This window comes from Stenotrophomonas sp. Bg11-02 (genome assembly GCF_002836635.1).
GTDB lineage: Bacteria > Pseudomonadota > Gammaproteobacteria > Xanthomonadales > Xanthomonadaceae > Stenotrophomonas > Stenotrophomonas lacuserhaii.
Map to the genome: position 1 here is coordinate 1 of NZ_PJAY01000055.1, position 56,401 is coordinate 56,401.

The 56,401-nt window shown below is 66.3% G+C and carries 51 protein-coding genes and 1 pseudogene (1 of these 52 cut by a window edge); 31 read left to right on the plus strand and 21 right to left on the minus strand.

Features of this window, described 5'->3' with window-relative positions:
• Positions 1 to 288: 288 nt before the first annotated feature.
• The 5 genes from CXG43_RS08555 to CXG43_RS08575 all read right to left on the minus strand — a co-directional run bounded on the left by CXG43_RS08555 (position 289) and on the right by CXG43_RS08575 (position 7,338).
• Entirely contained in the window at positions 289 to 1,482 is a 1,194-nt protein-coding gene (locus tag CXG43_RS08555; protein ID WP_101099591.1) for an HlyD family secretion protein, read from the minus strand.
• 8 nt (positions 1,483 to 1,490) lie between these two features.
• Entirely contained in the window at positions 1,491 to 3,173 is a 1,683-nt protein-coding gene (locus CXG43_RS08560; RefSeq protein ID WP_101099650.1) for an MFS transporter, read from the minus strand.
• Positions 3,170 to 3,736, minus strand: coding sequence for a TetR/AcrR family transcriptional regulator (locus CXG43_RS08565; RefSeq protein ID WP_101099592.1), 567 nt, complete (start codon positions 3,734 to 3,736; stop codon positions 3,170 to 3,172). Before CXG43_RS08565 ends, CXG43_RS08560 begins: the two co-directional genes overlap by 4 nt.
• 104 nt (positions 3,737 to 3,840) lie before the next feature.
• Positions 3,841 to 5,061 (minus strand): MFS transporter, encoded by a 1,221-nt coding sequence (locus CXG43_RS08570; RefSeq protein ID WP_101099593.1) that lies wholly within the window; start codon positions 5,059 to 5,061, stop codon positions 3,841 to 3,843.
• 93 nt (positions 5,062 to 5,154) lie between these two features.
• Positions 5,155 to 7,338, minus strand: coding sequence for a TonB-dependent receptor (locus tag CXG43_RS08575; RefSeq protein WP_101099594.1), 2,184 nt, complete (start codon positions 7,336 to 7,338; stop codon positions 5,155 to 5,157).
• A gap of 151 nt (positions 7,339 to 7,489) precedes the next feature.
• On the opposite strand from CXG43_RS08575, the gene CXG43_RS08580 reads away from it, so the two are divergent.
• Positions 7,490 to 7,903, plus strand: a complete 414-nt coding sequence (locus CXG43_RS08580) for a MerC domain-containing protein (RefSeq protein ID WP_101099595.1) — start codon at positions 7,490 to 7,492, stop codon at positions 7,901 to 7,903.
• A 111-nt stretch (positions 7,904 to 8,014) separates the two neighbouring features.
• Entirely contained in the window at positions 8,015 to 8,197 is a 183-nt protein-coding gene (locus tag CXG43_RS08585) for a 30S ribosomal protein THX (protein ID WP_042615275.1), read from the plus strand.
• Positions 8,198 to 8,437: 240 nt separating this feature from the next.
• Here CXG43_RS08585 and CXG43_RS08590 read toward each other — a convergent pair whose 3' ends face one another.
• Positions 8,438 to 10,501: a 3-hydroxyacyl-CoA dehydrogenase NAD-binding domain-containing protein gene (locus CXG43_RS08590; protein WP_101099596.1), complete on the minus strand. Its 2,064-nt coding sequence runs from the start codon at positions 10,499 to 10,501 to the stop codon at positions 8,438 to 8,440.
• 236 nt (positions 10,502 to 10,737) lie between these two features.
• Here CXG43_RS08590 and rpoE point away from each other — a divergent pair, with 236 nt between their 5' ends.
• The 9 genes from rpoE to recO all read left to right on the plus strand — a co-directional run bounded on the left by rpoE (position 10,738) and on the right by recO (position 19,414).
• A complete protein-coding gene (rpoE, locus tag CXG43_RS08595) occupies positions 10,738 to 11,358 on the plus strand; it encodes an RNA polymerase sigma factor RpoE (protein WP_101099597.1) in 621 nt (206 codons plus the stop codon).
• Positions 11,355 to 12,203, plus strand: a complete 849-nt coding sequence (locus tag CXG43_RS08600) for a sigma-E factor negative regulatory protein (protein WP_101099598.1) — start codon at positions 11,355 to 11,357, stop codon at positions 12,201 to 12,203. Before rpoE ends, CXG43_RS08600 begins: the two co-directional genes overlap by 4 nt.
• A gap of 86 nt (positions 12,204 to 12,289) precedes the next feature.
• Positions 12,290 to 13,849, plus strand: a complete 1,560-nt coding sequence (locus CXG43_RS08605) for a DegQ family serine endoprotease (protein ID WP_101099599.1) — start codon at positions 12,290 to 12,292, stop codon at positions 13,847 to 13,849.
• A 191-nt stretch (positions 13,850 to 14,040) separates the two neighbouring features.
• Positions 14,041 to 15,834: a translation elongation factor 4 gene (gene lepA / locus CXG43_RS08610; RefSeq protein WP_042615285.1), complete on the plus strand. Its 1,794-nt coding sequence runs from the start codon at positions 14,041 to 14,043 to the stop codon at positions 15,832 to 15,834.
• Between the two features lie 58 nt (positions 15,835 to 15,892).
• The gene (lepB, locus tag CXG43_RS08615; protein WP_057507296.1) at positions 15,893 to 16,687 is read left to right on the plus strand and encodes a signal peptidase I; all 795 of its coding nucleotides are present in this window, start codon (positions 15,893 to 15,895) and stop codon (positions 16,685 to 16,687) included.
• Between the two features lie 30 nt (positions 16,688 to 16,717).
• Complete coding sequence (locus CXG43_RS08620) at positions 16,718 to 17,101, plus strand: DUF4845 domain-containing protein (protein WP_042615281.1); 384 nt, start codon at positions 16,718 to 16,720, stop codon at positions 17,099 to 17,101.
• Entirely contained in the window at positions 17,091 to 17,774 is a 684-nt protein-coding gene (gene rnc / locus CXG43_RS08625; protein ID WP_101099601.1) for a ribonuclease III, read from the plus strand. The genes CXG43_RS08620 and rnc overlap by 11 nt, the downstream gene beginning before the upstream one ends.
• The gene (gene era, locus CXG43_RS08630; protein ID WP_057507294.1) at positions 17,771 to 18,667 is read left to right on the plus strand and encodes a GTPase Era; all 897 of its coding nucleotides are present in this window, start codon (positions 17,771 to 17,773) and stop codon (positions 18,665 to 18,667) included. Before rnc ends, era begins: the two co-directional genes overlap by 4 nt.
• Positions 18,668 to 18,691: 24 nt before the next feature.
• Complete coding sequence (gene recO / locus CXG43_RS08635) at positions 18,692 to 19,414, plus strand: DNA repair protein RecO (protein WP_101099602.1); 723 nt, start codon at positions 18,692 to 18,694, stop codon at positions 19,412 to 19,414.
• Between the two features lie 9 nt (positions 19,415 to 19,423).
• Here recO and CXG43_RS08640 read toward each other — a convergent pair whose 3' ends face one another.
• Positions 19,424 to 20,158, minus strand: coding sequence for a response regulator (locus CXG43_RS08640; RefSeq protein WP_101099603.1), 735 nt, complete (start codon positions 20,156 to 20,158; stop codon positions 19,424 to 19,426).
• A gap of 126 nt (positions 20,159 to 20,284) precedes the next feature.
• Here CXG43_RS08640 and rlmD point away from each other — a divergent pair, with 126 nt between their 5' ends.
• The 9 genes from rlmD (at position 20,285) to CXG43_RS08685 (ending at position 27,452) form a co-directional block, all read left to right on the plus strand.
• Positions 20,285 to 21,619 carry a 23S rRNA (uracil(1939)-C(5))-methyltransferase RlmD gene (rlmD, locus tag CXG43_RS08645; protein WP_101099604.1) on the plus strand — a complete coding sequence of 445 codons (1,335 nt, stop codon included), beginning with the start codon at positions 20,285 to 20,287 and terminating at the stop codon, positions 21,617 to 21,619.
• Positions 21,620 to 21,693: 74 nt separating this feature from the next.
• Positions 21,694 to 22,209, plus strand: a complete 516-nt coding sequence (locus CXG43_RS08650) for a CYTH domain-containing protein (RefSeq protein WP_101099605.1) — start codon at positions 21,694 to 21,696, stop codon at positions 22,207 to 22,209.
• An 88-nt stretch (positions 22,210 to 22,297) separates the two neighbouring features.
• The gene (locus tag CXG43_RS08655; protein ID WP_101099606.1) at positions 22,298 to 22,999 is read left to right on the plus strand and encodes a DsbA family oxidoreductase; all 702 of its coding nucleotides are present in this window, start codon (positions 22,298 to 22,300) and stop codon (positions 22,997 to 22,999) included.
• 67 nt (positions 23,000 to 23,066) lie between these two features.
• Positions 23,067 to 24,074: a beta-N-acetylhexosaminidase gene (gene nagZ, locus CXG43_RS08660; protein ID WP_101099607.1), complete on the plus strand. Its 1,008-nt coding sequence runs from the start codon at positions 23,067 to 23,069 to the stop codon at positions 24,072 to 24,074.
• Entirely contained in the window at positions 24,074 to 24,631 is a 558-nt protein-coding gene (locus CXG43_RS08665; protein WP_101099608.1) for a hypoxanthine-guanine phosphoribosyltransferase, read from the plus strand. The genes nagZ and CXG43_RS08665 overlap by 1 nt, the downstream gene beginning before the upstream one ends.
• Positions 24,631 to 25,377, plus strand: a complete 747-nt coding sequence (locus CXG43_RS08670; RefSeq protein ID WP_101099609.1) for an S-methyl-5'-thioinosine phosphorylase — start codon at positions 24,631 to 24,633, stop codon at positions 25,375 to 25,377. Before CXG43_RS08665 ends, CXG43_RS08670 begins: the two co-directional genes overlap by 1 nt.
• A gap of 89 nt (positions 25,378 to 25,466) precedes the next feature.
• Positions 25,467 to 25,670: a cold-shock protein gene (locus tag CXG43_RS08675; protein ID WP_042614976.1), complete on the plus strand. Its 204-nt coding sequence runs from the start codon at positions 25,467 to 25,469 to the stop codon at positions 25,668 to 25,670.
• Positions 25,671 to 25,750: 80 nt separating this feature from the next.
• On the plus strand, positions 25,751 to 27,013 hold the full coding sequence (locus CXG43_RS08680; RefSeq protein ID WP_101099610.1) for an NAD(P)/FAD-dependent oxidoreductase: 1,263 nt from the start codon (positions 25,751 to 25,753) through the stop codon (positions 27,011 to 27,013).
• Positions 27,014 to 27,185: 172 nt separating this feature from the next.
• Positions 27,186 to 27,452 carry a hypothetical protein gene (locus CXG43_RS08685; protein ID WP_101099611.1) on the plus strand — a complete coding sequence of 89 codons (267 nt, stop codon included), beginning with the start codon at positions 27,186 to 27,188 and terminating at the stop codon, positions 27,450 to 27,452.
• A 542-nt stretch (positions 27,453 to 27,994) separates the two neighbouring features.
• Here the strand turns inward: CXG43_RS08685 and pdeM are convergent.
• From pdeM to CXG43_RS08705, 4 genes are read right to left on the minus strand one after another with little or no spacing between them, the layout of a single operon-like run.
• A complete protein-coding gene (pdeM, locus tag CXG43_RS08690) occupies positions 27,995 to 28,639 on the minus strand; it encodes a ligase-associated DNA damage response endonuclease PdeM (RefSeq protein WP_101099612.1) in 645 nt (214 codons plus the stop codon).
• Positions 28,629 to 31,085 (minus strand): ligase-associated DNA damage response DEXH box helicase, encoded by a 2,457-nt coding sequence (locus CXG43_RS08695; protein WP_101099613.1) that lies wholly within the window; start codon positions 31,083 to 31,085, stop codon positions 28,629 to 28,631. Before CXG43_RS08695 ends, pdeM begins: the two co-directional genes overlap by 11 nt.
• Positions 31,082 to 32,686, minus strand: a complete 1,605-nt coding sequence (locus CXG43_RS08700) for an ATP-dependent DNA ligase (protein ID WP_101099614.1) — start codon at positions 32,684 to 32,686, stop codon at positions 31,082 to 31,084. The genes CXG43_RS08695 and CXG43_RS08700 overlap by 4 nt, the downstream gene beginning before the upstream one ends.
• Positions 32,683 to 33,681, minus strand: coding sequence for a ligase-associated DNA damage response exonuclease (locus tag CXG43_RS08705; protein ID WP_101099651.1), 999 nt, complete (start codon positions 33,679 to 33,681; stop codon positions 32,683 to 32,685). Before CXG43_RS08705 ends, CXG43_RS08700 begins: the two co-directional genes overlap by 4 nt.
• Positions 33,682 to 33,791: 110 nt before the next feature.
• On the opposite strand from CXG43_RS08705, the gene CXG43_RS08710 reads away from it, so the two are divergent.
• Positions 33,792 to 35,417 (plus strand): acyl-CoA dehydrogenase family protein, encoded by a 1,626-nt coding sequence (locus CXG43_RS08710; protein WP_101099615.1) that lies wholly within the window; start codon positions 33,792 to 33,794, stop codon positions 35,415 to 35,417.
• A gap of 61 nt (positions 35,418 to 35,478) precedes the next feature.
• Here the strand turns inward: CXG43_RS08710 and CXG43_RS08715 are convergent, their stop codons facing one another.
• The 6 genes from CXG43_RS08715 to ahpC form a co-directional block, all read right to left on the minus strand.
• Positions 35,479 to 35,883: a hypothetical protein gene (locus CXG43_RS08715; RefSeq protein WP_042613274.1), complete on the minus strand. Its 405-nt coding sequence runs from the start codon at positions 35,881 to 35,883 to the stop codon at positions 35,479 to 35,481.
• A gap of 582 nt (positions 35,884 to 36,465) precedes the next feature.
• A complete protein-coding gene (locus tag CXG43_RS08720) occupies positions 36,466 to 37,425 on the minus strand; it encodes a transaldolase (protein ID WP_101099616.1) in 960 nt (319 codons plus the stop codon).
• A gap of 54 nt (positions 37,426 to 37,479) precedes the next feature.
• On the minus strand, positions 37,480 to 37,884 hold the full coding sequence (gene rnk, locus CXG43_RS08725; protein ID WP_101099617.1) for a nucleoside diphosphate kinase regulator: 405 nt from the start codon (positions 37,882 to 37,884) through the stop codon (positions 37,480 to 37,482).
• Between the two features lie 130 nt (positions 37,885 to 38,014).
• Positions 38,015 to 38,980, minus strand: a complete 966-nt coding sequence (locus CXG43_RS08730) for a LysR substrate-binding domain-containing protein (RefSeq protein WP_232767699.1) — start codon at positions 38,978 to 38,980, stop codon at positions 38,015 to 38,017.
• A gap of 82 nt (positions 38,981 to 39,062) precedes the next feature.
• Complete coding sequence (ahpF, locus tag CXG43_RS08735) at positions 39,063 to 40,655, minus strand: alkyl hydroperoxide reductase subunit F (protein WP_101099618.1); 1,593 nt, start codon at positions 40,653 to 40,655, stop codon at positions 39,063 to 39,065.
• 184 nt (positions 40,656 to 40,839) lie between these two features.
• Positions 40,840 to 41,403, minus strand: coding sequence for an alkyl hydroperoxide reductase subunit C (ahpC, locus tag CXG43_RS08740; RefSeq protein WP_101099619.1), 564 nt, complete (start codon positions 41,401 to 41,403; stop codon positions 40,840 to 40,842).
• A 339-nt stretch (positions 41,404 to 41,742) separates the two neighbouring features.
• Here ahpC and prmC point away from each other — a divergent pair, with 339 nt between their 5' ends.
• Both prmC and pip read left to right on the plus strand, forming a co-directional pair.
• Positions 41,743 to 42,594, plus strand: coding sequence for a peptide chain release factor N(5)-glutamine methyltransferase (gene prmC, locus CXG43_RS08745; RefSeq protein ID WP_101099620.1), 852 nt, complete (start codon positions 41,743 to 41,745; stop codon positions 42,592 to 42,594).
• 51 nt (positions 42,595 to 42,645) lie between these two features.
• Positions 42,646 to 43,587, plus strand: coding sequence for a prolyl aminopeptidase (gene pip / locus CXG43_RS08750; RefSeq protein WP_101099621.1), 942 nt, complete (start codon positions 42,646 to 42,648; stop codon positions 43,585 to 43,587).
• 148 nt (positions 43,588 to 43,735) lie between these two features.
• On the opposite strand, the gene CXG43_RS08755 is transcribed toward pip, so the two are convergent.
• From CXG43_RS08755 to CXG43_RS08770, 4 genes are read right to left on the minus strand one after another with little or no spacing between them, the layout of a single operon-like run.
• A complete protein-coding gene (locus CXG43_RS08755; RefSeq protein ID WP_101099622.1) occupies positions 43,736 to 44,530 on the minus strand; it encodes an N-formylglutamate amidohydrolase in 795 nt (264 codons plus the stop codon).
• A complete protein-coding gene (locus CXG43_RS08760) occupies positions 44,523 to 45,077 on the minus strand; it encodes an NUDIX hydrolase (protein WP_101099623.1) in 555 nt (184 codons plus the stop codon). The genes CXG43_RS08755 and CXG43_RS08760 overlap by 8 nt, the downstream gene beginning before the upstream one ends.
• Positions 45,074 to 46,051, minus strand: a complete 978-nt coding sequence (locus CXG43_RS08765) for a 5'-3' exonuclease H3TH domain-containing protein (protein WP_101099652.1) — start codon at positions 46,049 to 46,051, stop codon at positions 45,074 to 45,076. The genes CXG43_RS08760 and CXG43_RS08765 overlap by 4 nt, the downstream gene beginning before the upstream one ends.
• A gap of 35 nt (positions 46,052 to 46,086) precedes the next feature.
• Positions 46,087 to 46,668, minus strand: coding sequence for a nitroreductase (locus tag CXG43_RS08770; RefSeq protein ID WP_101099624.1), 582 nt, complete (start codon positions 46,666 to 46,668; stop codon positions 46,087 to 46,089).
• 463 nt (positions 46,669 to 47,131) lie between these two features.
• Between CXG43_RS08770 and CXG43_RS08775 the strand changes: the two genes are divergently transcribed.
• The 8 genes and pseudogenes from CXG43_RS08775 to CXG43_RS08805 all read left to right on the plus strand — a co-directional run.
• Positions 47,132 to 49,426, plus strand: coding sequence for a DUF1631 domain-containing protein (locus tag CXG43_RS08775; protein ID WP_101099653.1), 2,295 nt, complete (start codon positions 47,132 to 47,134; stop codon positions 49,424 to 49,426).
• A gap of 335 nt (positions 49,427 to 49,761) precedes the next feature.
• A pseudogene (locus CXG43_RS19415) lies at positions 49,762 to 50,214 on the plus strand (RHS repeat-associated core domain-containing protein); the annotation flags it as partial.
• 1,216 nt (positions 50,215 to 51,430) lie between these two features.
• Positions 51,431 to 52,864, plus strand: coding sequence for an RHS repeat-associated core domain-containing protein (locus tag CXG43_RS08785; RefSeq protein WP_332870933.1), 1,434 nt, complete (start codon positions 51,431 to 51,433; stop codon positions 52,862 to 52,864).
• 20 nt (positions 52,865 to 52,884) lie between these two features.
• A complete protein-coding gene (locus CXG43_RS19420; protein ID WP_157825190.1) occupies positions 52,885 to 53,328 on the plus strand; it encodes a hypothetical protein in 444 nt (147 codons plus the stop codon).
• Positions 53,309 to 53,743 carry a hypothetical protein gene (locus tag CXG43_RS08790; protein ID WP_101099626.1) on the plus strand — a complete coding sequence of 145 codons (435 nt, stop codon included), beginning with the start codon at positions 53,309 to 53,311 and terminating at the stop codon, positions 53,741 to 53,743. The genes CXG43_RS19420 and CXG43_RS08790 overlap by 20 nt, the downstream gene beginning before the upstream one ends.
• 424 nt (positions 53,744 to 54,167) lie before the next feature.
• A complete protein-coding gene (locus CXG43_RS19425) occupies positions 54,168 to 54,485 on the plus strand; it encodes a hypothetical protein (RefSeq protein WP_101116323.1) in 318 nt (105 codons plus the stop codon).
• A 1,141-nt stretch (positions 54,486 to 55,626) separates the two neighbouring features.
• On the plus strand, positions 55,627 to 55,926 hold the full coding sequence (locus CXG43_RS08800) for a hypothetical protein (RefSeq protein WP_157825189.1): 300 nt from the start codon (positions 55,627 to 55,629) through the stop codon (positions 55,924 to 55,926).
• 453 nt (positions 55,927 to 56,379) lie between these two features.
• On the plus strand, positions 56,380 to 56,401 hold the 5' end (the start) of the coding sequence (locus CXG43_RS08805; RefSeq protein WP_101099629.1) for a hypothetical protein. 425 nt of this gene lie beyond the right edge of the window; the window shows 22 of its 447 coding nt (coding positions 1-22); its start codon is at positions 56,380 to 56,382; the stop codon falls past the right edge of the window.

Here is a 56,401-nt window from a genome sequence, read left to right on the forward strand (position 1 = left end):
GGGCCGGCGGATGGGCGGCGGAGGTGGGGGGAGTGGGGTCTGGTGGACGCCGCCGACCATGGGGCGGCGCTACCGCTTTTTTTTTTCTTCATTGCGCGGGTGGCGGCGCCCGGAACCTGTCAGGGGGTCGGGCGGTGGGGCTGGGCGGGGGCGTTGAGCGCCATGGATGGCGCGAAACGAGGCCCGCAGGAGCGGCTTTTGCCGTCCCCCGCACAGCCCCACCGCCCGGCCCAGACCAAGACTGTTGCTTTAAAGCCACCCGCGAGGGGGTCCCACCCGCTCGACCACTCACCGCCCGCGTGGCGCGGAAGCAGGCTCAACCGAAGTATCCACCTTGGCCACCACCGACATACCCGGCCGCAGCCGCGCCGCCAGCGGTTGATCGGCATCGATCGCAATCCGCACCGGCAAGCGCTGCACCACCTTGGTGAAGTTGCCGCTGGCATTGTCCGGCCGCAGCACGCTGAACTCCGAACCGGTGGCCGGTGCGATCTCCTCCACGCGGCCTCGCAGGACCTCACCCTGGAACGCGTCCACCGCGAAGGTGGCCGGCTGGCCGATGCGCATCTGCCAGGTCTGGCCTTCCTTGAAGTTGGCCACCACCCATAGCGCATCGGGCACCAGGAACAACAACTGCGAACCGGCCGTGACGTACTGCCCGACCCGCGCGCTCGCTTCGCTGACCTGGCCATCGCGCGGGGCGTGCACCGTGGTGTTGGCCAGGTCGATCCGCGCCAGTTCCAGTGCCGCCTGCGCGCTTTCGACCTGTGCCTCCAGCCCCTTGCGGGCGACCTGGGTGGATACCAGGGTTTCTTCGGCAATCTGGATCTGCGCCTGCGACTGCTGCACGCCGGCCTGCGCGGAGGCCTGGCTGGTGCGGAACTTGTCGCGGTCGTTCAGCGCCACCAGACGTTGTTCGGCCAGCTGCTCATAGCGCGCCAGTTCGGCCCGCGAGCGCTGCAGTTCAGACTGCCCGGCCGCCAGCGTAGCCTTGGCCGAAGCGATCTGCGCGCGGTTCTGCGCCTGCGACTGGTCCGAATTCGCCAGCGCCGCCTTCGCGCTGTCCAAGGCCGCTTCGGCCTGCGCGACGCGCTGGCGGTAGATGCGGTCGTCGATGCGCAGCAGGACATCGCCCTGTCTGACGTGCTGGAAATCCTTCACCAGGACGTCGGTGACGTAGCCATTGACCTGCGGCGCCAGCACGGTGACCTGCCCGCGGACGTAGGCGTTGTCGGTGCTGGCGATGGCGCTGGTGAACGGCCACAGCTGCCAGCCGCGCAGGATCAACGCGATGCCCACCAGCGCCAGCAGCACCATGATCACCACCGCCCGGTTGCTGGGCTTGAGGTACTTCGGCGCGCCCGTAGGCGTGGCCGGGGTGGCGGCCGGCGGCGGCGGGGCAGGCGCCGGTGCGGCATCGGTGGGAGGCGCCGGATTTACGTTTTCCGGGGCGTCGTCATCGCGGGGTGGTTGCTGGGACATGGAGTTACTCAACGCGGTGCGGCAGCCGCATCGGGCGCCGCGGGGGAGGAAGGGGAGGGGCGGCGCCTGCGCCATTGCTTCATCGCGGCGATCCACAGCTGCAATGAGAGCAGCCAGCCCAGGAAGCCCAGCGCCAGCCAGCCGCTGAGCGTGAACACATCATTGAAGCCACGCACGTTGGCTTCGCGGCGCGCAATCTGCGCCAGCTGCGCGGTGCCCTGCGCGCTGCGCTGCACCGGGTCGGTGATCTGCGCGCTGTAGAGCTGCTGCTGCAGGCGCAGCCGCTGCGCGACCACCGGATCGGCCGGGTCCAGCTGGCTGACCAGCGCGGTGGAATACAGCTGCTCGCGATGCAGCTGCACCGTCCCGAGCACCGCCGAACCCGCCAGCCCCCCCAGCGTCTGGGTGATCGACAGGGTGACCAGGAAGGTGATCATGTGGTCCACGCCCTGCTTCAGCACGGCGGTGATGCCGAGCATGATCAGCGGGCCCATGAACATGCCCGAGCCGACCGAAGCCAGGAACTGGCTGACGAAGAAATCATGCGGACGGTCCAGGCTGGTGCGGTGCTGGTCGAGCAGGGCGGCGCTGCCCAGCAGCAGGATTGCCATCAGCACCTGCGGGATCAGCCGCTTCGGACCGAAGGTCAGCGAACTGGCAGCGATGCCGGTGACCACCCCGGCCAGGATCACCGCGAACAGCGGCCGCATCTGGTCCGGCCCCATCCCGAGCGTACGCATCAGCCCGACCACGCCATAGGACTGTTCGGTAGTGAGAAAGCGCAGCAGGAACGCGCCGACGATGAAGTGCAGCACCGGCAGGCTGGCCAGCCAGCGCACCTGCAGCAGCGGGTTGCGCCGGTAGTGTTCAACCACGAAGGCCGCCGTGGCCAGCGTGATCGAGGCAACCAGCGCCCAGCCCAGCCACGGGGTGTCGGTCCACCAGCGCACGTAACCCTGCGCCAGCACCACCACCAGCAGGCCGACGGCGGGTGCCAGCAGCGCAAAGGTAAGGAAGTCCATCGGTTCGAAGGCCTTGATCTGCACGCCCGGCGGGAGCTTCAGCAGCACCACGGCAGCGAAGGCGCACAGTGCCAGTCCGGCTTCGAAGAAGTACAGCAGATGCCATTGGCCGGTACCCACCAGGCTGGGGGAGACCACCCAGGCCAGCGGCACCGCCAGCTGTGACAGCCCCACGCCGATCACCAGCAGGTTGCCGGTATAGCGGCGTGGCAACGACTGCAGCATGTACAGCGTGCCCAGCGTCGAGCACGCCGCGCCGGCGAAACCGCTGGCCGCGCGCAGCAGCACGGTGGTTTCGAAGCTGCCGACGGCCAGGTGCAGCAGGGCCAGCGCGGCGTACAGCCCGAGGCCGATTTCGGCGAACAGGCGGATGCCATATTGCTGGCGGAACTTGAAGGCAAGCAGGTTCGCCGTCACGTTGACCATCACGTAGGAGGCGACCAGCCAGGTGCCCTGCACGGGGCTCAGGCCCAACTGGCCCTGCAGGAAGGGCAGGTTGGCGGTGACCAGCGCAGTGCCGAGGCCACCGGTGATGGCCACCAGCACCGACACCAGCGCATAGGCGGCACGCCGGTGCGGCGGATGCCACGGCATCGACGCCGAGCCCGGGAGGGTGGGCTTCTCGTGTTCCTCCCAGTCCGGGATGGGCTTGAGGTACTGCGACATCAGGCCTCCGTTGCACCGGTTCCCTGCAGGCCCGCGCGCAGCAGCTGCAGCGCACGGCCTGCCAGCGCGCTGCGCTCTTCGCGGTTCTTGCCGCGCAGGGCCGCACCCAGCATGCCCAAGATCAGTGAAATATCCGTGGAGGTCAGGTCCGGCCGGCACAATCCGGCGGCGATGGCGCGCTGGATCGGTGCCTCCATCAGGCTACGCACGCGTTCGCGCGCACCGCGCACGGTCGGGTCGTCCGGATGCACCGCGCGCCAGTAATCGGCCAGCGCGGGTGAATCGATGATGCGGCGGGCCATGCCGTCCAGCAGCTCGAACAGCGCATCGTCGCGCCCGCCCAGTTCGGCGACCTGGCGTGCGATACGGTCGACGGTCCGCTGCAGCAGCGCTTCGATCAGTGCGCCGCGATCCGGGAAGTTGCGGTACAGCGTCGCCCGTCCGACCTGTGCGCGTTCCACCACCAGGTCCAGCGGGGCGGTCACCCCATGGTTGCCGAACACGTGGTCGGCGGCATCGAGGATGAGGGCGCGGCGGGCGGCCGCGTCGGCACGCAGGGAAGTCATGGGTCATTTTCGGACAAATATGTCCGTTTATCCAGTGCGGATCGCGACGGCGTTGGCGGCGTTTCAGGGCGCAGTCCGCTACGTGATGGTCGAGTGAGCGGGACTCAGACAGCGCTTGCGGTCGCCATCCGCGGCGCCTGCTCGCGTATCGGCAGGTGCGCCACCGCGGCGATCAGCGCCAGCGCGATGTCCAGGTACCACATGATCATGTAGTTACCGGTATTGGCCAGCACCAGCCCGCCCAGCCACGCGCCGAAGAAGCCACCGATCTGATGCGACAGCAGGGTCAGCCCGAACAGGGTGCCCAGGTAGCGCGGCCCGAACAGCTTGCCGACCAGGCCGGCGGTAGGCGGCACGGTGGCCAGCCAGGTGAAGCCCAGCGCAGCGGCGAACACATAGAAGGTCAATGCGGTGGGCGGGGCAACGAGGTAAAGCCCGATCATCAACGCGCGGCTGGCATACAGCGCCACCAACAACAGCTTCATCCGGTAGCGCTGGCCCAGGTAGCCCATCAGCAGGCTGCCTGCCACGTTGAACAGGCCGATCAGCGCGATGGATGTGGATGAAACGGTGGGCGACAGACCGCACAGTGCGATCTCACCCGGGAGATGGGTGACCAGGAAGGCGATATACAGCCCGCAGGTAAAGAAGCCCAGGTGCAGGTACCAGTAGCTCGGCTCACGCAGGGCCAGCCGGAACTGCGCACGCAGCCCGCCATCGGCCGCCGCCGTGGCATGCGCATGGTCGCCGGCACGGCGGCGCAACGGCCAGGCCATCGGCAGGGTCAGCAGGGAAACCACGGCCATCAGCAGCATCGCCCGTCCCCAGCCTGCAACGGTGATGACCACCTGCAGGATTGGTGCGAATACGAACTGGCCGAGCGAGCCTCCGGCATTGATCAGGCCGGCTGCGAACGAACGGCGCTCGGCCGGCAGCCGATGCGCGGTGGCACCGATCAGCACGGAGAAACTGCCGGCACCCGCACCGGCCGCCATCATCAGGCCCAGGCTGAGGCCCAGCCCCCATCCGCCCGGAAGCATAGGCGCGAGGGCCAGTCCTGCGGCCAGCACGATGCCACCGCCGATCAGCACCGGCAGCGGCCCGCGCTGGTCGGCCAGCGCACCGAACACGGGCTGCACCGCACCCCAGACCAGTTGGCCGATGGCCAGCGCGAAACTGATGTCGACGATGCTGACGCCGGTATCGCGGTGGATGGGATCGACGAACAGGCCCGTGGTCTGGCGTGCCGCCATGGTGATCATCAGGATGCCCGAGGCCGCCAGCAGGAGGCCCCAGGGGAGACGCGCGGTGGAGTCGGTGGTCATGGCCGGCACTATAGGCCGTGATCAGCCAGTGCGGTGACGACCGACGGTCGTCACCCACCGACAGCGCAAGCAGACGGCCAGCGGCTCAGCCGGTCAGAAGTACGCGCGGATGCCGAAGGCCACGCCGCGTCCCGGCAGCGGCGCGTAATCGCGCAGCAGCGAGGTGTGCGGACGCACTTCGCGGTTGGTCAGGTTGCTGCCGTCCACGAACACTTCGTAGCTGTTGCTGTCGCTGCGGTCCCAGCGATACGCGAAGTGTGCATCCACCAGCGTGTAGCCGTTGGTCGGTTCTTCGTTCTGCGCGGTGTCCTTCTGGCTGCTGTAACGCACCGCACCGAGCGATGCGCGCCAGCCGTCCTTGGCCCAGCGCAGGTCGGCGCCCACGCGTGCCGGCGAAATGCGCGGCAGGTAGCCCCCGTTGGCCAGGTCCACGGTGTAGTTGTGGTTGTGGTCGCCATGCGGCACGGCGATGTCCACGCTGCGGCTGCCACTGCCATCCAGTTCGGCCTTGACGTAGTCACCGAACACGCGCAGGTCCCAGTCACCGGCATTGCCTTCGAACAGATGCACCAGCGCCTCCGCTTCGGCGCCCTTGAAGGTGGCGTCCTGCTGCGCCCACAAGCGCACCGGCAGGTCTTCCACCACGCCGGTGTCGGCCAGGTAGATGAAGTCCTTGAACTTGGTCTGGTACACCGAAGCGGAGAAGTCCAGGCGATCACTGTGCGTGTGGATGCCCAGTTCGATGCGCTGGCCGCGCTCGGTCTTCAGCTGCGCATCGCCCAGTTCGATCGAACGCGTGGCGATGTGCGCACCGGCGGCGTACAGCTCTTCATTGGTCGGTGCGCGCTCGGAACTGTCCACGCCGAAGCGCAGGTCCACGGCATCGTTCAACGTCCAGATGCCGGCGGCAGACAGGTTGGTGGCATCGAACCTGCGGCGCTGGTAGTCGGCGGTCGGCTCCAGCTTGACCTGGTCATGGCGCGCGCCCAGCTCCAGCTTGAACGGGCCGAACTGCTTTTCCTGCAGCACGAACACGCCGAGGTTCTCGGTCGTGGTATCGGGCACGAAGGCTTCTTCGCCCTTGGCGCCGAAATCGCTGTTGCCGAACTGCAGGCCGAAGGCACCGTTCCAGCCGGCGATCTCGTTCTGCACCGCTTCCAGCCGGCCTTCGATGCCCTGGTTGGTGAAGCGGGTTGCCGGCGTGCCGGCTTCCAGTTCGGTGTGCTCGTAGTCGGTGTAACCGGCGCGCAGGGTGACGTTCTTCAGGAACGAGGTCGGGTTGTAGATGCCGCCTTTGAAGTCGAAGCGGTTCTGCACCATGTCGATGCGCACGTCGTGCTCCTCGCCTTCTTCTTCCTCTGCGCCATGGTCGTGGCCATGGTCGTGGTCATCGCCTTCGGCATGCACGTGCGCGCCGTTGGGGATGCCGTAGTTGGTGCGGTAGGTACCGGCGGACAGGCCGAAGAAGCCGCCATCGCCGAGCCAGGTGGCACCGACCCCACCGGCGCGGGTGCGGATGGAACTGTTGTCCAGGGTGCCGCGGCGCGGTTCATCGGCGTCGCCGTCATCGTGTGCATGGTCGTGTTCTTCGAGCGCATCGACCACCGCGTAGCCGGGGATGCGGTAGTCATCGCCGTTGCGCACCAGGCCGTCCACGTGCAGCACCCAGTTGCCGTTGACGCCGTCCAGCCGGAACATGCCGCTGCGTTCGTCGTTGACGCTGTTGCCGCGGACCTCGGCGCGGCCGCTCAGCGGGCGCTCCGGCACTTCGCTGGCGATGCGCCCATCGACCACGTTGACCGCCCCGCCGATCGCGCCACTGCCGAACAGCAGGGTGGCCGGGCCCTTCAGGACTTCGATCTGGTCGGCCAGGAACGGTTCGATGCTGGTGGCGTGGTCGGCACTGACGGTGGAGGCATCCATGTTGCCAACGCCGTTGGACAGCACGGCCACGCGCGGGCCTTCCTGTCCGCGGATGATCGGCCGGCCCACGCCGGGACCAAAATAGGAACTCTGCACGCCGGGCAGCTTGGCCACGGTGTCGCCCAGGGTGCCGGCCTTGGCTTCGTCCAGGCGTTCGCCGGCGAGCACCTCGACCGGCCGCGCCAGCGATTCGGCATCGCCCTGCAGCGGCGAGGCGGTGACCTTCACTTCGGACAGTTCGGTCAGGTGTCGGCCGGCCGGGGCGTCGGCGGCCATCGCCATTGCGGGCAGCAGGGCAGCAGCGAGGGCCAGGGCGAGAGTGTGCGGGCGGGGCCGGGTACGCAGAGCAGTCATGGGGCTTCCAATGAATTGTTATAACGTATCAACAAGGGCGCACGAATCCCATGGCGGACAACGGGAGAGAGTCGCTGGGCGAAACAGGCCGTGCGGGTACAGGAGGGATGTTATATTATTCCATAACGCTTCGCCGACCCTGCTGGAAGTCATGCCCCTGATCCCACGCCTCCGCCATCTGATTGATCGCTTCGGTGCCACCGGTTCGCTGCTGTGCGCAGTGCACTGCGCGGTGATCCCCGTGGCCTTGGCCGCTGCACCCTCGCTGGGCCTGTCGGTGTGGCTGGGCGATGGCGTGGAGCAGGCGTTGGTGGTGTTCGTGACCCTGCTGGGGTTGTTCAGCCTGGTCTGGGGTTATCGGCGGCATGGTGCGCTGCGTGCGCTGGGCTTCCTGATTCCCGGCCTGGTCGCTTTGTGGGCGGGCGTGCTGTACGACCCGCTGCACCACGATCCGGTTCCGCATGCGGTGGTGATGACCCTCGGCGGGCTGCTGGTGGGCGTGGCCCACCTGGTCAACCTGCGCCTCAACCACGGCCACGTACACGACGCCAGCTGCGCGCATTGAGGCCGTCGTGGTAGGCTTTCCGATCGTGCGCGGGGGCGTCCAGCAAGACGGCCCCGCCAAACCCGTGTCAGCACGGGGTAATCAGAATCAACATAGCCAGGAGTTCAAGACATGGGTAAGGGTGACCGCAAGACCGCCAAGGGCAAGCGCTACAACGCCAGCTACGGCAACGCCCGTTCGCACACCGTGAGCAAGGCCGCCGTCGGCGCCGCCGCTCCGGTCGCCAAGAAGACCGTGGCCAAGGCCCCGGCAAAGAAGGCCGTTGCCAAGAAGGCCGTCGCCAAGGCCAGCTGATCCGCTGACCGGCAGAACACGAAAAAACGCGGCGCCCAGCGCCGCGTTTTTTTTATGCCTTTTCCCTTCCCGCCGGTGCCGCGCCGACTCACTTTCAGCGGGCGGCGCGAGGTGCTGGCCGGGACCGTGAGCCGCATGGATGCGGCGATCGAGCCTACAAGGACGTACTTGCGGCGTGTCCTGGGCAGTGCCTCGCGCTGCCCGCCGCGATGCATAAGCGGAAAACACGCCGCAACACGGTCACACCACTGCTTCGCGCAGCACTGGATTATCCCAGCCCGGCCGCGGCGAGAACCGATCCCCATGCCGCTGCTGCAGCACCTTCAGCCGCTCCACCAGCGCATCGGCACCGGTCGCCCGGATGTACTGCACCGGACCCCCACGGAACGGCGCGAACCCGGTCCCGAAGATCACGCCCGCATCCAGCAGGTCTGCATCGGCCACCACGCCGTCGTGCAGGCACGCCACGGCTTCGTTGAGCAGTGGCAGGATCAGCCGGTCTTCCAGATCACCCGGCGCCTGGTAGCCCTTGGGTACTTCCGGCTTCTTCGCACGGCCGTTTTCCCAGGCGTAGATGCCCTGGCCGTCCTTCTTGCCGCGCTTGCCCTGTTCGACGGTCTGCAGCGCCGCCGGAATCTGCAGGCCGAGGAACGGAGCGAGCTCTTCGCCCACGCCGGCCGCTACGTCCAGTCCAACCGTATCCAGCAGTTCGATCGGCCCCATCGGCATGCCGAATTTGACCGCAGCCTTGTCGATCACCGGGCCCGGGATGCCTTCTGCATAGGCGGTCGCCGCCTCCAGCATGTACGGGAACAGCACCCGGTTGACCAGGAAGCCGGGCGTGCCGGCGACCGGCACCGGGAACTTGCCCAGCGCCTTGCAGAAGGCGGCCAGGCGGCGCTCGGTCTCCGGCGCCATGCCGTCGTGGTGGATGATTTCCACCAGCGGCATCTGCGCGACCGGGTTGAAGTAATGCAGGCCGGCGAACTGCGCCGGTCGCTGGATGTGGTCACGCAGTTCGACCAGCGGGATCGAGGAGGTGTTGGTGGTCAGCAGCGCATCGGCCTTCATGTTCGGCTCCAGCGTCTGGTACAGGTCACGCTTGGCCTGCGGATTCTCGATGATCGCCTCGATCACCAGGTCCGCCTGCGCAGCGCCCGCGCCGGCCAGGTCGGCCTGCAGGCGCGCGGCCACCGCCGGCCGCTTGCTTTCATCGCGCACCTTCTTCTCGAACAGGGTCTGCGCGCGCTGCATGGCCGGGTCGAGGAAACGCTGCTCGCGGTCCTGCAGGGTCACGTTGAAGCCTTTGTAAGCCGACCACGCGGCAATATCGCCGCCCATCACGCCAGCGCCGACCACGTGTACGTGATGGATGCCGTGGTCGCCACTGCCGAGCGCCTTCAAGCGTTCGGTCAGGAAGAAGATGCGGATCAGGTTGCGCGCGGTGGGCGTGCTGGCCAGCTTCACCACCGCGCGGCGTTCGGCATCCAGGCGCGCCTGCACCGGCTTGCCGCCACTGCGTTCCCAGGTGCTGATCAGCGCGTAGGGGGCGGGGTAGTGCTCCTTGCGGGCCTTGCGCGCGACCTGCTTGGCCATCTGCGGGGCCAGCAGTTTGCGCGCCGGCCAGGTATTGGTCGCCCAGGCGGTAGCGCGCTGCTTGAACGGGCGGACGGTGCCTTTCAGCGCCAGCGCCACGGCCGTGTCCAGCAGCAGCGCCGGGGCCACCACCTTGTCCACCAGGCCGATATTGCGCGCCGCCGACCCCGACAGCGTGCGACCGGTCAGCATCATGTCCATCGCCGCCGGGGCGCCGACCAGCTGCGGCAGGCGGGCACTGCCGCCCCAGCCCGGGAAGATGCCCAGCTGGGTTTCGGGCAGGCCGATACGGGTGCTGCTGTCATTGGAGGCGACACGGTAGCGGCAGGCGAGTGCCAGTTCGGTACCGCCGCCCAGGCAGTGCCCATGGATCGCCGCTACGGTCGGGCAGGGCAGTTCGGCCAGCTTCTGGTAGGTCACCTGGCCGCGGCGGATGGCGTCATTGACGGTGCCGCGGCGGTCGAACTCCTGGAACTCCTTCAAGTCCGCGCCAGCGATGAAGCCCGCCTGCTTGGCCGACTGGATCACCACGCCCTTGGGTGGATCGATGGCGATGCGCTCGATCAGGTCGCCCAGTTCCAGCAGGACATCCTGGGACATCGCATTGACGTTGGCGTCCTGGCGGTCGAGATTGAGCACCACGACACCGTCGTCGCGGATCTCCGGGTGCCAGTGCGCGAGGCGAAGCCCATCGAAGCCTGAGAGCATGGACGTTCCATCCGGTTGTGTATGGAGAAGGCGGCTATGATCCAGAGGTTGTTTCCCTTCCGTCAAATCCCAATAGCTGGGGGTAGCGATGGCGGAGGCTCATAGCATGGACCGCTACGTTAACGGAACGTTGGTTAAAAGCTGGTGCGGTGCCCGGTCAGATGGCGCTGAACTTTTCCCGGGATTGGCAGTCTCATTGCCTGACGTCGGTTGGGCTGACAGGAGTTCGGTCCCCAATGGCCGAGGTTGAAACACCACAGGAGCTGGACCTGGAACTGGTCCGGCGCGTGCAGCGCGGCGAAAGCGCGGCATTCGATGTCCTGGTGCGCAAGCACCAGCATCGGGTCGTGTCGCTCGTCGGACGCTACATCGCCGACTGGAGTGAGTGCCAGGACGTTGCCCAGGACACGTTCATCCGCGCCTACCGCGCGATCAGCAGTTTCCGCGGCGACGCCCAATTTTCAACCTGGTTGCACAGGATTGCCGTGAATACCGCCAAGAACCACCTTGCTGCAAGCAATCGTCGCCCGCCGACCGATGACATCGAAATCGGCGATGCCGAACAGTTCGATTCGGGAACGCGCCTTCGCGATACCGATACGCCGGAACGCCAGCTGATGCGCCAGGAGCTGGAAACCACGGTGATGAAGGCCGTCGCCTCGCTGCCGGAGGAACTGCGCCTGGCCATTTCCCTGCGCGAGGTGGAAGGCCTGAGTTACGAGGAAATCGCGCAGAAGATGGGGTGCCCGATCGGCACCGTGCGCTCGCGGATCTTCCGTGCCCGCGAGGCGATCGACACTGAACTCCGGCCGCTGCTGGACACCGGCAGCGCCACCCGTGAGAAGAGCCGCCCATGAGCAAGTACGACCAACCCGAAGACAAGATCGACCTGCATAACCGCCAGCAGTTGTCTGCGCTGGTCGATGGTGAACTGGCCTCCGACGAGGCCCGTTTCCTGCTGCGCCGCCTGCAGCATGATCCCGAGCTGCAGGCCTGCCAGGAGCGCTGGGCGCTGCTGGGCGATGTGATGCGCGGCAAGGCCGTGGCGCCGGCGCCGCTGGATTTCGCCGCGCGCGTTTCGGCGGCGGTGGCGCAGGAACCCGTTCCCCGGGCCGAGCCGCGGCGCGAGCTGCGCACCGGCTGGCGTCGCTGGAGCGGCGGTGCCGCGCTGGCCGCCTCGGTGGCCGCGGTGGCCTTCTTCATGGGGCGCCAATCGCTGGATGAGGGCGCACCGCCGGCAGACCTGCCGGTGCAGGTGATCGCCAGCCAGGCCGAGCTTGCACTGCCGGCGTCCGCGCCGGTGCAGGAGCCTGCTGCATCGCCGTCCGGCGCAGCGCTGGTGGCCAGTGTCCCGGCGGCCGCGGTGGCCGCTGCGGCGCGTCGCCAGGACGCCAGCGTCCGCCGCGCCAGTGCCACGCGCAGTCAGCAGATGGCCCGCGTCGCGCAGCGTGATGACGAGCCGCAGCGTGCGCTCGCCGCAGCCCAGCCGGTGCTGTCGACCCCGCTGTCCACGGCCGCCCGGCACGAGCTGACGTTCGGCAACGTGGGGGCGCTGCAGGCCAGGCCATGGCCGCGTTCCAGCGTGGGTCCGGCGGCCGGCGCTGCGCTGAATGCCAGTTTCCCCGGTAACACGCCGGGCACCTTCTATCCCTTTGAACCGCGGCTGCAGGACGCGCCGCCGGTCCAGGGCCCGCGCGACTGACCGCGCGTGGCCTGCGCCTGCCCGCTGGATGGCGGGCAACGCTTCCCCTTTCTGCTGTCCGATGACCTGCCGGAGGTTGTATTCCGATGATCCCGCTTAGCCGTTCGTTCCGTACCCAGGCCCTGGGCCTGCTGGCGATGACCCTGCCGCTGGCCGCCTGCGCGCAGTCACCTTCGCCGGCCCCGCAGGCCGCTACGGCGCAGTCCGCGGCCGCCGCGCCGCGTGCGCCGGCCCAGCCGCTGGTATCGGGCCTGCCGGACTTCACCAACCTGGTCGACCAGGTCGGGCCGGGCGTGGTCAACATTGAAACCACCATCGTGCGCGGCGGCAACCGCCAGGCACGCGGCGGCGGGATGGGGCCGGGCCAGGATGAAATCCCGGAAATCTTACGCCGCTTCTTTGGTCCGGAATTCGGCATGCCCGGTCCAGGCGGCCCCGGCGGCGATCCGGATGGCGGCCCCAGCATCAAGGGCCGCGGCATGGGCTCGGGCTTCATCATTTCCGCCGACGGCTACGTGCTGACCAACCACCACGTGGTGGCCGATGCGTCCGAAGTGAAGGTGAAACTGGGTGACAACCGCGAGTTCATCGCCAAGGTGGTGGGCAGCGACCAGCAATACGACGTAGCCCTTCTGAAGATCGAAGGCAGCAGCCTGCCGACCGTGCGCGTCGGCGATTCGCGTACCTTGAAGCCGGGTCAGTGGGTGGTCGCGATCGGCTCGCCGTTCGGGCTGGACCATTCGGTCACCGCCGGCGTGGTCAGCGCCACCGGCCGCAGCACCGGCGGCGCCGACCAGCGCTATGTTCCGTTCATCCAGACCGACGTGGCGATCAACCAAGGCAACTCGGGTGGCCCGCTGTTGAACACCCGTGGCGAAGTGGTCGGCATCAATTCGCAGATTTTCTCAGCTTCGGGCGGCTATATGGGCATCAGCTTTGCGATCCCGATCGACCTGGCAATGGGCGCAGTCGAGCAGATCAAGAAGACCGGCCGGGTCAGTCGTGGCCAGCTCGGCGCGGTGGTGCAGCAGATCGATTCGCTGAACGCCCAGGCGCTGGGCTTGAAGGACAGCCGCGGCGCACTGGTGAATGAGATTGTCGCGGGCAGTGCGGCGGCCAAGGCCGGGGTGCAGGTCGGTGACGTGATCCGCTCGGTGAACGGCAGCCCGGTGAACTCCTTCAGTGACCTGCCGCCGTTGATCGGCGCCCTGCCGCCGGGCAGCAAAGTGAGCATCGGCCTGGTCCGCGATGGCAAGGAGCGTGAGCTCAGCGCCACCCTGACCGAACTGGCCGAAGACGCGCAGGCGGCGGCAAACCGTCCGGCCGCGGCCAACGACGACGCGGCGCCGCAGACCGGTGCCAACGCGCTGCTGGGCCTGGAAGTGGCCGACCTGACCGCCCCGCAGCGCAAGCAGCTCGGGCTGGAAGCGGGCGAGGGCGTGCGGGTGACCCGCGTCAACGGCCAGGCCGCCCGCGACGCACGGCTGTCGCCGGGGATGGTGATCCTGCAGGTCGGCCGTACGGCAGTGGGCAGCGTGGAGGCCCTGAACCGGGCACTGACCGGTTACAAGAAGGGTGATGTGGTGATGCTGCTGGTCCGCAGCGGCGGCAACAGCGCCTTCGTGGCCGTGAAGACCGGCAGCTGACCGGGAAAGGTGGCGCCGGGCCATGCCCGGCGAGCGCAGCGGCGTGACGACCAACGGTCGTCACCCACCGAGGCGGGAAGCTGACGGCCAGCGGCCGTCAGGACCCACCGGCGGCGGCCGTCCCGTGCGATAATCCAACGTTTACCCTGACGACGCCCGGCGCCGCCGCCACCTCTATGTCCTCTGATTCGATGCGGAACATCCGCAACTTCTCCATCATTGCCCACGTCGACCACGGCAAGTCCACCCTGGCTGACCGCATCATCCAGCTGTGTGGCGGCCTGCAGGCCCGCGAGATGGAAGCGCAGGTGCTCGATTCGAACCCGATCGAGCGCGAGCGTGGCATCACCATCAAAGCCCAGTCGGTGTCGCTGCCGTACCTGGCGGACGACGGACAGACCTACCACCTGAACTTCATCGATACCCCCGGCCACGTCGACTTCTCCTATGAAGTCAGCCGCTCGCTGGCCGCCTGCGAAGGCGCGCTGCTGGTGGTCGATGCCGCCCAGGGCGTGGAAGCGCAGTCGGTGGCCAACTGCTACACCGCCGTGGAGCAGGGCCTGGAAGTGGTGCCGGTGATCAACAAGATCGACCTGCCCACCGCCGATATCGAACGTGCCAAGGCCGAGATCGAGGCGGTGATCGGCATCGATGCCGAAGATGCCGTACCGGTCAGTGCAAAGACCGGCCTGAACGTGCGCGACGTGCTGGAAGCCATCGTCAAGCGCATCCCGCCGCCGGTGCCGCGCGATACCGACAAGCTGCAGGCGCTGATCATCGATTCCTGGTTCGACAACTACCTCGGCGTGGTGTCGCTGGTGCGCGTCATGCAGGGCGAGATCAAGGCCGGTGACAAGCTGCAGGTGATGTCCACCGGCCGCAACCACCAGGTCGACAACGTCGGTGTGTTCACCCCCAAGCGCAAGGTGCTGCCGGCCCTGCGTGCGGGCGAAGTGGGCTGGGTGACGGCCAGCATCAAGGACGTGCACGGCGCGCCGGTCGGCGACACGCTGACCATGGCCGGCGATCCGGCGCCCAAGCCGCTGCCGGGCTTCCAGGAGATGCAGCCGCGCGTGTTCGCCGGCCTGTTCCCGGTTGATGCCGAAGACTACCCCGACCTGCGCGAAGCACTCGACAAGCTGCGCCTGAACGATGCCGCGCTGCGCTTCGAGCCGGAAAGCTCCGAAGCGATGGGCTTCGGTTTCCGTTGCGGCTTCCTTGGCATGCTGCACATGGAAATCGTGCAGGAGCGCCTGGAGCGCGAGTACAACCTGGACCTGATCAGCACCGCGCCGACCGTGGTCTATGAAGTACTCAAGACCGACGGCAGCATCGTGAACATGGACAACCCGGCCAAGCTGCCGCCGGTGAACCAGGTGCAGGAAGTCCGCGAGCCGATCATCCGCGCCAACATCCTCACCCCCGAGGAATACATCGGCAACATCATCAAGCTGTGCGAGGAAAAGCGCGGCAGCCAGCTCGGCATCAACTACCTGGGCAGCCAGGTGCAGATCAGCTACGAGCTGCCGATGGCCGAAGTGGTGCTGGACTTCTTCGACAAGTTGAAGTCGGTCAGCCGCGGCTATGCGTCGCTGGATTACGCGTTCGTGCGGTTCGATGCCGGCCCGTTCGTGCGCGTGGATGTGTTGATCAATGGCGACAAGGTCGACGCCCTGTCGCTTATCGTCCACCGTTCGCACTCCGATCGCCGCGGCCGTGAGCTGTGCGAGAAGATGAAGGAGCTGATTCCCCGGCAGATGTTCGACGTGGCCATCCAGGCGGCGATCGGCTCGCAGGTGATTGCCCGCACCACCGTTAAGGCCATGCGCAAGAACGTTCTTGCCAAGTGCTACGGCGGCGACGTGTCGCGCAAGAAGAAGCTGCTGGAGAAGCAGAAGGAAGGCAAGAAGCGCATGAAGCAGGTGGGCCGCGTGGAGATTCCGCAGGAAGCCTTCCTGGCCGTGCTGCAGATGGACAACAAGTAACGGTACAGTCGGCCCCTTACCGGGCCGCTTGGCCCCGCGACGCTGCAAAGGACATTGAATGAAAGCGTTTGAGTTCCTCCTGGTTGCCTTGACCCTGGCCTCCGGCCTGATCCTGCTTGCCGACAAGCTGTACTTCGCCCGCCGACGTGCCCGTCGCGCCGGCCTGCTGGACACCGAGCCGGCGCTGGTGGACTACTCGCGCGCGTTCTTCCCGGTGCTGGCGATCGTGCTGGTGGTGCGCAGCTTCATCGCCGAACCGTACAAGATCCCGTCCAGTTCGATGATGCCGAACCTGCTGATCGGTGATTTCATCCTGGTCAACAAGTTCGCCTACGGCCTGCGCCTGCCGCTCACCAACACCAAGTTCGTGCCGATCAGCGAACCGGAACGTGGCGACGTGGTGGTGTTCCATTTCCCGGGCCACGACGACCAGGACCCGAACAAGGGCGAGAACTTCATCAAGCGCGTTATCGGCGTGCCGGGTGACCAGATCACCTTCGAAGGCAACGGCCTGATCCTCAACGGCCAGCCGGTGGAATACGAAGACAAGGGCATCTACGCCGGCCATCGTGGCCATGGCGAAGGGTCCAGCCTGCTGGTCGAAAAGCTGCCCGGCCGTACCCACACCGTGCTGGAGACGGCGTATCCTGCCGGCCAGGGGGAATGGACCGTTCCGGCGGGCCGCTACCTGGTGATGGGCGACAACCGTGACAACAGCGACGACGGCCGTTTCTGGGGCCTTCTGCCGGAGCAGAACCTGCGCGGCAAGGCATTCCTGATCTGGCTCAACTGCTCCGGCTGGTTCTGCAAGGACGGCTTCGAACCGTCGCGGATCGGCTCGGGCGTCAATTGATTCATCCACGCGTATCTGGGGAGAAACGCAATGAACAGCATGAAGGCGCAACGCGGCATTACCCTGACCTCCTTCCTGGTGGTCCTGATCGTGGTCGGCTTCTTCCTCTATGTCGGGATGAAGCTGTTCCCGATGTACCAGGAAAACTATGCCGTCCGTTCGGCCATGAAGAGCCTGGCCAATGAGCCCGGCATCGGCAGCATGCAGCCGGCCAACATCCAGAAGCTGCTGTTCAAGCGCCTGTACATCAACTACTCCGAGAACGTGAAGCCTGCCAACGTGAAGTTCGACCGCAAGGACAATGGCTGGACCATGCGCGTGAACTACGAAGTGCGGCGTCCGTTGATCGGCAACATCGACGTGGTCGGCAAGTTCGACTCAACCCAGGACCTCAGCCGTAGCGGTGTCGAATAAAACCTTCCAACGTGGTGACCTGATCGGCCACCCCTTCGCCAATGCGGACCTGCTCACGCAGGCCCTGCGGCACCGGTCTGCCGGCGTACCGAACAACGAGCGCCTGGAGTTCCTCGGCGACAGCATCGTCAACATGCTGGTCGCGCAGGCGCTGTATGCGCGCTGGCCGAAAGCCGACGAGGGCGCGCTGACCCGCGGCCGCGCCGAACTGGTGCGCGAAGGCGCGCTGGCCGAGCGCGCCCGTGAACTCAAGCTGGGCGAACGCCTGGTACTGGGCGCCGGCGAAATGAAAACCGGCGGCCACCGCCGCGATTCGATCCTCGCCGACGCCTTCGAGGCGGTGGTGGCAGCGATCTACCTGGACGCCGGCTTCGATGCCTGCCGCGCGGTGGTGCTGCCCTGGTTCGATGCGGCCATGGACGCCCTGCCGGCGACCGGACGGCCGGAAAAAGACCCCAAGACCCGGTTGCAGGAATGGCTGCAGGGCCGACAGAAGGCGCTGCCGGCGTACGAACTGGTGTCAGAATCCGGTGACGACCATGCCAAGACCTTCCGGGTACGCTGCAACCTGACAGAACCGGCCGTATGTACCGAGGGCGAAGGCTCCTCGCGGCGGCTGGCCGAACAACAGGCGGCTGCGGCCGCGCTTGACCTACTGGTGGATTCAAAGTGACCGAACAGACCCCCCATCGTTGCGGCAGCGTTGCTGTCATTGGCCGCCCCAACGTGGGCAAATCGACCCTGACCAATGCACTGGTAGGGGCCAAGGTCAGCATTGTCTCCAACCGGCCGCAGACCACGCGCCACCGGCTGCTGGGCATTGCCACCTATCCGGAAGGCCAGCTGGTGCTGGTGGACACGCCCGGCCTGCATAAAGTGCAGAAGCGGGCGATGAACCGGGTGATGAACCGTGCCGCGCGTGGATCGCTGGAGGGCGTCGACGCCGGCCTGCTGGTCATCGAAGCCGGTCGCTGGGACGAGGAAGACAGCCTGGCGTTCAACGTGCTGCGTGATTCCGGCATCCCGGTGGTGCTGGTGGTCAACAAAGTGGACCGCATGAAGGAAAAGGCCGCGTTGCTGCCGTTCCTGCAGCAGATCACCGAAGGCCGCGAGTTCGCTTCGGTACATCCCATTTCCGCGCAGAAGCGCAATGGCCTGGAAGCGCTGGTGCGTGACGTGCTGGCCCTGGTGCCGGAAGCCCCGCCGATGTTTGGCGAAGACGAAATCACCGACCGCAGCCAGCGTTTCCTGGCCGGCGAACTGGTGCGCGAGCAGCTGATGCGCCAGCTCGGCGAAGAACTGCCGTACGCCACCACGGTGGAAATCGAGCGCTTCACCGAAGACGGCAACCTGCTGCGCATCGGTGCGGTGATCTGGGTCGAGCGCGAAGGGCAGAAGGCCATCGTGATCGGCAAGGGCGGTACCCGCCTGAAGGACATCGGGGCCAAGTCGCGGATGCAGATGGAGCGCCTGTTCGGTGCCAAAGTGTTCCTGGAAACCTGGGTGCGCGTGCGCGAGGGCTGGTCCGACGACGAGGCCGCGCTGAAGGCCTTCGGCTACGAATAAGCAGCGCCTGCGGGGCCGGCCCTGATGGAGATCGCGTCCGAACCGGGCTTTGTCCTGCACGCGCGGGCTTACCGCGAGACCAGCCTGCTGGTGGAGGTGCTCAGCGCCTCGCACGGGCGCCTGGGCCTGCTCGCCCGCGGCGTTTCCAGTGCGAAAGGACAGGTGCTGCGCGCGGCGCTGCAGCCGCTGCAGTGGATCCGCTTCGACGCGGTGCAGCGTGGCGACCTGGCGCAGCTGCGCGGTGCCGAGGCGCTGGACGCCGCACCGCGCCTGACCGGCAATGACATGCTGGCCGGCTTCTACCTCAATGAACTGGTGATGCGGCTGGCGCCGCGTCACGACCCGCTGCCGGACCTGTACCGGGCCTACGGCGAGGTGCGCGCGCGGCTCAGCCTGGAGCTTTCGCTGGCCTGGAGCCTGCGCCGTTTCGAACGCGACCTGCTGGAAGCGCTGGGGGTGGGTTTCGACCTGGCCGTCGCCAGCGATGGCAGCGCGGTGGACCCGGCCGCGCGGTATCTGCTGGATCCGCAGGAGGGGCCCCGGCGGTTGCTCAGCGAACGCGATGGGGAAGGGCGGAGGGGGACGGCAACCGGGGCCGCGCTGCTGGCGCTGGCGCGCGATGAAGAACCCGGCGCCGACGACCTGGCCAGCCTGCGCCTGCCGATGCGGGTGGTGCTGGCCTACCACCTGGGATCGCGTGGGCTGAAATCCTGGGAACTGCTGGACGACCTGGCACGCCGCCGCTGAGGGGCTCCCTCAGTGCAGCAGCGCGGCTACCGCATCGCGGAAGCTGGCCTGGGCCATGTGCGAGGCCGGCATCTGGTGCAGGGTGCGCACCGCGCGGCTCAGCCGGGCAGCACCGACGAATCCACAACTGGCCTGCAGCCGGTGCAGCTGGTTGCGCAGGGCCGGCTCGTCATGGCGGTCCACGGCCTGGTCGACGGCATCCCGCACACTTGGCAACTCGGCCAGGAACAGCTCGCGCAGCGCCACCAGGTGGTTGCGTTGCCCGTTCAGGGCGGCCAGCGCGGTGATCTCATCCCAGTCCTGTGCTTCGTTCAGCACCATGGCCTGGATCGGCGCGCTGTCCACGCGGTAGAGGGCCCCTTGGCCCAGGCTGCGACGCACGCCCTTGAGCAGGGCATCGCGGCCCAGCGGCTTGACCAGGATGTCGCCGAATCCCGCATCCCGCAGGCGCCCGTGTGCGGACGCGTCGCGATCGGCGGTATGTGCCAGTGCCGGGGTGTCCGGGTGCAGCCGGCGCAACTGCTGCAGCAGCTCGCTGCCATGGCCATCGGGCAGGTTCGCATCGATCAGCCACAGGTCGTAGTGCCGCACATGGGCCCGGGCCAGCGCGGCGTTGAGCGAGTCGGCGGTATCCACGTCCGCTGGCAAGGTTTCCAGCGCGGCCTTGAGGAAACCACACGTGATGATGTCGTCCTCGACCAGCAGGAAACGGGGGCGCGCGGGGCGCGGCGTATTCGTCTGCATAAGGCTGCCTCCATGTCAGCTACGCTGCATATTAACCACCGCGCGCCGCCTTGCAAGGGTGGAGAGGCGACTTTCGCCCTCATCTGAGACAATACGCGCCCTTTTTCACACGCAGCCCTTCGCCACGTGGCCCGTCAACGTTCCCGCATCGACCGCACCCTCTTCAGAACCGACATCCTCGACCTGAGCCACGACGGCCGCGGCGTTGCCCGCCGTGATGGCGAAGGTGGCAAGGTCACCTTCATCACCGGCGCGCTGCCGGGTGAAGTGGTGATGGCCGAACAGACCGCGCGCAGCAAGCATTTCGACCAGGCGCGCACCGTCGAAGTGGTGGAAGCCTCGCCGCTGCGCGTGCAGCCGAAGTGTCCGCATTTCGGCGTCTGTGCCGGCTGCGTGCTGCAGCATCTGGAAGAAAGCGAGCAGATCGTGGCCAAGCAGCGGGTGCTGATGGACAACCTGCAGCGCATCGGCCACGTGCAGCCGCAGCAGGTGCTGCCCCCGCTGGTGGGCGACAGCTGGGGCTATCGCCGCAAGGGACGCTTCTCTGTGCGTCGGGTCGAGAAGAAGGACAAGACCCTGGTCGGCTTCCGCGAGCTGGATCCGCGCTTCGTGGCGGACCTGTCGCAGTGCCTGACGGTGATCCCGGAGATCGGCACCAAGGTGTCGGTGCTGTCCGCGTTCGTCGAATCGCTGGATGGCCGTCGCGACATCCCGCAGATCGAATTCATCGCCGGCGACGACGCGATCGCGCTCACCATCCGCCACATGCAGCCGCTCAGCGAGTCCGATCGCGCGGCCTGGATCGCGTTCGGGCAGGAACACCGATTCGCCATCTTCCTGCAGCCCGACGGCGTGGATTCGGTCCACCCGCTGTGGCCGCAGGAGGTCCCGCTGTCGTTCCGGCTGGCACCGTGGGACGTGGAGCTGGCGTTCCGCCCGCTGGACTTCATCCAGGTCAATGCCAACCTCAACGTGAAGATGATCGAGCATGCGCTGGCGCTGCTGGATGCCCGCCCGGACGAGCGCGTGCTGGACCTGTTCTGCGGGCTGGGCAACTTCACCCTGCCGCTGGCCCGCGGCGTGCGCGAAGTGGTCGGCGTGGAAGGCGATGCCGGGCTGGTGGCCCGGGCGAAGGAGAACGCGCAGCGCAATGGGCTGGCCAATGCCAGCTTCCATGCCGCCGACCTGACCCAGGACCAGAGCCAGGCCTCGTGGATGCTGGAAGGCTTCGACAAGCTGCTGCTGGATCCGCCGCGCTCGGGTGCCATCGAAGTGCTGCAGCAGCTGCCGCTGGAGCAGTTCAAGCGCATCGTCTACGTCAGTTGCCATCCGGGTTCGCTGGCGCGCGATGCCGGCTACCTGGTCAAGGAGCGTGGCTTCACCCTGGTCAGTGCCGGGGCGATGGACATGTTCCCGCATACCGCGCACGTGGAAAGCATCGCGGTGTTCGAAAAAGCCTGATCGGGGGGGGGACGACCGTTGGGCGTGGTGGGTGACGACCGTTGGTCGTCACGCCGTTCCCGCATAATCACCCCATGGGCATTGAAATCGAACGGAAATTCCTCGTCACCGGTGATGGCTGGCGGGCCGCGGCGCATGCGGTCATCCCGATGGCGCAGGGCTATATCAACGACATGGGCGCGCTGGACCGGGGCGACCAGAACGCCTCGGTGCGGGTGCGCATCGAAGGTGACGGCGCGGCGCTGAACCTGAAGTCGCGCACGCTGGGCCGCAGCCGCCAGGAATTCGAGTATCCGATTCCGGTGCAGGACGCGCGTGAGCTGCTGGCGCTGTGCGTGGGCGGGCTGATCGACAAGCGCCGCCACCTGGTGCAGCACGACGGCCTGCTGTGGGAAGTGGACGAGTTCCTCGGCGACAACGCCGGGCTGGTGGTGGCCGAAGTGGAACTGGATGACGCTGAGCAGGCGATCAGCCTGCCCGCGTGGGCCGGCCGCGAAGTCACCGACCAGGCCCGCTACTACAACGTAGCGCTGGCTTCCCACCCTTACACCCGGTGGTCTCCCGAAGAGAAAGGCGACGGCGGGGAGTAAGTCGTTGCCGGCGTGTCACGGCTTGGCCGAAACCGCGTGATCCCGTCCGCCCCCTTTTTCGGGGCGCGGCCGTCCCCATGTCTCGGGGATGAAGATCGATATCTATTCCGACGTGGTGTGTCCGTGGTGCTGGATCGGCAAGCACCGTTTCGCGCAGGGTCTGGCGCTGCTCGGCGATGAGGTGCCCGCGCTGCAGGTGCGCTGGCAGCCGTTCCAGCTGGATCCGGATGCCGACACCACGCCGGTGCCGCTGCGTGAGGCCTACGCGCGCAAGTTCGGCGGTGTCGAGCGCACCGACCAATTGCTGGGCCAGACCCAGGCGACTGCCCAGGCCGAAGGCCTGCCGATGGATTTCAGCCGTGGCCAGGTCCGCGTGACCACGCTGCAGGCGCACCGCGTGCTATGGCTGGCCGGGCAGCAGGGGGTCCAGGATGCGGTGGGCGAGGCGCTGTTCCGCGCGCATTTCGAACACGGGCGCAACCTGGCCGATCCGCAGGTGCTGGTCCAGGCCGGAGTCGAGGGCGGACTGGCCGCTGAGGACATCCAGGCGATGCTTGGCTCGGACCTCGGGCTGGACGAGGTGCAGCAAGGCCTGCAGCACGCCCATGCCATCGGCATCACCTCGGTGCCGACCTTCGTCATCGACGGCCGTTGGGCAATCCAGGGTGCGCAATCGCCGGAAGCGATCGCCCAGGCGCTGCGCCAGATCGCCGCCGAACACGACCAAGCCGCCGCTTCCGGCGCGCTGGACGCTGAAGACGGGTGTGGCCCGGACGGCTGCAAGGTCTGACGCTGGGCCACGCTTCTGCGACAATGCGGCGCTGCGCCATCGTGGCGCCTGCCGTGGAGACCTGAACATGCTGCTGATCGGCGTTGCCGGTACCGAACTGACCGCCCAGGAGCGTGAGTGGCTGCAGCACGATGCCGTGGCCGGCGTGGTGCTGTTCAAGCGCAACTTCGCCTCCCGCCAGCAGATCGCCGCGCTGTCCGCCGCGATCCGTGAGGCCGCACCGCGTCCGCAGTTGATCTGCGTGGACCAGGAAGGCGGGCGCGTGCAGCGCTTCGGCGAAGGCTTCACCAATCTGCCGCCGCTGCAGCAGCTCGGCCTGGGCTACGCACAGGATCCACAGGCCGCGCTGGCCGCCGCCGAACAGCACGCCTGGCTGATGGCCAGCGAGGTGCGCGCCAGTGGCGTGGACCTGAGCTTCGCGCCGGTGGTGGACCTGGGTCACGGCAACCGCGCCATTGGTGATCGCGCGTTCAGCGACGATCCGCAGGTGGTGGCCGCCTTCACCGCCGCCTACGTGCGCGGCATGCACAGCGCTGGCATGGCCGCCACGCTCAAGCATTTCCCCGGCCATGGCAGCGTGCTGGAAGACACCCATGTCGACACCGCGATCGATCCACGCGGGCTGGATGAACTGCAGGCGCGCGACCTGGTGCCCTTCGTGGCCGGCATTGCCGCCGGCGCCGACGCGGTGATGATGGCCCACGTCATCTACCCCCAGGTGGCTCCGGAACCGGCAGGCTACTCGCGGCGTTGGGTCCAGGACATCCTGCGTGGGCAGCTCGGCTTCCGAGGCGTAGTGTTTTCCGATGACATCGGCATGGCCGCCTCGTTCAGCGCCGGCGGCGTGAAGGCCCGCGTCGACGCCCACCTGGATGCAGGCTGCGATGTGGTGCTGGTCTGCCATCCCGAGCTGGTGGACGATGCGCTGCAGGCCATGCAGCATCGAACCTCGAACACCGCCGCGCTGCTCGGCCTGATCGGCCGCGGCGCGCTTGGCTGGGACGGCCTGCTGGCCGATGCCCGGCATGGCGACACCCGAACCCGTTTTCTTGAATCCTCTGGAAGAACCGTCTGATGCCCAACCTCACCATTTCCCAGGCCTTGGAACAGGCTGACCTGCTGGTCGACCGCCCCACCATCGACCAGGCCATCGGCCGCATCGCCGATGCCATCGCCAGCGATTACAAGGGCGAAGTGCCGCTGTTCCTGTCGATCATGCATGGCGCGCTGCCGTTCGCCGGCCAACTGGCCCTGGAACTGGGCGCGCGCGGCCAGGACGTGCAGTTCGATTACCTGCACGCCACGCGTTACCGCGGTGAAACCACCGGTGGTGACCTGGTGTGGAAGCACAAGCCGGCCACCGCGCTGTTCGGCCGCCGCGTGCTGCTGGTGGACGACATCCTGGACGAGGGCTACACCCTGCAGGGCGTGCGCACCTGGTGCCTGGAGCAGGGTGCCACCGACGTGCGCATCGCCGCGCTGACGGTGAAGAAGCACGACCGCGCGCTGCCTGACGTGCAGGCCGACTATTCCGGCGTGGAGCTGCCGGACCGTTATGTATTCGGCTTCGGGATGGACGTCAACGAGACGCTGCGCTGCGTGCCGGCGATCTACGCGATGAAGGAAGGCTGATGCAGCCCATCGCCCTGGCGGTCATCGGCGGCACCGGTGTCTACAACCTCGCCACGCTGGATGACGTGCAGACCCACGAGGTCCAAACCCGCTTCGGTACGCCCTCCGGCCCGATCCGCGTTGGCAGCCTGCTGGGCCACCGGGTCGCTTTCCTGGCCCGCCACGGCGAGGGTCATTCGCTGCCCCCGCACAAGATCAACTACCGCGCCAATCTTGCCGCACTGCAGCAGATCGGCGCGTCGCGCGTGCTGGCGCTGAATACGGTCGGCGGCATCGGCGATGCCTTCGGGCCGCGCGTGCTGGCCTGCCCGGACCAGATCATCGACTACACCTGGGGCCGGATCTCCACCGTGTGTGAAGAGGCGGGCAGCGAGGTCCTGCACGTGGACTTCGGTCACCCGTATACGCCGATGCTGCGAAGCAAAATTCTTGCCGCCGCAAAAGTGACCGGCGTCACGGTGCACGACGGCGGTTGTTATGCTGCAACGCAGGGCCCCCGCCTTGAAACCATTGCGGAAATCGCGCGTCTGCGCCGTGACGGCTGCGATCTGGTCGGCATGACCGGGATGCCCGAAGCGGCCTTGGCACGCGAGCTCGGACTCGACTACGCCTGCCTTGCGATCGTGGCCAACTGGGCCGCCGGGTGTGGCGATGGGGAGGAAATCACGATGGCCGAAGTGCTGTCCAACGTGCAGGCCGCGTCCAACGGATTGCCCGAGCTGATCGGGGAATTGGCACGGGGGTGATTGTCATCCTCGGGCAAGGTTTGCATACTCGCCCCGTGCGCAGGGTTTTTGCGCACACCACCCATTCATTGCAAAGGTCTCGCATCAACATGGCAACAGGTACCGTGAAGTGGTTCAACGACGCCAAGGGATTTGGCTTTATTACTCCGGACGACGGCGGCGCTGATCTGTTCGCGCACTTCTCCGCCATCCAGGGCAACGGCTTCAAGTCCCTGCAGGAAGGCCAGAAAGTCACCTTCGAAAAGACCCAGGGCCCGAAGGGCGACCAGGCATCCAACATCCAGCCCGCCTGATCCATCCAGTCGCGTGTTGGAGAACCCCGCCTCGGCGGGGTTTTTTTTTGCCTGCCGCGCGGATCAGGCACAATCGCAGGATGGATCCCCGCATGCGCATCGCCGTCATCGGCTACGGCACCGCTGGCCAGGCATTGGCCATTCTGTTGTCCCGCGACGAACACCACGTCGACATCTTCGAGCGCGCGCCCCACCCCGGGCCGGTCGGCGCCGGCTTCCTGCTGCAGCCCAGCGGCCTGCAGGTGCTGTGGCAGATGGGCCTGCTGGATGCGGTACGCGCGCACGCCGCACCGGTGCACCGCCTGCATGGCGACACGCCCTGCGGGCGCGCCGTGATGGACATGGGCTACGACGGCCTGGATGCGCGCCTGCACGGATTGGGCATGCAGCGTGGCGCGCTGTTCCAGCTGCTGGACCAGGCGCGTGAGGGCCTCGGGCAGCTGCATGCAGGCGTCACCGTCACAGCGGTCGACCACGAGCGTGGGCTGCTGCGCGACGGCGAGGGGCGGCAGCACGGTCCGTACGACCTGGTGATCGCCGCCGACGGCTCGGCATCGGCCCTGCGCGCGCAGGTCGGGGGGACGTCGCTGGACCGGGTCTACCCGTGGGGCGCGCTGTGGTGCCTGTTGCCGGCGGAAGATTGGCCGCATGTGAGCGAACTGCGCCAGCGCTACGTTGCGGCGCGCAAGATGATCGGGCTGTTGCCGGTGGGCACGCGCCCCGGGGATGCCACGCCGCGGCTGAGCTTCTTCTGGAGCCTGCCACGCGAAGACTTTGCGCGATGGGAGGCCGATGGCCTGCAGCCGTGGCTGGATGAACTGCATGCGCTGTGGCCGGAGGCCGGCCCGCGCTTCGCCCACCTGCAGCAGGCCGGGCAGCTGGCGCGTGCCTCCTACCGCGATGCGGTGATGCGGCGCTGGCACAACGGCCGGCTGGTGCTGGCCGGCGATGCCGCGCATTCCATGAGCCCGCAGCTGGGGCAGGGGGTGAACATGGCGCTGCTGGACGCGCTGGCCCTGCGTGACGCGCTGCGCGTTCACGGCAAGGGCGAGGCCGCCCTGCAGGCCTACCAGGCGCAGCGACGCGCCCACGTGGCCGTATACCACTACTGGAGCCGCTGGCTGACGCCGTTGTTCCAGTCCGACCGCGATGCCTGGTCGAAGGCCCGGGACGTGCTGCTGGGGCCGATGGGGCGCCTGCCAGGCGGTCGCGGCCACATGCTGCGCGTGCTAAGTGGCACCCAGCGCGGCTGGCTGGGAAAACTACCGCTGGATCCTGCATTCATCGATGCGCTGGGCGCGCCGCGCGAGGCTGCAGCGCAGGTTGCGTTGTCTGCGGCGTGAACGCCGCCATGACCGGAGTTGACGGTCGGCTCACCCCGGTCATGGCACAACAGCAGGGTACGCACGCACCGCGTGGTCCCCGCACTGTTCCGTGATCCTGCATCGCGCCCCGGCGGGCGGCCCGTGCTGCTGCCCCCTCTGGCTCGGGCGAGCCGCATGCAAGGAGTCCCCCATGTTGTTCTCGGCTGAAGCGCTGGAATCGGAAATCTGCAAACTGCGCGGGTTGCTGCAGATGTTGCACGAAGACCAGCCGGACGTGCTGGAAGATGTCTTCGAATTCCATGTCGGCAGCCTGATCAGTCATTCCTCCCCGGAGCAGCACGGATACATCCGCACGTGCGCCCAGGAGATGCTGGCCACGATCCGGGCGTTGCCGCGGCGGGTGGAAAGCGGCGGGCCGGATTTTCGACTGATGCCGGAGATGCTGGCGGTCGCGTGAGTGTTCTGCGCTGCGCGCGGGCTTGAAGCTTGAGCCAGAGCCAGAGCCAGAGCCAGAGCTGCAGGGCTGCTTGTGGGTGGGGCGGGGTGGCTGTGCAGGACACGCCGTGAATCCGTCCATGGAGGCTCGCTTTTCGCATCCATGCGAAAAGACGGTCCTGCACAGCCACCCCGTCCCACCTTCGACAGGTCCATGGTGGCCCTGGACAGAGCAGGGGTAGCGCCGACCCATGGTCGGCGGATTTTGTGGGGAAATGGGGTCTGATGGATTCCGCCGAACATGGGTATGCCGGTCGTCCTGACCGGCACCCTGCGGGTCGGCGCTACCGCTTTTCTTTTTCTTTTTACGCGGCGGGCGGCCACCGGAATCCGTCAGGGCGCCGGGTGGGTGGGTTGTCCGGGACACTGTGAGGCAGGAGCCGAACAGTAGCCTACAGGGACGTACTTGCGGCGTGTCCCGGACAACCCACCCACCCGGCGCTACGCACGCAACCAGCTTTTCGCAGCAGCCATCCGCGAGGGGGTCTCACCCGTTCGACCCACCTACCGCGAAGGCAACAGCACCGCGGCAGCATCCACGCATGCGACCAACCGCTCGCCGGCCGCCAACACCGGCGCCACCCCCGCCGTGAACTGCGAGAACGCCGGCAGCACCGTCACCCCATCGCGCAGCCAAAAGGCCGGCAACCGACGCGGCAACCCCGGCAGCGCGGCCAGCGGATGCAGGTGGCCACCAATCACGTGGGCCTGCGCATCCGGCTCCGGTTCGTGGCGCAGCAGGAACGGACCCAGTGCGGCCTGCTCCTCGTGCACCTGCACCTGCAGGGCGGCTTCGGACAGCGCGCGGTCGTGGTTGCCACGCACCACGTGGACCGCAAGCCGGGGCAACTGCTCGCGCCATGCCAGCCAGTGGCTGTACCAAGGCGCGCGATGCAGCGGGCCGTGCAGCACATCGCCCAGGATCCACAGCTGCTCGCAGGCGGTACGTTCAACCAGCTGCTGCAGCCGCTGCAGGTCGGCGGCGGTGCCGCCCACCGGCAGCGCGATGCCGGCGCGGCGGAAGATGTCCGCCTTGCCCAGGTGCAGGTCGGCGATCAGCAGCGCGTGCAGTCGCGGTATCCGCAGAGCGCGCTCGCCGAGCAGGATCACCTCTTCGCCGGCCAGCCGCAGGACAAGGTCATCGGGCATTGCGCTTTTCCAGTTGTTGCGCAGCACGCAGCACGCGCGTGCGCCAGTCTTCGTTGCTCAGCTGGCCGCGCAGCCGTTCGGCCCACAGCGGGAAGCCCAGCGGCGTCAGCGAGCGCGGCGCCTGCAGCGACAGCGCCCGGCCCAGCATCCGCTGCAGCGCCTCGCGCAGTCCGTCCACGTCCAGACTGTCATGCAGTACTTCGCGCTCGGCCAGCTGCAGCAGCATGTGTTCCGGATCGTGTTCGCGCAGCACGTCGTACAGCAGGCCGGCGGAGGCCTGCAGCTGGCGCAGGGAACGCGGCATGCCGCCGGGCAGGCTGGGTACCAGCAGGCCCGACACCCGGGCGATGCCGCGGAACTGGCGGCGTGCCAGCTCCCCCAGGTTGACCGCCGCACGCAGGTCATCAAGCAGCGCGCCAGGGTCCAGCAGTCCGGCCCACTGCGCCGCATCCAGTTCGACGGGCAGTGCCGGCGCCAGCACCAGCCCGTGGTCGTTCACCGCATAGCCGATGCTGTTGCGCTGCAGCCGCGTGCAGCGCAGCGCCAGCAGCGCCGCAAGCGCTTCATGCACGTGGCGGCCGGCGAACGGGTACACGAACAGGAACTGGCCTTCGCGACGACGCACGTCTTCCACCAGCAGGTGACCCGGTGCAGGCCGCGCCGACAGGGTGTCCTGCAGGGCCAGCAGGGGTGCCAGCCAGCGCGATTCCGGGCTGTCGTCGGCGCCGCCCAGCACCGCTTCCAGTTCGCGCCCCAGCGACGGCGACAACGCCAGCTGGCCGCCCTGCCAGCGCGGCACCACGCCTTCCCCACCGCGCGCCACGCGCACGTAGGCGGTCATGTCCTTCAGCTGTACCAGTTCGAGCAGGCGGCCGGCGAACTGGAAGCGATCACCCCGGCGCAGGCGGCCGGCAAACTGCTCTTCCACCGCGCCCAGGCTGCCGCCACGCAGGAACTGCACGCGCACGCTGCCGTCGCTGCTGATGGTGCCGATGGAAAGGCGATGGCGCAGTGCCTGGCGGCGGTCGTGCACGCGGTAGATGCCATCTTCGTCCTGCACCGCCTTGTGGAAATCGGGGTACTGCGCCAGCGCACGCCCGCCCTGCACGATGAACAACAGCACGTCCTGCCACTGCGCGTCGCTGAGTTGCGCGAAGGCATGCGTGCGGCGGACCTGGGCGAGCAGCGCGCCCGCTTCGAAGCCGCCGGCCAGCGCGCGGCTGATGCAGTGCTGGGCCAGCACGTCCAGCGACAGCCGAAGTGGCCGCCGTGCCTCGACCACGCCCGCGGCGAGGGCGCGGCGCGCGGCAGCATACTCGGCCAGCTCCAGTGCGTGGCTGGGCACGCAGAGGATCTCGCCACTGGCGCCGGGGCGATGCCGCGCGCGTCCGGCGCGCTGCCGCAGCCGTGCCACGCCCTTCGGGCTGCCCAGCTGCAGCACCTGTTCCACTTCGGGGAAATCCACGCCCAGGTCCAGGCTGGAGGTGGCGACCACGCAGCGCAGGGCGCCAGCGCGTAGTCCGTCCTCCACCTGCTGGCGTAATGCGGGATCCAGCGAGCCATGGTGCAGCGCCAGGGTGGCGCTGTCTTCGGGCCACACCGCAGCCAGCGCCTGGTGCCAGAGTTCGGCCTGCGCGCGGGTATTGGTGAACAGCAGGCTGCTGCGGGCGCCCATCAGCGCCTGCAGCACGCGCGGCAGCTGCCCCAGTCCCAGGTGGCCGGCCCACGGGAAGCGCTCGCCCGGCTCGGGCAGCAGGCTGCGCACACGGACTGGGCGCGGCCTGGCCCCCTCCACGGTCACCGCATCCGGACGATCAGGCAGCAGCACCTCGCGGGCCTGCGGCAGGTTGCCCAGCGTGGCCGACAGGCCCCACAGCTGCATCGCCGGTGCGGTGTCGCGCAGCAGGGCCAGGTTGAGCTGCAGCAGCACGCCGCGCTTGCTGCCCAGCAGTTCATGCCATTCGTCCACCACCACGCAGCGCAGCTGGCGCATGCGCGCCAGCGTATCTTGGTAGCTCAGCAGCAGCGCCAGCGATTCCGGGGTGGTGACCAGGACGTCCAACCGGCCTTCGCGGGCGAGGCGTTTGTCGCGGCTGCTGGCATCGCCGCTGCGCAGGCCCACCTGCCAGTCCAGCCCAATGGCCTTCAACGGCGCCTGCAGTGCGCGTGCGGTGTCCGTGGCCAGCGCACGCAGGGGGGTCACCCAAAGCACCTGCAATGGCCGCACAGCGCTGCGACGGGCCGGCACGGGCAGCGGATCGACCAGCGCCTGCAGCAACGGACCGCCGAACATCGCCAGGGTCTTGCCGCTGCCGGTGGGCGTGTGCAGCAGGCCGGACTGACCGGCCAGGTAGTGCCGCCACATCGTGCGCTGGAACGGCAGCGGCCGCCAGCCGCGCTCGGCGAAGAACCCCTGCAGGCGCTTGAGCGCCTCTGCTGCGGTCATCGCGCAAGGGCCTGCAGCTGTTGGAGATGGTCGGCTTCGGCGGCGGGCTTGTCCTGGCGCCAGCGCAGGATGCGCGGGAAGCGCACGGCGATGCCGGACTTGTGCCGCTTGCTGACATTGACCGCTTCGAAGCCCAGCTCGAACACCTGTTCGGCACGCACGCTGCGCACCGGGCCGAAGCGTTCGCGCGTGTTGGCGCGGATCCAGCGATCCAGCGCGAGGATTTCCTTGTCGTCCAGGCCGGAGTAGGCCTTGGCGACCGGCACCAGTTCGTCACCCTTCCAGACCCCGAAGGTGTAATCGGTGTACAGCGTGCTGCGCCGCCCATGGCCCGCCTGCGCGTACAGCAGCACCGCATCGATGGTCAGCGGATCCACCTTCCACTTCCACCAGTCACCACGGCGGCGACCGGCCTGGTAGACCGAATCGGCACGCTTGAGCATCAGGCCTTCCACGCCGCGCACGCGGGCTTGTTCACGCAGGGTGGCCGCGTGCTGCCAGTCCTCGGCATGGACCTGCGGGGACAGCTGCAGGCGCGGATCATCCAGCGCGCCGAGCAGCGCAGCCAGGCGTTGCCGGCGCTGCTGCAACGGCACGTTGCGCAGGTCTTCGCCGCCTTCTTCCAGCAGATCGTAGGCGAGCACACGGACCGGCGTGCTGCGCAGCGTCGCCGGCCCCGGCTTGCGCCGCTGGATGCGCGTCTGCAGGGCGGTGAAGGCACGCGGCAGATCCTCCTGCGCATCCCAGGCCAGCAGCTCACCGTCGATCACGCAGCCATCGGGGAGTGCGGCGGCGGCCTGTTCGATTTCCGGAAAACGCCCGTCCAGCCGCTCTTCGCCGCGTGACCACAGCGCGACTTCACCCTGCCGGCGCAGCAGCTGCAGGCGGATGCCATCCCACTTCCATTCCAGCAGCCAGCCGGCGACCGGACCCAGCGTCTGCACGTCCGCTTCCAGTGGCGATGCGAGGAAGAAGGGGGAGGGCTGCTGGCGGTCCAGCGGCAGTTCTTCGTGCGTCAACAGCGTTGCCAGCAGCGTGGGCGAGGGCACCCAGTCGCCGAGCATGCGCTGGGCGATGCGGGCGATATCCAGCCCGGACAGTTCGGCCAGCGCCTGTTGCACCAGACGCTGCGATACGCCGACCCGCAACGCGCCGGTCAGCAGTTTGTTGAACACCAGCCGCTGCGGCGCAGGCAGCGTGCGCCAGCCGGTTTCCACTGCGGCGCGGCGGACTGATTCGTCCTGGTTGGCCACGGCCAGCAGATGGGTCTCGATCCAGTCCACCAAGGGGCGATCCGGCGCTGGCTGGCGCGGCTCATCCACCAGCAGGGTCAGCGTTTCGGCCAGGTCGCCGACCTGCTCGTAGCTGTCTTCGACCAGCCATGCCGGCAGGCCGGACTCGTCTACCAGCCAGGCGCGCAGTTCACCGCTGGCGGCGATCTTGCGACGGGCACCGCCGACCTTGCCGCCGCTCAGCAGGTACAACGCCCAAGCGGCGTCGTGCGCTGGCGCGTGGCGGAAGTAGTCGACCAGCGCGGCGCGTTTGTCGCCGGTGGCGGTGCTGCGGTCCAGGCGCTGGTACAGATCGGCGAAGGCCTTCATTCCTCGCTCCCGTAGTCGGTGCGGAAGGCTTCGGCGGCGGTGCCGTTTTCGCGCAGGTAGCGGATCAATGCATCGGTATTGCCGTGGGTGGCGATGATCCGGGTGGCGCCGGTCTGCGCGATGGTCTGCAGCAGCGCCGGCCAGTCGGCATGGTCGGACACCACGAAGCCGCGGTCGACGTTGCGACGGCGGCGGTTGCCGCGCAGGTGCATCCAACCGGAGGCAAACCCGAGCTGGTGGCGGCCGAAGCGGCGCACCCACGGCGTTCCCGCAGCCGAAGGCGGGGCCAGCACCAGGCGGCCGGCCGAATCGGGCTGGCGACCCTGTTCGGCCACCGCCTGGGTGGCCAGCATCGGGATGCCGGCCTGGCGATAGACCTGCACGCCGTTGTCGATCGCCCCATGCAGCCAAGCCGGCTGGTCGTCCAGCGGCAACAGTTCGGCAAGCACCCGCTGCGCCTTGCCCAAGGCATAGCAGAGCAGGATCGCCGCTTCGCCCCGTTCGCCACATTCGCGGCGCCAGGCGACGATGTCGGCGGCCACCTCGGAGGTATCCGGCCAGCGGTAGATCGGCGAGGCGAAGGTGGCTTCGGTGATGAACGTATCGCAGGGCACCACTTCGAACGGATCGCAGGTGGGATCTGGCTGGCGCTTGTAGTCACCGGAGGCCACCCAGACCTGCTCGCCGTCGTCGATGCGCACCTGTGCCGAGCCCAGCACGTGGCCGGCCGAATGCAGCGAGACCTCCACGCCGCCCATCCGGAACGGCACGCCCCAGCGGTGGGTGTGGATGCGTACGTCGCCCAGCCGCCAGCGCAGGATGGCCTCGCTGGACGGGCTGCAGTGGTATTCCTGCATGCCGCCGCGGGCATGGTCGCCGTGACCATGGGTGATCACCGCGCGCGCTACCGGGCGCCATGGATCGATGTGGAAATCGCCAGCGGGGCAGTACAGTCCTTCCGGACGCAGCACCACCAGATCGTCGCGTCTGCTCATGCCATCACTGTGCCGGGCCATTCGTGCAGGAGGTGAGAATCCGCCTGAACAGCAGCCGCTCCCGCGCTGGGGCAGAATCAAGGGCCATGCGGCCAGGGAGGCGTTCCACCATGCGCGACCAAGCAGCACCGTTCCAGACCCACCTCGTGCAGAACCAGCCGCCCGCGTTCGCCGGGCGCCACCTGTGGGCCGATGATGCGGCGCTGGTGGAAGCGGTGGACCGGGGCGGGGCGTCCTCCTTCGCTGGTCGCCTGGCAGCGTACGGACGGCTCGCAGGCGATGCGCTGTACGGGCTCGGCTTCGATGCCAACCGCGATCGACCGCGCCTGCGCACCCACGATGCGCAAGGCCACCGCATCGACACCGTCGAGTTTCATCCGGCGTACCACCAGTTGCTGCACACGGCCAAGGAACACGGCGTGGCCGGGTTGTCCTGGCATGAGCCGCAGCCCGGTGCGCACGTGGCGCGCGCCGCGCTGAGTTACCTGCACCACCAGGCCGAGGCCGGGACCAGCTGCCCGCTGACCATGACCCACGCTGCGGTGGCAGTGCTGGCCGACCATCCGGTGCTGTCGGAGTGGGCACGCAAGGCGGCCGCGCCGGTGTACGACCCGCGCGATGTGCCGATCGCCGACAAGGTCGGCATCACCCTGGGCATGGGCATGACCGAGAAGCAGGGCGGATCGGATGTCCGCGCCAATGCCACCGTCGCCGAGCCCGGCGCGGATGGCAGCTATCGGTTGGTCGGGCACAAGTGGTTCTTCTCCGCACCGATGTCCGACGGCTTCCTGGTGCTGGCACAGGCGCCGGCAGGCCTGACCTGCCTGCTGATGCCGCGGCGGCTGGCCGATGGCAACCGCAACGCTTTCCAGTTGATGCGGTTGAAGGACAAGCTTGGCGACTGGTCCAACGCCTCCAGCGAGGTGGAATTCACCGGCGCCCAGGCTTGGCGGGTGGGCGAGGAAGGGCGCGGCGTGGCAACCATCATCCACATGGTGATGATGACCCGGCTGGACTGCATGCTCGGCGCTGCCGCGGAAATGCGCATGGCGCTGGCGCAGGCGCTGCACCACGCGCGTCATCGGCACACCTTTGGACAACGCCTGTGTGACCACCCGCTGATGGCCAACGTGTTGGCCGACCTGGCACTGGAATCCGAAGCGGCGACCGCGCTGGCCCTGCATGTGGCGGCGGCGGTGGACCGCGCCGCGCGCGACCCGCGCCAGGCCCTGTTGGCACGGGTCGGCACCGCGCTGGGCAAGTACTGGGTATGCAAGCGCGCGGCGGCGTTCGTCAATGAGGCGCAGGAATGCCTGGGCGGAGCGGGCTACGTGGAAGAGTCGATGCTGCCACGGCTGTACCGCCAGGCGCCGCTCAATTCGATATGGGAAGGCAGCGGCAACATCCAGTGCCTGGACGTGCTGCGTGCGCTGCAGCGCGAGCCGGCGGCGTTGCAGGCACTGCATGAGGAACTGCTGGCCGGCAGTGGACTAGATGCGACCTTCGACGAGGCCATGTCGCGCTGGTGGAACGCGCTGCCACCGGAGCCGGCGCTGGCGCGTGTGTACTGCGAGCGGCTGGCGCTGCTGCTGCAGGGCTCGATCCTGCTGCGTGCAGGCAGTCCGTTGGCGGCCACGTTCGTGCGCAGCCGACTGGGCGGTGAACACGGCCTGGCCTTCGGCACGTTGCCGCTGGGGATCGACAGCGCGGCGATGCTGGCACGCGCGCTGCCCTGAGCCGGGGCAAAAAGAAAGGCGCCGGCCTGCGCCGGCGCCCGCCAATTGGAAGGGGGACCGATCAGTGCTGGCTGTGGTCGGCGTTGTCCTTGGCGTCGTCGGCCACGTCGCGGGCCTTGTCGGCCACGTTCTGCGCTGCGGTGGCGGTGGCTTCGCTGGCATTGGCGGCTGCATCCTTGGCGGCAACCTTGGCTTCAGCTGCCGCGGCGGCGGTCGAATCCGCTGCGCGGTCCAGTGCCTGCTGGGTATCGGCGGCGGCTTCGCGGGAGGCGGCGGCGGCGTCATCGGTGGCATCGCGGGTCGCGGCGGCGGCGCGATCGACGGCATCACGTGCGGCGACGCCGGCGCTGTCGGCGGCCTGGGCGGCATCCTGTCGCGCCTGTTCGGCTTCGGGGCCCTTGCAGGCGGCCAGGCCGAGAACCAGCGCGGAGGCCAACAGGGACGTGGTCAGGGTGCGGATCTTCATGGCGCGCTCCAGGATCAGGGTTTCAGGGAGCGCCAGCCTATTCATCGACCGGTCTAGGGCGGGTGAAGTTTCTGCGCTTGCGCGCGGCTTCGAAGCCGACGGCAACGGCAACAGCAACGGCAACAGCTGCAGGGCTGAGGGTTTGGTGGGGCGGGGTGGCTGTGCAGGACACGCCGTGAATCCGTCCATGGAGGCTCGCTTTTCGCATCCATGCGAAAAGACGGTCCTGCACAGCCACCCCGCCCCACCTGCGACAGGTCCATGGGGGCCATGGGCCCTTCGGTAGCGCCGACCCATGGTCGGCGGATGGTGGGGGAATGGGGTCTGATGGACTCCGCCGACCATGGGTCGGCGCTACCGCTCTTCTTCTTTATCACGCGGGTGGCGGCTCCCGGAACCTGTCAGGGGGCCGGGCGGTGGGGCTGGGCGGGGGCGTAGAGCGCCATGGATGGCGCGAAACGAGGCCCGCAGGAGCGGCTTTTGCCGTCCCCCGACCAGCCCCACCGCCCGGCCCCAAGCACGTGGCCAACTATACGCAGCCACCCGCGAGGGGGTCTCACCCGTTCGACCACCCCGACAAGATCACAGTTCCGCGCGGATCCGCGCCCGCAGGCTTTCCAGATCCTTTGCGAACGCCTCGATCCCGGTCGCCAGCTTCTCCGTCGCCATCGGATCGGCGGCCAGGTCAGCAGCAAAGCGCGCGCCATCGATCGGCGTGCTCACCACGGTTTCAGCCTCACCCGCCACCAGCGCGCGTGGCAGTTCGCCATGCTCGGCGTCCAGCTTTTCCAGCAGGTCCGGCGAAACCGTCAGGCGGTCGCAGCCGGCCAAGGCTTCGATCTGCGCCGTGGAACGGAACGAGGCGCCCATCACCACCGTCGGCGAACCGCGGCGCTTGAACTCGGCATACACGCCGCGCACGAACACCACGCCGGGGTCTTCATCGATGCTGGCAGGCGCCTGGCCGTTGGCGACGTACCAGTCCAGGATGCGACCAACGAAGGGCGAGATCAGGAACGCACCGGCTTCGCTGCAGGCCAGTGCCTGGGTGGAATTGAAGATCAGCGTCAGGTTGCAATCGATGCCTTCGGCCTGCAGCACGCGTGCCGCTTCGATGCCTTCCCAGGTCGCGGCGATCTTGATCAGGATCTTCTCGCGCGGCACGCCGGCGTCGGCATACATCTGCACGAAGCGGCGCGCCTTGGCGACAGTGGCCTCGGTGTCATGTGACTTGTCCGCATCCACCTCGGTGGACACGCGGCCCGGCACCAGCGTGCTCAACAGCGTGCCGACACCGACGGTCAGGCGGTCCGCCACGGCGTTGACCACGCTCTCGCGCTCACCGCCCTGTTCGCGGCCCCAGGCCAGTTCGCGGGCGATCAGGTCGGCATAGACCGGCAGGTCCAGCGCTTTCTTCACCAGGGTCGGGTTGGTGGTGCAATCCACCGGTCGCAACCGCTTGATGGCGTCGTAATCACCAGTATCGGCGACCACCACGGAGAGTTCGCGCAGCTGGGCCAGTTTGGACGGGGTAGTGCTCATTGCAGCTCCATCAGTGCGGGCGCGCGTGGGGCGCAGCCGGGTAGCGGGAATTCTTCAGGGTGCGTCGTCGTGAACCGCGGTGACGCGCAGTTTCAGCTTGCGTCCGCCCGGCGCATCCCAGTCGATGCTCTGGCCGATGGACAGGCCCAGCAGGGCGGTGCCGACCGGTGCCAGCACCGACACTTTATGTTCGTCGACGTTTGCTTCGCGTGGATAGACCAGGGTCAGCACGTGTTTGTCGCCGGTGGTCGCGTCTTCGCATTCAACCCGCGAATGCATCTTGACGATGCCGGCTGGCATCTCGCCAGGGGCCACTACGGTGGCACGGGTCAGTTCATCGGACAACGCCGCAGCAGCCGGCAAGGCGCTCGCAGCAGGAGAGTCCAGCAACGCCTCCAGGCGGGCCAGGTCATGGGATGAAACGGTGATGGACGGCGGCAGGCCGCTTGCGGTGGTCATGCAACTACTCCTTGAAAGGGACATACAAAAGGCGGCACCAGTTGGCGCCGCCTGATTCATATTGTGGGGACAAACGGGGCAGGAATCGACCCACCCGCACACGCCGCCCTCTTCATTGTTCGGCTGCGGCTCAGCCCGGCAGAGCGCTGATGTCGTTTGCGGCTTGTCGTGAAGGGGGTAACGGCCCACCCGACAACGTGAACAGGGACGCCGGCAAGTGCTTGAACTGGTCGGCCAGCTGCTCCAGGAACCCACTCATCGCCGAGCTGCGTCGCCACGCCATCGCGATCCGGCGGCTGGGCGGGTTGTCACCGACCAGGTCGAGCAGCCGGATGTTCTCCGAACGCGGAACCGGCGGCTTCACCGACAGCGTCGGCATCAATGTGATGCCCACGTCGGCGGCGACCATCTGGCGCAGCGTCTCCAGGCTGGTGGCACGGAACTCGGATTTCTCGTTGGCGCCGAACAGCCGGCAGACTTCCAGTGCCTGGTCGCGCAGGCAGTGGCCATCTTCCAGCAGCAGCAGGCGCTGCGCGGACAGCTCCTGCACATCCAGCTGGCGGCGGTTGGCCAGCGGATGCTGGGCCGACACGGCAAGCAGGAACGGCTCCTCGAACAGGAACTCGGTGTGCAGCTGGTCATCCAGCACCGGCAGCGCCAGCAGGGCGGCATCCAGCTTGCCTTCGCGCAGCCGGGCCAGCAGCACGTCGCTTTTTTCCTCGACCAGCAGCAGCTCCAGCTGCGGGAAGCGTTCGCGGATGCGTGGAATCACATGCGGCAGCAGGTAGGGCCCCAGCGTCGGGAATATCCCCAGCCGGACCGCGCCTGCCTCCGGATCGCGGCTGCGGCGCGCCGCTTCCTTCATCTGTTCCACTTCGGCCACGATGACCCGGGCGCGCGCGGCAGCGTCCAGGCCAGCGGGGGTCAGCATCACTTTGCGCGGGGCGCGTTCCACCAGCGGCAACCCCAGCTCTTCTTCCAGCTTGCGGATCTGGGTGGAAAGCGTGGGTTGACTGACGAAACACGCGGCGGCGGCCTTGCCGAAATGGCGATGGTCGGCCAAGGCCACCAGGTACTTCAGATCACGTAGGTTCATCCTGAGACCTCATTGGGTAGGGACCGGGACGGCGTGGCTACCCAGCGGACATGCGGTGTCCCCGGTGATCTGGGAACCTGTGTCAGGCAGCTTCGGCGACAGCGCCGCTGCTCTTGGTCACGGACGTACGGATCAGGTGGTCGAAGGCACTCAAGGCGGCCGTCGATCCAGCGCCCATGGCGATGATGATCTGCTTGTACGGTACGGTCGTGCAATCCCCGGCGGCAAACACTCCGGGCAGATTGGTCTGGCCGCGATCATCGATGACGATTTCACCTCGCGGCGAGAGGGAGATGACGTCAGTCAAGAACTCGGTATTGGGCAGCAGTCCTATTTGCACGAAGATGCCTTCCAGTTCCACCCGATGTGAATCGCCGCCGACACGGTCCTTGTAGACAAGCCCCGTCACTTTCTGCCCGTCGCCCAGGACTTCGGTGGTCTGTGCGCTGGTCAGCACGGTCACGTTGCCCAGGCTGCGCAGTTTGCGCTGCAGCACGTCGTCGGCGCGCAGCTTGTCGTCGAATTCCAGCAGCGTGACGTGGGATACCAGGCCGGCCAGGTCGATCGCCGCTTCCACGCCGGAATTGCCGCCGCCCACCACCGCCACGCGCTTGCCCTTGAACAGCGGGCCATCGCAGTGCGGGCAGTACGCCACGCCCTTGTTGCGGTACTGGTCTTCGCCGGGGACGTTCATCTGCCTCCAGCGCGCGCCGGTGGACAGGATCACCGTGCGCGACTTCAGCACCGCGCCGTTCTCCAGCTGCACCTGTACCAGCCCATCGTCGCCGGCCGGCACCAGGCCGGTGGCGCGCTGCAGGTTCATGATGTCCACGTCGTACTCGCGCACGTGCTGTTCCAGTGCCATCGCCATCTTCGGGCCTTCGGTCTCCTTGACGGAAACGAAGTTCTCGATCGCCATGGTGTCCAGCACCTGGCCGCCAAAACGCTCGGCCGCGATGCCGGTCCGGATGCCCTTGCGGGCGGCATAGATCGCTGCGGCCGCGCCGGCCGGGCCGCCGCCCACCACCAGCACGTCGTAGGCATCCTTGCTCGACAGTTTGGCGGCATCGCGCTTGGCCGCACCGGTATCGAGCTTGGCCACGATCTGCTCGAGCGTCATCCGGCCCTGGTCGAACACTTCACCGTTGAGGTAGACCGTCGGCACCGACATGATCTGGCGCTGTTCCACTTCGTCCTGGAACAGGGCGCCGTCGATCGCCACGTGCTGGATGCGCGGGTTCAACACCGCGGCCAGGTTCAGCGCCTGCACCACGTCCGGGCAGTTCTGGCAGGACAGCGAGAAATAGGTTTCAAACTTGAACTCGCCTTCCAGGTTCTGCACCGCCTCGATCACTTCGGCTGTCGCCTTGGACGGGTGGCCGCCCACCTGCAACAGGGCCAGCACAAGCGAGGTGAACTCATGGCCCATCGGCAGGCCGGCGAAGGTCAGGTGGATGTCCTGGCCCGGGCTGCCCAGGTCGAAGGAGGGCACCCGGCCAGTGCCATCGCGCAGCACGGTCAGGCTGATCTGGTCGGACAGGCTTTCAATCGTGGTCAGCAGCTCCAGCATCTCCTGCGCCTTTGCGCCGTCGTCGGCATGCGCGGTGATCTGGATCGGGCGCGTCACGCGCTCCAGATAGGTCTTCAGCTGCGACTGCAGGTTGGCATCCAACATGGTCTTCTCCTGGCTTCAGGCAAAACGGGGGCGTGGCGCCGCGACTGAGCGTAGCGGACCAGCAGGGGGTAGGGGTGAACCGAAGACAGCAGCGTGGAAGGGGCTGGCGGCTGCTGGCTTGCGCGGCTGGCTTCGGTTCACCCCCACGCCCGCGTGGGGCGGGCATGGGAGCGAGGTGTGGCGTTTAGATCTTGCCGACCAGGTCCAGCGACGGGGTCAGGGTCTTCTCGCCTTCCTTCCACTTGGCCGGGCAGACCTGGTTCGGGTTGGCGGCGGTGAACTGGGCAGCCTTCAGCTTGCGCAGGGTCTCGGACACGTCACGGGCGATCTCGTTGGAATGGATCTCCAGGGTCTTGATCACGCCTTCCGGGTTGATGATGAAGGTGCCGCGCAGGGCCAGGCCTTCTTCTTCGATGTGCACGCCGAAGGCACGGGTCAGCTGGTGGGTCGGATCGCCGACCAGCGGGAACTGCGCCTTGCCCACCGCCGGCGAGGTTTCGTGCCAGACCTTGTGCGAGAAGTGGGTATCGGTGGTGACGATGTAGACCTCGGCACCGGCCTTCTGGAACTCGGCGTAATGGTCGGCCGCGTCCTCGATTTCGGTCGGGCAGTTGAAGGTGAAAGCGGCCGGCATGAAGATCAGGACGGACCACTGGCCCTTCATGGTGCGGTCGGAAACCTTGATGAACTCGCCATTCAGATACGCATTGGCTTCGAACGGCTGGATCTGGGTGTTGATCAGGGACATGGATATTCCTCTTGGGTGAAGGGGAGTGGGTGTTGCGACAGGACCTAGAATAACGACTCCTATCCGATAAGGACAATCCATTGATTGCATCTATCCAATAGGCTTTGACTATTGATAATCGGCTGAGTCAGTGAGCGCAGGGACTCAATGCGCCCGCTGTTTGTATTATGATTCAATGACTTGCGGGGTTTCCTGGGCAGTTGCGTGATAGCCTCGGCCAATATCACACGGGGGTGGACCTGAACAACGTGCATCAGCTCCGGTGCCGTGATGTCGCTGCGGCACGGCCTCGTTGCGACGCCTTGGGCTAAGCTGCCGCCCCCATGCAAGGTCCTGACCATGAGTGCGCGCCCCGACATGCTGTTACGCGACCTGCTGGCTGAAGCCGCGGCCAAGCTGCGCGGTCCAGAGGCGCGGCACGAGGCCGAACTGCTGCTGTTGCATGCGCTGCAGCGTCCGCGCAGCTGGCTGTTCGCCCATGCCACGGATCCGGTCGGCCTGGCCGATCGCGACAGTTTCCATGCGCTGCTGGCGCGTCGCGCGGCAGGCGAACCGGTGGCCTACATCACGGGCCAGTGGGGCTTCTGGACGCTGCCGCTGGAGGTCAGCCCGGCCACCCTGATCCCGCGGCCGGAGACCGAGCTGCTGGTGGAACAGGCGCTGGCGCGGCTGCCTGCCGATCGCCCCTGCACGATCGCCGACCTCGGCACCGGCAGCGGCGCCATTGCACTGGCGCTGGCCAGTGAACGCCCCCTTGCACAGGTGCTGGCGACCGATTTCAGTGGCGAGGCGCTGGCGGTGGCCAAGCGCAATGCGGCGCGCAACGCGGTGTCCAACGTCGCCTTCGCGCAGGGGTCCTGGCATGCGCCGCTGCAGGGGCAACGTTTTGACCTGATCGCCAGCAATCCGCCCTACATCGCCAGCGACGATCCGCACCTTGCACGTGGCGACCTGCGCTTTGAGCCATCCACCGCGCTCGCGTCCGGGCAGGACGGGCTGGACGACATCCGCCTGATCGCCGATGGGGCACGCGCCCACCTGCTGCCCGGTGGCTGGCTGCTGCTGGAACATGGCTGGGACCAGGGCGCGGCGATCCGCGCGCTGCTGCAACAGGCCGGCCTGGATGAAGTGCAAACGGTACAGGACCTGGAGCAGCGCGACCGGGCCACGCTGGGCCGGCGACCGGCCTAGAATGGGCGCTCTGTCCTGCCGCGCGCGGGGCATCACTACGGAGCTGCAAGCATGCGTACGCTGTACCCCGCCATCACCCCCTACGACGTCGGCACCCTGAAGGTCGACGACCGCCACACGCTGTATTTCGAACAGTGCGGCAACCCGGACGGCAAGCCGGTGGTGATGCTGCATGGCGGGCCGGGCGGCGGCTGCAGCGACAAGATGCGCCAGTTCCACGACCCGGCGAAGTACCGCATCATCCTGTTCGACCAGCGCGGTGCCGGACGTTCCACCCCGCACGCAGACCTGGTGGACAACACCACCTGGGACCTGGTGGCTGATATCGAGAAACTGCGCGAGCATCTTTCCGTTGAACGCTGGCAGGTATTCGGTGGCAGCTGGGGTTCCACGCTGGCGCTGGCCTATGCGCAGACGCACCCCGAGAAGGTGACCGAACTTGTGCTGCGCGGCATCTTCATGCTGCGCCGCTGGGAACTGGAATGGTTCTACCAGGAAGGCGCCAACCGCCTGTTCCCCGATGCGTGGGAGCATTACCTCAAGCCGATCCCGGCCGTCGAGCGGCATGACCTGATCTCCGCGTTCCATCGTCGCCTGACCAGCGAAGACGAAGCCACCCGGCTGGCTGCGGCCAAGGCCTGGAGCGTGTGGGAAGGGGCGACCAGCTTCCTGCACGTGGACGATGATTTCGTCAACAGCCATGAGGACCCGCAGTTCGCGCTGGCCTTCGCGCGCATCGAAAACCACTACTTCGTCAACGGCGGCTTCTTCGAGGTGGAAGAGCAGCTGCTGCGTGATGCGCACCGCATCGCCGACATCCCCGGCGTGATCGTGCACGGCCGCTACGACGTGGTGTGCCCGCTGGCCAACGCCTGGGAGCTGAGCAAGGCCTGGCCGAAGGCGAAGCTGCAGATCAGCCCCGCATCGGGCCATTCGGCGTTCGAAGCCGAGAACGTGGACGCGCTGGTGCGCGCGACCGATTCGTTCGCCTGAGCCAGCGGCGTGAACCTGCCCCGGTGGGTGAACCTGCCCCGGTGGCTGAACCTGCCCCGGTGGGTGACGACCGTTGGTCGTCACGCTTTCATTGGCAGAAGCGCGTGACGACCAACGGTCGTCACCCACCAAGTGCAGAGGCCAGTGCCTACCGTTGCAGCAGCTCTGCCTGCAGGCTGTTGAAAAGTCGCGCCAGCCGTTCCGCCCAGGCCTGCTGGCCGGCTTCATCGGCGATCAGGTCCTGGCGGATCTCCAGTTCCACATGCACCAGGCCGCGGCCTTCCCCGTGCACGGGCACCGCATAATCACTGCTCGGGGTAACCGAGTACGGTTGGTTGTCACCGACCACCAGGTCGCCTTCCTCCTCCAGTGCGCGCAGCAGCGGATGCGCGAAGCGCGTGTCCTGGTGGTACAGCACGCCGGCATGCCAAGGGCGTTGCACGCCGTTCATCACCGGGGTGAAGCTGTGCATCATCACCAGCAGGGTCGGGCGCGCGGCATCGCGGCGTGCATCCAGTTCCGCGTTGATGCGTGCGTGGTACGGCGCATGGATGGCATCGATGCGTTGCTGCCGCTGTGCAGCCGTCAACGTCGCGTTGCCCGGCACCATGGTGCCATCGCTGGTTTCGGGGATCAGCGTGGGCGATGCCAGCGGCCGGTTGCAGTCAATCAGCAGCCGCGAATACGTCTGTTCGATGGCCCAGGCATCCAGCCGCTGCGCCAGCGCGCGGGTGGTGCCGGCAATGCCGATATCCCAGCCGATGTGCCGGTCCAGCTGCGCCTGCGGCAACCCGAGCGTGCCCAGCGAGCGTGGTACCTGCTGCCCGGCGTGGTCGGCCAGCAGCAGGAACGGCGATGCGCCCTGCGGCCGATGGATCGTGTACACCGCAGGGTCATCCGCTTCCAGCAGCGCCGACGACACGCCTGCTCCGGCATCAGCCACGCGGGGTGCCGTCCAGGTGGTGTTCGATCATCCACAGCCCGGCCCACAGTTTGGCGTCCAGCTCGTAACCTTCGGCGATCTTCTGCACCAGCCATGCCGCTGCCTGCGCACGCGGTACCTCGTGCACGGTGATGTCTTCGCTGTCATCACCACCGCCGGCGCCGACCCGGCTCAGACCGGTGGCGCGCACGAAGGCGATCTTTTCGCTGCTGGCACCGGAAGACGTCGGGCCGATCATCAACACCTCGGCCTGTTCAGCGGTCCAGCCGGTTTCTTCTTCCAGTTCGCGCACGGCGGACATCTCGATGGATTCGCCGGCGTCGATGTCGCCGACCAGTCCGGCCGGCATCTCGATCGTTTTGGCCTGCAGGGGTACGCGGAACTGTTCCACGAACAGCACGTTGTCCTGCGGAGTGACCGCGATGATGATCGCCGCCAGTCCACCGGCATGGGTGCGTTCGCTGTATTCCCAGGTGCCGCGCACGACCATGCGCTGGAACTTGCCTTCGAAGACGACACGCGGGGCTTCGTTGTTACGCTGGCTCATGCGAACTCGCTCGATGGAGGATAAGGAGAAGGTGCGGAGGCGTCGGCCAGGCCGGCCGCGGCGAACAGCCGGCGGCGGGTCAGCGGGCCGAAGCGCAGGGTGCTGCACAGGCCTTCCAACAGTTCGCCGTCGGCATGGCCGCGCGGCATGCCGGCAACGGTGCCATCCAGCGGTGCATTCAATGCGATGGTGGTCAGCTCGCGCCACAGCAGGGCGTGCTCGCGCTGTTCGCGCAGCCGCACTGCCATCTGGCTTGCACCGCGCAGGCGCAGGAACGGCACTTCGTCCAGGCGTTCGTACAACGCGTCCAGGCTGCCGAAGTGGGCCAGCAGCACGGCGGCGGACTTGCTGCCCACGCCGGTGATGCCGGGGATGTTGTCCACCGCATCGCCGCACAGCGCGAGGAAATCGGCGACCTGGTGCGCGTGCACGCCGAGCCGGCCCTTCACCCCGTGCATGTCCCAACGCACGTTGCGGGCGAAATCCCACTGTTCGTCATGCTGCAGCAGCAGCTGCGACAGGTCCTTGTCGGCGGAGATGATGATGCCGCGGTGGCTGGCGCGGTGCGCGTGCAGGGCGCTGCCGATCAGGTCATCGGCTTCGTAATCGTGGTGGCCCATGACCGCCAGCCCGAGCGCGGCGCACAGCGCCTTGCAGTGGACGAACTGGCGCCGCAGTTCCTCCGGCGCCGGATCGCGGTTGGCCTTGTAGGCCGGGTACAGGCGGTTGCGATAGCAGCTGTCCAGCGCCTCGTCGAAGGCGATGGCGATGTGCTGCGGGCGCTGGCGCTCCAGCAGCTCCAGCAGGAACCGGGCGAAGCCGTGCACCGCGTTGGTCGGCCAGCCCTGCGCGTCCTGGAACTGGTCGGGCAGCGAGTGCCACGCGCGGAAGATATAGATGCTGGCATCCACCAGGTACAACGGCGGGCGTGCAGCGGCTTCAGTGGCAAGCGCCTGCGCGATGCCTTCGGCCATCGGATCCAGCGCGTCCAGCGGGTCCACCCTTGCGCTCACGCCGTGCCCGTCCAGTCCTGCAGCAGCGCGGCGGCATCGGGCCGGTCGCGTTCCGGCACGGGAGTCTTCGGGGTGCCGATGTGGATGAAACCGGCGATCTGTTCCCCTTCGGCCAGGCCCAGATGGGCGCGCACTGCCGGGTCGAAGGCCATCCAGGCAGTCAGCCACTGCGCGCCGAAGCCGTACGCCTGGGCGGCCTGCAGCAATGCGAAACAGACGCAGCCGGCGGTCATCAGTTGCTCCTGCTCGGGCACCTTGGCGTCCGGCTTGAGGCTGGCCACCACGGTGATCACCAGCGGCGCGTGCGAGAAGCGCTGGCGATCCTTGTCCAGCTGCGCGGCGGAAATGTCCGGATCGCGCTGCAGGGCACGCTCGGCCAGGAAGGCGCCGAGGGCATGACGGGCATCCCCGCTGATTTTCAGGAAACGGAACGGCACCCGCTTGCCGTGGTCAGGCACACGCACGGCCGATTCCAGCATGCGCAGCAGGGTGGCGGCGTCCGGACCGGGCTCGCCCAGCTGCCGCGAAGGCACGGAACGGCGGGCGTCGAGGGCGAGCAGGGCAGCAGGTTCAGACATGCGGGGGAACCATCCGTTCGGAGCGGAACGCCAGTATAGCGAGCGCCATCTGGCGCCCCGCTGAGTCCCCGTGATGTCCGCCAGCGTGAACCGCCAAAGTGCGAACTGTCTTCACGCTGTAGATGAACGGTTCATCACCCTCGCGGCGGTATAGTTCGAGGCCGGACGGGCCGCCGGCCCGTTTATTTCCCCCCAGCGACAACTGTGATGTCCATCATGCCCCCGCCGTGCGCCGAGCGTGTTGCAGCGCTCGCGCTGCAGGCCCCGCAGCGCTTACGATACGTACCTTGCCGGTCGTCTGGTCATGGGGTGCGGAAGTGAGGACTGTTTCACTGTCCGCAGTGGCGTGGACGGCCTACCATCGATCTGCTGGCGCTGGGGAGGCGCGGGCAGTCATGTCATCGTTGTCGTATCGAGATTCTGCGAAGGTGGGGAGCCTTCTCGCATGGTGACGCCCAGTCCGATGGGAGCGCCGGGACGCGACGCGTCCCAGCTCATGCTGGTCCGTGAGGCGGCATTGCCGGCCATCACGCTTGCGTTCACGACCGTGCTTTCGCGGTTTGACGACGTGCTGTTCGATCGCGCCGCTACCGCAGGCGCCTCCCAGCTGTTGTTCCTGGACGGCATGCGTGAACTGCGTCGCCGCCGCCAGGAGATCAGTGACGGTTTCTCCGCCCACCTGCAGCGCAGCTGGGATGCCTTTGAAAGCGGCGCGCCGCTTTCGGCGGAAGCGACGCTTTCCGGCCACCGCGACGACGGCCTGAGTCTGGTCGGCGAGCACGAACTGGAATCGCGGCTGGCGGTGCGCCAGTTCGCGATGCTGCTGCTGCGTGATTTCAAATCCGTGCTGGGCCGGCTGGACCTGCGCCTGGGCTGGATCGGCGGCGGGCTTGAACTGGACGCCGACACCAACCCGATCAGCCCCGAACAACTGGGCGTGGCCATCCACGAAGCCTTCGCCGGCTGCGAGCTGGCCCCGGAAGTGCGGCTGGTGCTGATCAAGCTGTGCGAGCGCGACCTGCACGCCCCGATCGGCAAGATCTACGAAAAAATCGACGACCACCTGGCCAAGGCCGGGGTGTTGCCGAACGTCTCCGCGCCGCGCCGCGCGGCCCCGCAACGGGCCCCCAGCCCGCCGCCGCAGGGCATGCTCGACGATCTGGTGGAACAGCGTCATCCGCCCGGCGCCGACGGTGCCGATGGCAGCCAAGGCGCACCGGCATGGGCACAGCGCTTTACCGACCGCTGGGCCCAGCAGCGCGGCAACCTGCAGGGCCACCCCGGTGATGACGGTGGCCACGGCAGTGCTGGCGGTGAGCAGGGCATGCTGCTGGATGCGCTGCACGAACTGCTGCGGCAGACCCGCCATGTGCGCGAGGACGCCACGTCCGCCGCGCAGGTCGCGGTGGGTCAGCAGCGACCGCTCAGCCAGCGCGAAATGATGTCGGTGCTGTCGCTGCTGCAGGCCACGCCGAGCGCCACGCTGCGCGCTGCGATCGGCGAAGACGGTGAATCGCTGGCGCAGCGCCTGAAAAGCGAAGTGCTGTCCAACGCCACCCAGCTGGGTGTGGATCCCAGCCAGGCCCGGCTCGATCCGCAGGACGAAGATGCCATCGACCTGGTCGGCATGCTGTTCGACGTGATGCTGGACGAGCGTGAACTGGAAGGCCGTTCGCGTGAGTTGATCGGCCGGCTCGTGGTGCCCTTCGTCAAGGTCGCCATGCTGGACCGCCGCATGTTCGTGCAGAAGACCCATCCGGCCCGCAAGCTGCTCAATTCGCTGGCCGAAGCATGCGAAGGCAACACCGGCGAAAGCCAGGCCGAGCGCGTGCTGATGGGCAAGGTCGAAGAAATCATCGAACGGCTGGTGGCGGAGTTCAATGAGAACCTCGCCATCTTCCTGACCCTGGAAGAAGAGTTCCGCGATTTCCTGGCCCAGCATCGGCGCCGGATTGAAATCGCCGAGCGGCGCGCCGCGGAAACGCAGCGTGGCCAGGAAAAACTGGAAATGGCCCGCGCCCGCGCCAGTGCCGAACTGGACCGGCGCATTGCCGACGCCACCCTGCCGCAGGCGATTGCCGAGTTTCTGCGCCAACCGTGGCAGCACCACCTGACCCTGGCGCTGCTGCGTGAAGGCGAGGAGGGCGCATCGGTGACCGAAGCCCTGACCCTGGCCGATGGCCTGCTGGACGAAGTGGCCGAAGCGCGCCGCAAGATCGTCGGCAAGCCGTGGCTGCAGGCCTGGCAGCCGGCTTTGGGGCGCGTGTTCGCCAGCGTCGGCGTGCACGGTGATGGCGCCGCGCGCGCCGTCGATGCGTTGCACGACACCCTGCAGAGCATCGCCGAGTCGCGCCCGGAACTGGAACGCGCCCTGCCTGAGCTGCCGCAGGTGGTACTGCCCGCCCCGCCGGCTTCGGATACCGCATCGGTGGAAGTCACCGCGTCGGTGGAAGACGACAATTTCGACAATGCGGACGCGGATCGATTCCGTCGCATGGAGATTGGTATCTGGCTGGACTTCATCGACAAGGACGGCAAGGCGCAGGCCGGCAAGCTGTCGTGGATCAGCCCGATCTCGCAGCGCCTGCTGTTCGTCAACCGGCGCGGCGTACGCTTCTGCGTCGCATCGCCGGAAGAACTGGCAGTGATGGTGCGCCTGGGCCGCCTGCGCCCGCACGTGGATGACGGCGCCTTCGACAGTGCCATGCAGGGCGTGATCGATCGCTTGGATCCGCGCGGAAACACCACCGTCCACTGACCTTGCCCGGTAGCGCCGAGCCATTCTCGGCGGGCGCAGAGTGCCGGTCAGCACGACCGGCATCGCCATGCTAGGCGGGCGCAGCAGCGTCAGCCGGCAACCGGCTGTCTCAAACCTGCAATGCGCTAACCGAGACGCCGGGCACAAACATTCACCTCCTTCCTGGGTTCTGATGGCGCACGGCCTGCCGCGTCGGTTGCGGCTGACACCACGTTCTCAACGGATGGAGACAAGGATGTTGACGTTTTCAATGGCAGTGCCGCGCATGTGCGCGGCCGCGGTGCTCATGCTCATTCTGGCGCCTGGTCTGGCCCGCGCGCAGGAAGTCAGCAAGGGCTGGCCAGTGGCTGGGCGAATACAGTGCAAGCGGGGTGCCACTGCAACAGGTGGTGTGGCTGGAGAACTATCCGATTGCGGTGTTCAGTGAGTCCACTGCCGGTGTGCCGACACTGGGCTACGTGCAGCCGGATCACCTGGGGACACCGCGGGTGATCATCGACGCGGCGCGTAATGTGGCTGTGTGGGAGTGGGCGCTGACGGGTGAGGCGTTCGGGGCGGATGCTGCGAATGAGGATCCGGATGGGGACGGCGTCGCGTTTGGATTTGCGTTGCGGTTCCCGGGGCAGCAGGCTACGTCGGAGACGGGGCTGAACTACAACTATCAGCGGGATTATGATGCTGGGGTGGGGCGGTATGTGCAGAGCGATCCGATTGGATTATTGGGCGGGCTTAGCACATATGGGTATGTGGAGGGTGATCCATTGCGATCGGTTGATCCACTCGGACTACAGGTGGTGGGGAGTCCAAACGAGATGAAAATGTGGGGCCAAGGGCACAACATTCGCTCCCCTGATTTTGTCAAGGTTAGTGTGTCATTCTATGTTTTTGGCGCGTCTCGCTCTTTTTCTCGAAGCGGGAACACATTTGTGGCTGGGGGCCTAAGTCGACCTTATCCTTCTCCCAATGGGCGCCTGCAGGCTTCGCTGAGTGTTGGGTGGCTCAATCAATGCGAAGTTCCCACGGGCGCCAAGGTCGATGATCATCTCGGGGGGTTCGGAATTTCGGGTGCAGGCGGTTATCGCGGCGTGGGCGGAGGGTTAAATTATTCTCCAAACGCGGGAACTTCGACTGAGGTGGGCGTCGGAATAGGTGGCGGGTTCTCTCCTGGTGAGGTATCTCGAAGTGACGGAAGCTGGGGAGGTTCGTGGTGAAAGCCAAACTCGTTCTAGTTGCATTGGTGTGTACTTTTATTGTGATAAGTTGGTTGTCAGTTACGCGAAGTCTGGTTCGAGGTGATTGGTCTGGCCGACCAAGCGACGGGGAATTAAAGGCCGCTAACGAGGGTTTGAAATTCCCGCAGAATAGTGATGCCCGAACGCAGAGAGCGTTGTCCCGCGGAACATTTATCGGCATGACGGCTGAAGCCAAGACGGCGTTGACGGTCGAGGTGGCCTCAAGGCACTTCCTTGATTTGGCAAGGCGAAATGAATGGACGTTACGATCTGACCGATTCGTCGCTAGGGGCCGGAGGATGATCTTCTGCGATGGCAGGTTTGCACACGATATTGAGCTGTCTGCACGCGGGGCTGAAGCATTGATATACGCGGGAACGTACTGGGAAACTGACGTAAATAGTCCTCGTTACTGTAAGGCGGAAAGTGCCAAATAAGCCGGTAAGAGTGTGTTTAATGTTGCCAACGAGTGTTACCCGCGCTCAGAGTTGCCATGTGAAAAGGACGGGGCTTGGAGGTGCGGAAGCGTTTCTGGGGTCGGCACTCGGGCGTGAGCTTCGAGACTCTTCTCGCATCTTGAAAGGTTGGGGGCTGACGTGTCGACCGCCGTCGCTTTGATGGAATTCAGCCGCTATGTATCTTCGGCCGTTTCTTCTGCCCTGAGAAAGATCGCATCAAATGAGCGCGTCCAAAGGGCCTGCATACCAACTATCAGTACAACGGCTTCGGTGACCTGCTGGTCCTTTCCAGCCCGGACACGGGGAACGCCACGATGACCGTCGATGCCGCAGGTAACAGGGTGACGCGTACTGATGCGCGTGGCGTCACTGCGACCTATGGCTACGATGCGTTGAACCGCGTTACGTCCATCGCCTATCCCGATCCCACTCAAGACGTGGGGGTGCAGTACGACGTCGCACCGGCGGCATGCGCAGCGACAGAGCGCTTCGCCATCGGCCGGGTTGGGCGCGTGGTTCACCCCGGTGGATCTAGCCAGTATTGCCACGACCGCTTCGGTCAGGTGACCCGTAAGATCCAGACGATCAACAACGTCGCAACGACCCTGCGGTACACGTACGACAAGGCGGGACGGCTTGCCTCTGTGATCTATCCCGGTGGGGCGGTGGCAGACTACATGCGGGATGCGCAGGGCCGCGTCACCCAGGTAGGGCTGAAGCGTGGAACTTTGGCTCGACAGTTTCTGGTCAAGCAGGTGGGTCATGCGCCATTCGGTCCGATCACCGGCTGGACCTATGGAAACGAACGTCGCGTGAACCGTCCGCATGATCAGGACTACAGGGTGAGCAGCGTCAGCGATGCGTCGACCGGTGGACTCAAGCTCGGATTTGGATATGACGCAGTGGGGGCGCTTACCCAGCTGCGTGCCGGTGCATCCGGAAGCGTGCTCGCAACCTACGGTTACGACGGAATGGGGCGCCTGTTGCAGGCGGCGGATGCTGCGGGGATGCCGACGCATACCTATGGCTGGGACGCGACCGGTAACCGGTCGCAGCCCGGCAGCGATGCCGGAACGCTGGCGTATCACTATCCGGCTACCAGCCATCGCCTGACCAGCGTGGGCGGTCTGGCCAGGACCTATGACGCTGCGGGCAACACAACGCAGATGAATGGTCTGACCTACGCCTACAACAGCACTGGCCGGTTGGGACAGGTCAAGCAGGGGAGCACTTCGCTGGGAATTTACCGGTATAACCACCGGGGCGAGCGCGTGCTGCGGCAGGCGGGCGGCAAGACCACCTCGACGCTGTACGACGAATCAGGCCAGTGGCTGGGCGAATACAGCGCAAGCGGGGTGCCACAGCAACAGGTGGTGTGGCTGGAGAACTATCCGATTGCGGTGTTCAGTGAATCCAGTGCGGGTGTGCCGGTGCTGGGCTACGTGCAGCCGGATCACCTGGGTACACCGCGGGTGATCATTGATGCGACGCGTAATGTGCCTGTGTGGGAGTGGGCGCTGACGGGTGAGGCGTTTGGTGCGGATGCTGCGAACGAGGATCCGGATGGTGATGGGATTGCGTTCGGCTTCGCGTTGCGTTTCCCGGGGCAGCAGGCGACGCCGGAGAGCGGGCTGAACTACAACTACCAGCGGGATTATGATGCTGGGGTGGGGCGGTATGTACAGAGTGATCCGATTGGGTTGGCGGCGGGAGTGAATACATATGCCTATGTCGGCGGGATCCGGTAAGCGCGATTGACCCGCTGGGATTGATCGGATACGTGTGCCAAAAGGGCGATAACATTGGCATCGCTATTCCGATCAATTTCCAAGGTGCTACGCAAGCTCAGATTGCTCACATCACCAATGCGATCGAAAGCGCCTGGAGCGGTAAGTTCGGCCCTTACGACGTCAAGACAGTGGTTCAGTCGATCTCTACATGGCACATAGGAACTACGAACGGAATTTCTGTTGGCGTCGCCGATAAGCCTTCGAACGTTCATTTGCCCCATATGAATGAAGGCAATTGGTATATGCCTGGTCAGTGGGGAGATGCTACATTCGCGCACGAGGCGGGCCACCTCTTAGGCCTCGGAGACTATGGGCCCGGGATTATGGGAAGAAATCTCACCGTTCCTGTGAATGAGCAGAACATTAAAGATATTTTGACGGCTGGAAACGAGGCGATTCGACATGGCTGCGGTTGCGACTAAATTCTTGTTTTTCGCTGCGATGGTCTTGGTTACTGCCTGCCAGGCTGAGCAGGAGGCAACCGTTCTAAGCGAAAGATTCAACGTTTGTGCGTCACTCCCGCCGGGTGTCACGTTTCAGCCTCAAGAGCCTGGGCCGGACTTTGATTTGGGCAACATCCAAGTGAATGATTCAGTGGCCGAAATTCAGATAGGTGGGCACCCAAGGTTCTCACATGGAGCTGTCAAGGAGGGTATAACCGCAACGGATGGATTCGAATTACTCGGTAAGGAGAGAACCGATGGAAAAGACAAGTTTTTGTTCGCTTACGAGCGTGGTGATGATGCGGGGCCGGTATACGTAATGGTTATGGCTCCAGATTTGCATGAATTTGAGCTGGTTCTGAATAGGAAAGCTCTTCTGGTGGTTTGCGGATAGTCCAGTCGGCTCGCGACGTAGAGCGGCACGATGCTTGCGGGTGCAAGGCGGTTGGGCAAACCCAAGAGCCTCGGCGATCTCTGATGGAATGATCAACTACTGCCACGACCGCTGCGGTCAGGTGACCCACGGGGCGACGACCTTGCGGTACACCTACACCAAGGAGGAGCGACTGGCTTCTGTCATCTATCCGGGTGGCGCGGCGGCTCCCGCTTTGCCAGGTACGCGAAAGGTTCATGTCCGCCGAAGGACGGGCCGAAGTGGGGTCCGTAGCCCGAAGGGGCACTCTTACACGAGCGGACGCGGATGGTAACGTAGGGGTTCCCAGTGGGTGGGGCGGTTCAGCGCACCGAGGCTCGCACCAGGACGTGCAAGATAAAAGGGTGGGGGCTCGCGACAATGAATGCCCAGGAGGCAGACGACGATGAGTGGCCAAGAGCACCTCGAAATAGAGATGGCTGGTGTCAAGTTCTATTCCTCTCAGGATGAGCTTTACTTTTTCACATGGTTGAAAAGTATTGGATCAGTGTGCGACGTATTTGGTCAGGGGCGAGCCATATACGCCGTTATTGATAGGGGGGAGCTTACGTTTGACGACGCACTTGAATTCATATCACTTTTCCGTCGCTATCTGATTCCGTTTTCTGAGCTAAAGCGTTTGGATGTTCCAGAAATATCAAAGAGATTCAGGGATCCAAGTGGATTTTGGTACACGGAGGTGTTCGGGCATGGGGGCGATTAGAATGGCCAGCGCGTCTCGCCAAACTGCTGCGGTTCAATGGTGGCGGCGGGCTTCTATCATTCTCCGCACGCCGACAATTCGACCGAGCTGGCGTCGGACTAGGGAGCGGGCTATCGCCTGCTGAGTCCCTTGAGGTGACGTAAGCTTGGGGAGATGGGTGGTGAAGTCCAAATTTACCCTTGTGGCATTGGCCTGTATATTTATCGTGATGAGCTGGCGGTTGGTTACACAAAGTTTGGTTCGAGGTGATTAGTCTGGCCGACCAAACGGCATGGAATTACGGGCGGCTAACGAAGATTTGGAATTGCCGAAAAATAGTGATGTTCGAACGCAGAAGGCGTTATCGCGCGGAACATTTATCGGGAGGACGGCTGAAGCCAAGGCGGACTTGACAGTCGACGTGGCCTCCAGACATTTCATTGATTTAGTAAGGCGCCATGTTAGCAAGGCGCCATGACTGGACGTTACGATCCGACAGATTCGTCGCTATGGGTCGTAGGATGATATTTTGCAATGGAAGGGTTTCAGATGATATTGAGCTATCAGCGCGAGGGCGTGAAACCCTGATTTATGCGGGAACTTGCTGGGAGACCGATGTGGATAGTCTTCGTTACTGCAACGAGAAAGTCGCCAGATGAGCCAGTATGGCTGTGCTGAATGTAATCGGCGGGGCAGGGCGGTCTTAAGAGGGAAGCGCATCGCGAGATCTGATTTCACTGATCTCTTCAGACGGTGCACGCTTGATGTTTTTCAGGGACGGCGAGGTTGCTGTAATCGGGGGCAAGCGAGGAGTGAGGGGGCTGAGCATGGACGTGTGCGCTCGACACCAGGTTCCTGAAGCGATGTATGCTCCGTCTATCATCCCGCAGGATTGCCGGCAGCGGTGCTGAGATGACATGTAAAAGAAGCCTGGTAATGCTAGTGCTCTTGGCTTTTGTGATCTTATCTACTGGGCTTTGGATGGTCCGCCAGTTGGATATAGATGGCTGTCTTGACGCAGGAGGTAGATGGAACTACGTGGTGGATGGATGTGAGCTAAGTTGAATCCGACTTTTATAGCGGCTATGTGACGTCTCTCCGGCCGGGTTTCCTGATGCTTGGCTCAAGCGTGTTGGATAGGAAAAAGTATGCGGAGTCTGAGATGGATAAGGGTGGGGTCGTTCAATTAGCGATAGCTGATTTAACTTTCTTCTCGCCTCGCGACGAAGAAAACCTGTTTGCCTGGCTTGCATCCGTTTCTGCGATTGAAGAGATCAAGGGTTCGGGCGATTCAATATATTTGCGCGTGGCGACATCTCTTGGGGATGATGACCTGATGGAGCTGATCTCAATTTTCAGCCGCTACGGCATCGACATGGCGCAGCTGTCGATTTTCGATGGCGTCAGATTTCCCTGGCTGAGGGAAAAGGGAATGTTCTGGTACCAGCCCATGTTTGGATGACAGTACGCCGTCAAAAGCGTCGGCGGCCAAAGCAGCATGCGTGGTGGAACAGGCCCCTCTTATGCAGGTCAAGCCAGCCGGAGGGCACGCCTTCCCGGCTGGGCACCGGATGGGCTGTCGTCAACATCCTGCATGAGAGGGAGCGACGCTCAAATCACCTCCAGTCTTATCCTTATGCCGAGTGCGCGCAGCCCGCAGTGCACGCTGTCGAAATATAGAGGGCGGGTGCCGCTCATCCGCGCGGCGCACGTGCGAAGCGGTACTCGCGCGTTGGGTCACAAACGTAGCGCCAGCATGTCGGCCACGATGAACGGAGCAAGGCATCACGGGCCGATATACCATCGCGCCTTGGCGGAACCGCATCGCGTCGTATTTGACACTTTCACGGTGGGGTCCGGTGTAGTGACATGGAGCCTGTGGCCGGTGTGGCCACCCAGGCAGGAGAAGACAAGGATGATGTCGATATTCTCGCGGC

What these genes read in the sequence shown, in the direction of transcription:
- CXG43_RS08620 (WP_042615281.1), top strand. Translation starts at nt 16,718, where the DNA reads ATGAACAGCATGAAGGCGCAACGCGGCATTACCCTGACCTCCTTCCTG.
- CXG43_RS08685 (WP_101099611.1), top strand. Translation starts at nt 27,186, where the DNA reads ATGTTGTTCTCGGCTGAAGCGCTGGAATCGGAAATCTGCAAACTGCGC.
- CXG43_RS08770 (WP_101099624.1), bottom strand. Translation starts at nt 46,668, where the DNA reads ATGTCTGAACCTGCTGCCCTGCTCGCCCTCGACGCCCGCCGTTCCGTG.
- lepB (WP_057507296.1), top strand. Translation starts at nt 15,893, where the DNA reads ATGAAAGCGTTTGAGTTCCTCCTGGTTGCCTTGACCCTGGCCTCCGGC.
- CXG43_RS08730 (WP_232767699.1), bottom strand. Translation starts at nt 38,980, where the DNA reads ATGAACCTACGTGATCTGAAGTACCTGGTGGCCTTGGCCGACCATCGC.
- CXG43_RS08715 (WP_042613274.1), bottom strand. Translation starts at nt 35,883, where the DNA reads ATGAAGATCCGCACCCTGACCACGTCCCTGTTGGCCTCCGCGCTGGTT.
- CXG43_RS08775 (WP_101099653.1), top strand. Translation starts at nt 47,132, where the DNA reads ATGGGAGCGCCGGGACGCGACGCGTCCCAGCTCATGCTGGTCCGTGAG.
- ahpF (WP_101099618.1), bottom strand. Translation starts at nt 40,655, where the DNA reads ATGTTGGATGCCAACCTGCAGTCGCAGCTGAAGACCTATCTGGAGCGC.
- CXG43_RS19425 (WP_101116323.1), top strand. Translation starts at nt 54,168, where the DNA reads ATGAGTGGCCAAGAGCACCTCGAAATAGAGATGGCTGGTGTCAAGTTC.
- CXG43_RS08760 (WP_101099623.1), bottom strand. Translation starts at nt 45,077, where the DNA reads ATGAGCCAGCGTAACAACGAAGCCCCGCGTGTCGTCTTCGAAGGCAAG.
- rnk (WP_101099617.1), bottom strand. Translation starts at nt 37,884, where the DNA reads ATGACCACCGCAAGCGGCCTGCCGCCGTCCATCACCGTTTCATCCCAT.
- CXG43_RS08785 (WP_332870933.1), top strand. Translation starts at nt 51,431, where the DNA reads ATGACCGTCGATGCCGCAGGTAACAGGGTGACGCGTACTGATGCGCGT.
- CXG43_RS08675 (WP_042614976.1), top strand. Translation starts at nt 25,467, where the DNA reads ATGGCAACAGGTACCGTGAAGTGGTTCAACGACGCCAAGGGATTTGGC.
- lepA (WP_042615285.1), top strand. Translation starts at nt 14,041, where the DNA reads ATGCGGAACATCCGCAACTTCTCCATCATTGCCCACGTCGACCACGGC.
- CXG43_RS08705 (WP_101099651.1), bottom strand. Translation starts at nt 33,681, where the DNA reads ATGAGCAGACGCGACGATCTGGTGGTGCTGCGTCCGGAAGGACTGTAC.
- CXG43_RS08600 (WP_101099598.1), top strand. Translation starts at nt 11,355, where the DNA reads ATGAGCAAGTACGACCAACCCGAAGACAAGATCGACCTGCATAACCGC.
- CXG43_RS08720 (WP_101099616.1), bottom strand. Translation starts at nt 37,425, where the DNA reads ATGAGCACTACCCCGTCCAAACTGGCCCAGCTGCGCGAACTCTCCGTG.
- CXG43_RS08650 (WP_101099605.1), top strand. Translation starts at nt 21,694, where the DNA reads ATGGGCATTGAAATCGAACGGAAATTCCTCGTCACCGGTGATGGCTGG.
- recO (WP_101099602.1), top strand. Translation starts at nt 18,692, where the DNA reads ATGGAGATCGCGTCCGAACCGGGCTTTGTCCTGCACGCGCGGGCTTAC.
- prmC (WP_101099620.1), top strand. Translation starts at nt 41,743, where the DNA reads ATGAGTGCGCGCCCCGACATGCTGTTACGCGACCTGCTGGCTGAAGCC.
- CXG43_RS08710 (WP_101099615.1), top strand. Translation starts at nt 33,792, where the DNA reads ATGCGCGACCAAGCAGCACCGTTCCAGACCCACCTCGTGCAGAACCAG.
- CXG43_RS08590 (WP_101099596.1), bottom strand. Translation starts at nt 10,501, where the DNA reads ATGCTCTCAGGCTTCGATGGGCTTCGCCTCGCGCACTGGCACCCGGAG.
- CXG43_RS08695 (WP_101099613.1), bottom strand. Translation starts at nt 31,085, where the DNA reads ATGACCGCAGCAGAGGCGCTCAAGCGCCTGCAGGGGTTCTTCGCCGAG.
- pip (WP_101099621.1), top strand. Translation starts at nt 42,646, where the DNA reads ATGCGTACGCTGTACCCCGCCATCACCCCCTACGACGTCGGCACCCTG.
- CXG43_RS08565 (WP_101099592.1), bottom strand. Translation starts at nt 3,736, where the DNA reads ATGACTTCCCTGCGTGCCGACGCGGCCGCCCGCCGCGCCCTCATCCTC.
- CXG43_RS08640 (WP_101099603.1), bottom strand. Translation starts at nt 20,158, where the DNA reads ATGCAGACGAATACGCCGCGCCCCGCGCGCCCCCGTTTCCTGCTGGTC.
- CXG43_RS08700 (WP_101099614.1), bottom strand. Translation starts at nt 32,686, where the DNA reads ATGAAGGCCTTCGCCGATCTGTACCAGCGCCTGGACCGCAGCACCGCC.
- CXG43_RS08575 (WP_101099594.1), bottom strand. Translation starts at nt 7,338, where the DNA reads ATGACTGCTCTGCGTACCCGGCCCCGCCCGCACACTCTCGCCCTGGCC.
- CXG43_RS08765 (WP_101099652.1), bottom strand. Translation starts at nt 46,051, where the DNA reads ATGGCCGAAGGCATCGCGCAGGCGCTTGCCACTGAAGCCGCTGCACGC.
- rpoE (WP_101099597.1), top strand. Translation starts at nt 10,738, where the DNA reads ATGGCCGAGGTTGAAACACCACAGGAGCTGGACCTGGAACTGGTCCGG.
- CXG43_RS08670 (WP_101099609.1), top strand. Translation starts at nt 24,631, where the DNA reads ATGCAGCCCATCGCCCTGGCGGTCATCGGCGGCACCGGTGTCTACAAC.
- CXG43_RS08680 (WP_101099610.1), top strand. Translation starts at nt 25,751, where the DNA reads ATGGATCCCCGCATGCGCATCGCCGTCATCGGCTACGGCACCGCTGGC.
- CXG43_RS08790 (WP_101099626.1), top strand. Translation starts at nt 53,309, where the DNA reads ATGGCTGCGGTTGCGACTAAATTCTTGTTTTTCGCTGCGATGGTCTTG.
- pdeM (WP_101099612.1), bottom strand. Translation starts at nt 28,639, where the DNA reads ATGCCCGATGACCTTGTCCTGCGGCTGGCCGGCGAAGAGGTGATCCTG.
- CXG43_RS08800 (WP_157825189.1), top strand. Translation starts at nt 55,627, where the DNA reads ATGGATAAGGGTGGGGTCGTTCAATTAGCGATAGCTGATTTAACTTTC.
- CXG43_RS08580 (WP_101099595.1), top strand. Translation starts at nt 7,490, where the DNA reads ATGCCCCTGATCCCACGCCTCCGCCATCTGATTGATCGCTTCGGTGCC.
- ahpC (WP_101099619.1), bottom strand. Translation starts at nt 41,403, where the DNA reads ATGTCCCTGATCAACACCCAGATCCAGCCGTTCGAAGCCAATGCGTAT.
- CXG43_RS08570 (WP_101099593.1), bottom strand. Translation starts at nt 5,061, where the DNA reads ATGACCACCGACTCCACCGCGCGTCTCCCCTGGGGCCTCCTGCTGGCG.
- CXG43_RS08655 (WP_101099606.1), top strand. Translation starts at nt 22,298, where the DNA reads ATGAAGATCGATATCTATTCCGACGTGGTGTGTCCGTGGTGCTGGATC.
- CXG43_RS08585 (WP_042615275.1), top strand. Translation starts at nt 8,015, where the DNA reads ATGGGTAAGGGTGACCGCAAGACCGCCAAGGGCAAGCGCTACAACGCC.
- CXG43_RS08555 (WP_101099591.1), bottom strand. Translation starts at nt 1,482, where the DNA reads ATGTCCCAGCAACCACCCCGCGATGACGACGCCCCGGAAAACGTAAAT.
- nagZ (WP_101099607.1), top strand. Translation starts at nt 23,067, where the DNA reads ATGCTGCTGATCGGCGTTGCCGGTACCGAACTGACCGCCCAGGAGCGT.
- CXG43_RS08605 (WP_101099599.1), top strand. Translation starts at nt 12,290, where the DNA reads ATGATCCCGCTTAGCCGTTCGTTCCGTACCCAGGCCCTGGGCCTGCTG.
- CXG43_RS08665 (WP_101099608.1), top strand. Translation starts at nt 24,074, where the DNA reads ATGCCCAACCTCACCATTTCCCAGGCCTTGGAACAGGCTGACCTGCTG.